The organism is Cellulomonas sp. WB94 (genome assembly GCF_003115775.1).
Lineage (GTDB): Bacteria > Actinomycetota > Actinomycetes > Actinomycetales > Cellulomonadaceae > Cellulomonas_A.
This window is the reverse complement of sequence record NZ_QEES01000002.1, coordinates 736,883-792,217: the sequence shown is the minus strand read 5'-3', so window position 1 is coordinate 792,217 and position 55,335 is coordinate 736,883. Positions and strand designations below refer to the sequence as shown.

General features: G+C 70.0%; 61 protein-coding genes, 1 tRNA gene and 1 pseudogene (2 of these 63 only partly in view). 57 read left to right on the top strand and 6 right to left on the bottom strand.

All coding sequences use genetic code 11. From position 1 onward, the window contains the following. A protein-coding gene (locus DDP54_RS04775) for a pyridoxal phosphate-dependent aminotransferase (RefSeq protein ID WP_109130777.1) crosses the window boundary here: on the bottom strand, nt 1–607 show its 5' end (the start). It extends 632 nt beyond the left edge of the window; 607 of the gene's 1,239 nt are visible here — the first part of the coding sequence; it begins with the start codon at nt 605–607; its stop codon lies off the left edge, out of view. Nucleotides 608–856: 249 nt separating this feature from the next. Here DDP54_RS04775 and DDP54_RS04770 point away from each other — a divergent pair. The 5 genes from DDP54_RS04770 (at nt 857) to rplA (ending at nt 3,540) form a co-directional block, all read left to right on the top strand. Then, nucleotides 857–929 (top strand) — tRNA-Trp (locus DDP54_RS04770). A 105-nt stretch (nt 930–1,034) separates the two neighbouring features. Beyond that, nucleotides 1,035–1,322 (top strand): preprotein translocase subunit SecE, encoded by a 288-nt coding sequence (gene secE / locus DDP54_RS18105; RefSeq protein WP_109130776.1) that lies wholly within the window; start codon nt 1,035–1,037, stop codon nt 1,320–1,322. Nucleotides 1,323–1,396: 74 nt separating this feature from the next. Next, complete coding sequence (nusG, locus tag DDP54_RS04760) at nt 1,397–2,197, top strand: transcription termination/antitermination protein NusG (protein WP_158274452.1); 801 nt, start codon at nt 1,397–1,399, stop codon at nt 2,195–2,197. Nucleotides 2,198–2,277: 80 nt separating this feature from the next. Then, on the top strand, nt 2,278–2,709 hold the full coding sequence (gene rplK, locus DDP54_RS04755; RefSeq protein WP_109130775.1) for a 50S ribosomal protein L11: 432 nt from the start codon (nt 2,278–2,280) through the stop codon (nt 2,707–2,709). 111 nt (nt 2,710–2,820) lie between these two features. Next, the gene (rplA, locus tag DDP54_RS04750; protein ID WP_109130774.1) at nt 2,821–3,540 is read left to right on the top strand and encodes a 50S ribosomal protein L1; all 720 of its coding nucleotides are present in this window, start codon (nt 2,821–2,823) and stop codon (nt 3,538–3,540) included. A 122-nt stretch (nt 3,541–3,662) separates the two neighbouring features. On the opposite strand, the gene DDP54_RS04745 is transcribed toward rplA, so the two are convergent. After that, nucleotides 3,663–4,556 (bottom strand): hypothetical protein, encoded by an 894-nt coding sequence (locus DDP54_RS04745; protein WP_109130773.1) that lies wholly within the window; start codon nt 4,554–4,556, stop codon nt 3,663–3,665. A 5-nt stretch (nt 4,557–4,561) separates the two neighbouring features. Continuing rightward, on the bottom strand, nt 4,562–6,127 hold the full coding sequence (locus tag DDP54_RS04740) for a peptidase S32 (RefSeq protein WP_109130772.1): 1,566 nt from the start codon (nt 6,125–6,127) through the stop codon (nt 4,562–4,564). 288 nt (nt 6,128–6,415) lie between these two features. Between DDP54_RS04740 and DDP54_RS04735 the strand changes: the two genes are divergently transcribed. From DDP54_RS04735 to DDP54_RS04525, 43 genes and pseudogenes are all read left to right on the top strand, one after another. After that, nucleotides 6,416–7,045 carry a sigma-70 family RNA polymerase sigma factor gene (locus tag DDP54_RS04735; protein WP_347338496.1) on the top strand — a complete coding sequence of 210 codons (630 nt, stop codon included), beginning with the start codon at nt 6,416–6,418 and terminating at the stop codon, nt 7,043–7,045. Continuing rightward, on the top strand, nt 7,042–7,545 hold the full coding sequence (locus tag DDP54_RS04730) for a hypothetical protein (RefSeq protein WP_109130770.1): 504 nt from the start codon (nt 7,042–7,044) through the stop codon (nt 7,543–7,545). Before DDP54_RS04735 ends, DDP54_RS04730 begins: the two co-directional genes overlap by 4 nt. Nucleotides 7,546–7,550: 5 nt before the next feature. Then, nucleotides 7,551–10,190, top strand: coding sequence for a CHAT domain-containing protein (locus tag DDP54_RS04725; protein WP_109130769.1), 2,640 nt, complete (start codon nt 7,551–7,553; stop codon nt 10,188–10,190). Between the two features lie 242 nt (nt 10,191–10,432). Beyond that, entirely contained in the window at nt 10,433–10,966 is a 534-nt protein-coding gene (gene rplJ / locus DDP54_RS04720) for a 50S ribosomal protein L10 (RefSeq protein ID WP_109130768.1), read from the top strand. A gap of 81 nt (nt 10,967–11,047) precedes the next feature. Next, entirely contained in the window at nt 11,048–11,431 is a 384-nt protein-coding gene (gene rplL, locus DDP54_RS04715; protein ID WP_109130767.1) for a 50S ribosomal protein L7/L12, read from the top strand. 352 nt (nt 11,432–11,783) lie between these two features. Beyond that, the gene (gene rpoB, locus DDP54_RS04710) at nt 11,784–15,299 is read left to right on the top strand and encodes a DNA-directed RNA polymerase subunit beta (RefSeq protein ID WP_109130766.1); all 3,516 of its coding nucleotides are present in this window, start codon (nt 11,784–11,786) and stop codon (nt 15,297–15,299) included. Nucleotides 15,300–15,418: 119 nt separating this feature from the next. Then, nucleotides 15,419–19,291: a DNA-directed RNA polymerase subunit beta' gene (locus DDP54_RS04705; RefSeq protein WP_109130765.1), complete on the top strand. Its 3,873-nt coding sequence runs from the start codon at nt 15,419–15,421 to the stop codon at nt 19,289–19,291. 475 nt (nt 19,292–19,766) lie between these two features. Continuing rightward, nucleotides 19,767–20,141 carry a 30S ribosomal protein S12 gene (gene rpsL / locus DDP54_RS04700; protein WP_109130764.1) on the top strand — a complete coding sequence of 125 codons (375 nt, stop codon included), beginning with the start codon at nt 19,767–19,769 and terminating at the stop codon, nt 20,139–20,141. Next, nucleotides 20,141–20,611 carry a 30S ribosomal protein S7 gene (rpsG, locus tag DDP54_RS04695; RefSeq protein WP_109130763.1) on the top strand — a complete coding sequence of 157 codons (471 nt, stop codon included), beginning with the start codon at nt 20,141–20,143 and terminating at the stop codon, nt 20,609–20,611. The genes rpsL and rpsG overlap by 1 nt, the downstream gene beginning before the upstream one ends. A gap of 45 nt (nt 20,612–20,656) precedes the next feature. Further along, complete coding sequence (fusA, locus tag DDP54_RS04690; RefSeq protein ID WP_109130762.1) at nt 20,657–22,759, top strand: elongation factor G; 2,103 nt, start codon at nt 20,657–20,659, stop codon at nt 22,757–22,759. Nucleotides 22,760–22,884: 125 nt separating this feature from the next. Then, a complete protein-coding gene (tuf, locus tag DDP54_RS04685; protein ID WP_109130761.1) occupies nt 22,885–24,078 on the top strand; it encodes an elongation factor Tu in 1,194 nt (397 codons plus the stop codon). 377 nt (nt 24,079–24,455) lie between these two features. Then, entirely contained in the window at nt 24,456–24,764 is a 309-nt protein-coding gene (gene rpsJ / locus DDP54_RS04680) for a 30S ribosomal protein S10 (RefSeq protein ID WP_012867945.1), read from the top strand. Between the two features lie 22 nt (nt 24,765–24,786). Then, the gene (rplC, locus tag DDP54_RS04675) at nt 24,787–25,446 is read left to right on the top strand and encodes a 50S ribosomal protein L3 (RefSeq protein ID WP_109130760.1); all 660 of its coding nucleotides are present in this window, start codon (nt 24,787–24,789) and stop codon (nt 25,444–25,446) included. 4 nt (nt 25,447–25,450) lie between these two features. After that, nucleotides 25,451–26,146, top strand: coding sequence for a 50S ribosomal protein L4 (rplD, locus tag DDP54_RS04670; RefSeq protein ID WP_109130759.1), 696 nt, complete (start codon nt 25,451–25,453; stop codon nt 26,144–26,146). Continuing rightward, nucleotides 26,143–26,445, top strand: a complete 303-nt coding sequence (gene rplW / locus DDP54_RS04665) for a 50S ribosomal protein L23 (protein ID WP_109130758.1) — start codon at nt 26,143–26,145, stop codon at nt 26,443–26,445. Before rplD ends, rplW begins: the two co-directional genes overlap by 4 nt. Before the next feature lie 34 nt (nt 26,446–26,479). After that, complete coding sequence (gene rplB / locus DDP54_RS04660; protein WP_109130757.1) at nt 26,480–27,319, top strand: 50S ribosomal protein L2; 840 nt, start codon at nt 26,480–26,482, stop codon at nt 27,317–27,319. Between the two features lie 12 nt (nt 27,320–27,331). Further along, complete coding sequence (rpsS, locus tag DDP54_RS04655; protein WP_109130756.1) at nt 27,332–27,613, top strand: 30S ribosomal protein S19; 282 nt, start codon at nt 27,332–27,334, stop codon at nt 27,611–27,613. Nucleotides 27,614–27,669: 56 nt separating this feature from the next. After that, nucleotides 27,670–28,041 carry a 50S ribosomal protein L22 gene (rplV, locus tag DDP54_RS04650; RefSeq protein WP_109130755.1) on the top strand — a complete coding sequence of 124 codons (372 nt, stop codon included), beginning with the start codon at nt 27,670–27,672 and terminating at the stop codon, nt 28,039–28,041. Further along, nucleotides 28,041–28,877 carry a 30S ribosomal protein S3 gene (rpsC, locus tag DDP54_RS04645; protein WP_109130754.1) on the top strand — a complete coding sequence of 279 codons (837 nt, stop codon included), beginning with the start codon at nt 28,041–28,043 and terminating at the stop codon, nt 28,875–28,877. The genes rplV and rpsC overlap by 1 nt, the downstream gene beginning before the upstream one ends. Nucleotides 28,878–28,879: 2 nt before the next feature. Continuing rightward, entirely contained in the window at nt 28,880–29,296 is a 417-nt protein-coding gene (rplP, locus tag DDP54_RS04640; RefSeq protein WP_109130753.1) for a 50S ribosomal protein L16, read from the top strand. Further along, entirely contained in the window at nt 29,296–29,535 is a 240-nt protein-coding gene (rpmC, locus tag DDP54_RS04635; protein WP_109130752.1) for a 50S ribosomal protein L29, read from the top strand. The genes rplP and rpmC overlap by 1 nt, the downstream gene beginning before the upstream one ends. Before the next feature lie 7 nt (nt 29,536–29,542). Next, nucleotides 29,543–29,848 carry a 30S ribosomal protein S17 gene (gene rpsQ / locus DDP54_RS04630; protein WP_277949582.1) on the top strand — a complete coding sequence of 102 codons (306 nt, stop codon included), beginning with the start codon at nt 29,543–29,545 and terminating at the stop codon, nt 29,846–29,848. 133 nt (nt 29,849–29,981) lie between these two features. Further along, nucleotides 29,982–30,350 (top strand): 50S ribosomal protein L14, encoded by a 369-nt coding sequence (gene rplN, locus DDP54_RS04625; RefSeq protein ID WP_109130751.1) that lies wholly within the window; start codon nt 29,982–29,984, stop codon nt 30,348–30,350. Between the two features lie 2 nt (nt 30,351–30,352). Then, nucleotides 30,353–30,694 carry a 50S ribosomal protein L24 gene (gene rplX / locus DDP54_RS04620; protein ID WP_109130750.1) on the top strand — a complete coding sequence of 114 codons (342 nt, stop codon included), beginning with the start codon at nt 30,353–30,355 and terminating at the stop codon, nt 30,692–30,694. Continuing rightward, nucleotides 30,694–31,278 carry a 50S ribosomal protein L5 gene (rplE, locus tag DDP54_RS04615; protein WP_109130749.1) on the top strand — a complete coding sequence of 195 codons (585 nt, stop codon included), beginning with the start codon at nt 30,694–30,696 and terminating at the stop codon, nt 31,276–31,278. Before rplX ends, rplE begins: the two co-directional genes overlap by 1 nt. A 2-nt stretch (nt 31,279–31,280) precedes the next feature. Next, nucleotides 31,281–31,466 carry a type Z 30S ribosomal protein S14 gene (locus DDP54_RS04610; RefSeq protein ID WP_109130748.1) on the top strand — a complete coding sequence of 62 codons (186 nt, stop codon included), beginning with the start codon at nt 31,281–31,283 and terminating at the stop codon, nt 31,464–31,466. Between the two features lie 74 nt (nt 31,467–31,540). Then, entirely contained in the window at nt 31,541–31,939 is a 399-nt protein-coding gene (gene rpsH / locus DDP54_RS04605; protein WP_109130747.1) for a 30S ribosomal protein S8, read from the top strand. Between the two features lie 24 nt (nt 31,940–31,963). Then, a complete protein-coding gene (rplF, locus tag DDP54_RS04600) occupies nt 31,964–32,503 on the top strand; it encodes a 50S ribosomal protein L6 (protein WP_109130746.1) in 540 nt (179 codons plus the stop codon). A gap of 3 nt (nt 32,504–32,506) precedes the next feature. Beyond that, nucleotides 32,507–32,878: a 50S ribosomal protein L18 gene (gene rplR / locus DDP54_RS04595; RefSeq protein WP_109130745.1), complete on the top strand. Its 372-nt coding sequence runs from the start codon at nt 32,507–32,509 to the stop codon at nt 32,876–32,878. 40 nt (nt 32,879–32,918) lie between these two features. Further along, nucleotides 32,919–33,566 (top strand): 30S ribosomal protein S5, encoded by a 648-nt coding sequence (gene rpsE / locus DDP54_RS04590; protein WP_109130744.1) that lies wholly within the window; start codon nt 32,919–32,921, stop codon nt 33,564–33,566. After that, a complete protein-coding gene (gene rpmD, locus DDP54_RS04585) occupies nt 33,566–33,748 on the top strand; it encodes a 50S ribosomal protein L30 (RefSeq protein ID WP_109130743.1) in 183 nt (60 codons plus the stop codon). The genes rpsE and rpmD overlap by 1 nt, the downstream gene beginning before the upstream one ends. A gap of 2 nt (nt 33,749–33,750) precedes the next feature. Further along, nucleotides 33,751–34,395 carry a 50S ribosomal protein L15 gene (gene rplO, locus DDP54_RS04580; protein WP_109130742.1) on the top strand — a complete coding sequence of 215 codons (645 nt, stop codon included), beginning with the start codon at nt 33,751–33,753 and terminating at the stop codon, nt 34,393–34,395. 182 nt (nt 34,396–34,577) lie between these two features. Beyond that, the gene (gene secY / locus DDP54_RS04575) at nt 34,578–35,876 is read left to right on the top strand and encodes a preprotein translocase subunit SecY (RefSeq protein WP_109130741.1); all 1,299 of its coding nucleotides are present in this window, start codon (nt 34,578–34,580) and stop codon (nt 35,874–35,876) included. Beyond that, nucleotides 35,873–36,451: an adenylate kinase gene (locus DDP54_RS04570; protein WP_109130740.1), complete on the top strand. Its 579-nt coding sequence runs from the start codon at nt 35,873–35,875 to the stop codon at nt 36,449–36,451. The genes secY and DDP54_RS04570 overlap by 4 nt, the downstream gene beginning before the upstream one ends. Nucleotides 36,452–36,464: 13 nt before the next feature. Continuing rightward, nucleotides 36,465–37,304 carry a type I methionyl aminopeptidase gene (gene map, locus DDP54_RS04565; protein ID WP_109130739.1) on the top strand — a complete coding sequence of 280 codons (840 nt, stop codon included), beginning with the start codon at nt 36,465–36,467 and terminating at the stop codon, nt 37,302–37,304. Between the two features lie 554 nt (nt 37,305–37,858). Next, nucleotides 37,859–38,686 (top strand): LPXTG cell wall anchor domain-containing protein, encoded by an 828-nt coding sequence (locus DDP54_RS04560; RefSeq protein ID WP_146192360.1) that lies wholly within the window; start codon nt 37,859–37,861, stop codon nt 38,684–38,686. A gap of 375 nt (nt 38,687–39,061) precedes the next feature. Next, nucleotides 39,062–39,283, top strand: a complete 222-nt coding sequence (gene infA, locus DDP54_RS04555) for a translation initiation factor IF-1 (RefSeq protein WP_024286981.1) — start codon at nt 39,062–39,064, stop codon at nt 39,281–39,283. A gap of 61 nt (nt 39,284–39,344) precedes the next feature. Continuing rightward, entirely contained in the window at nt 39,345–39,458 is a 114-nt protein-coding gene (gene rpmJ / locus DDP54_RS04550; RefSeq protein ID WP_013117849.1) for a 50S ribosomal protein L36, read from the top strand. A 191-nt stretch (nt 39,459–39,649) separates the two neighbouring features. Continuing rightward, nucleotides 39,650–40,030, top strand: a complete 381-nt coding sequence (rpsM, locus tag DDP54_RS04545; RefSeq protein ID WP_109130737.1) for a 30S ribosomal protein S13 — start codon at nt 39,650–39,652, stop codon at nt 40,028–40,030. A gap of 105 nt (nt 40,031–40,135) precedes the next feature. Continuing rightward, a complete protein-coding gene (gene rpsK / locus DDP54_RS04540; protein WP_109130736.1) occupies nt 40,136–40,537 on the top strand; it encodes a 30S ribosomal protein S11 in 402 nt (133 codons plus the stop codon). 137 nt (nt 40,538–40,674) lie between these two features. After that, nucleotides 40,675–41,688 carry a DNA-directed RNA polymerase subunit alpha gene (locus tag DDP54_RS04535; RefSeq protein WP_109130735.1) on the top strand — a complete coding sequence of 338 codons (1,014 nt, stop codon included), beginning with the start codon at nt 40,675–40,677 and terminating at the stop codon, nt 41,686–41,688. Between the two features lie 74 nt (nt 41,689–41,762). Continuing rightward, nucleotides 41,763–42,464, top strand: coding sequence for a 50S ribosomal protein L17 (rplQ, locus tag DDP54_RS04530; RefSeq protein ID WP_109130734.1), 702 nt, complete (start codon nt 41,763–41,765; stop codon nt 42,462–42,464). A gap of 132 nt (nt 42,465–42,596) precedes the next feature. Further along, nucleotides 42,597–43,130, top strand: a pseudogene (locus tag DDP54_RS04525) (alpha/beta fold hydrolase); the annotation flags it as partial. Between the two features lie 194 nt (nt 43,131–43,324). Here the strand turns inward: DDP54_RS04525 and DDP54_RS04520 are convergent. Continuing rightward, nucleotides 43,325–44,116, bottom strand: coding sequence for an ROK family protein (locus DDP54_RS04520; protein ID WP_109130733.1), 792 nt, complete (start codon nt 44,114–44,116; stop codon nt 43,325–43,327). Nucleotides 44,117–44,159: 43 nt separating this feature from the next. On the opposite strand from DDP54_RS04520, the gene truA reads away from it, so the two are divergent. Next, nucleotides 44,160–45,059, top strand: a complete 900-nt coding sequence (gene truA, locus DDP54_RS04515) for a tRNA pseudouridine(38-40) synthase TruA (RefSeq protein WP_109130732.1) — start codon at nt 44,160–44,162, stop codon at nt 45,057–45,059. A 9-nt stretch (nt 45,060–45,068) separates the two neighbouring features. Here truA and DDP54_RS04510 read toward each other — a convergent pair whose 3' ends face one another. Then, nucleotides 45,069–45,521 (bottom strand): DUF5709 domain-containing protein, encoded by a 453-nt coding sequence (locus DDP54_RS04510; protein WP_109130731.1) that lies wholly within the window; start codon nt 45,519–45,521, stop codon nt 45,069–45,071. Nucleotides 45,522–45,604: 83 nt separating this feature from the next. Here DDP54_RS04510 and DDP54_RS04505 point away from each other — a divergent pair, with 83 nt between their 5' ends. The 7 genes from DDP54_RS04505 (at nt 45,605) to DDP54_RS04475 (ending at nt 52,532) form a co-directional block, all read left to right on the top strand. Then, nucleotides 45,605–47,287, top strand: coding sequence for an ATP-binding cassette domain-containing protein (locus DDP54_RS04505; RefSeq protein WP_109130730.1), 1,683 nt, complete (start codon nt 45,605–45,607; stop codon nt 47,285–47,287). 297 nt (nt 47,288–47,584) lie between these two features. Next, a complete protein-coding gene (gene rplM / locus DDP54_RS04500) occupies nt 47,585–48,028 on the top strand; it encodes a 50S ribosomal protein L13 (protein WP_109130729.1) in 444 nt (147 codons plus the stop codon). Between the two features lie 49 nt (nt 48,029–48,077). Then, entirely contained in the window at nt 48,078–48,566 is a 489-nt protein-coding gene (gene rpsI / locus DDP54_RS04495; RefSeq protein WP_109130728.1) for a 30S ribosomal protein S9, read from the top strand. A gap of 166 nt (nt 48,567–48,732) precedes the next feature. Then, on the top strand, nt 48,733–50,082 hold the full coding sequence (gene glmM / locus DDP54_RS04490; protein ID WP_109130727.1) for a phosphoglucosamine mutase: 1,350 nt from the start codon (nt 48,733–48,735) through the stop codon (nt 50,080–50,082). A gap of 26 nt (nt 50,083–50,108) precedes the next feature. Then, entirely contained in the window at nt 50,109–50,741 is a 633-nt protein-coding gene (locus DDP54_RS04485; RefSeq protein WP_242448430.1) for a peptide deformylase, read from the top strand. A 241-nt stretch (nt 50,742–50,982) separates the two neighbouring features. Further along, nucleotides 50,983–51,690: a DedA family protein gene (locus tag DDP54_RS04480; RefSeq protein ID WP_109130726.1), complete on the top strand. Its 708-nt coding sequence runs from the start codon at nt 50,983–50,985 to the stop codon at nt 51,688–51,690. 239 nt (nt 51,691–51,929) lie between these two features. Further along, entirely contained in the window at nt 51,930–52,532 is a 603-nt protein-coding gene (locus DDP54_RS04475; RefSeq protein WP_146192359.1) for a hypothetical protein, read from the top strand. 30 nt (nt 52,533–52,562) lie between these two features. Here the strand turns inward: DDP54_RS04475 and coaA are convergent, their stop codons facing one another. Next, the gene (coaA, locus tag DDP54_RS04470) at nt 52,563–53,519 is read right to left on the bottom strand and encodes a type I pantothenate kinase (RefSeq protein ID WP_109130724.1); all 957 of its coding nucleotides are present in this window, start codon (nt 53,517–53,519) and stop codon (nt 52,563–52,565) included. A gap of 124 nt (nt 53,520–53,643) precedes the next feature. On the opposite strand from coaA, the gene glmS reads away from it, so the two are divergent. Then, nucleotides 53,644–55,335: the 5' portion of a glutamine--fructose-6-phosphate transaminase (isomerizing) gene (glmS, locus tag DDP54_RS04465; protein WP_109130723.1), read on the top strand. The gene runs 168 nt beyond the window's last position; only the first 1,692 of its 1,860 coding nucleotides appear in the window; its start codon is at nt 53,644–53,646; the stop codon falls past the right edge of the window.

Here is a 55,335-nt window from a genome sequence, read left to right as displayed (position 1 = left end):
TGGCCGCCGTCTGCTCGGGGGAGTACACCGCACCCGTCGGGTTCGACGGCGAGCAGAAGAGGAGCGCCTTGGTGCGCTCGGTCCGGGCGGCCTCGAGCTGGTCGACGGTGACGAGGTAGCCCTGGTCGTCGCCCGCGAAGACCTCGACCGGCACGCCACCTGCCAGCCGGATGGCCTCGGGGTACGTCGTCCAGTAGGGCGCGGGCAGGAGCACCTCGTCGCCGGGGTCGACGACGGTGGCGAACGCCTGGTAGACGGCCTGCTTGCCGCCGTTCGTCACGAGCACCTGACCGGGGCTGACCTCGTAGCCCGAGTCGCGCAGCGTCTTGGCCGCGATCGCCTCGCGCAGCGCCGGCAGGCCGGCGGCCGGCGTGTAGCGGTGGTTCGCGGGGTCCTTCGCGGCAGCGACGGCGGCCTCGACGATGTAGTCGGGCGTCGGGAAGTCGGGCTCGCCGGCGCCGAACCCGATGACGGGACGGCCGGCGGCCTTGAGCGCCTTGGCCTTCGCGTCGACGGCGAGCGTCGCGGACTCGGCGATGGCCGCGATGCGTGCGGAGACGCGCGGCTTGGGGGTGAAGGCAGGCTGTGCAGGCGTGTTCTGGCTCACCTGCCCATCTTGGCAGACCTGCGGTCCGCGGCGCCGAGGGTGACCACCCCGGGCATCGCCCGGCGACCGGCGGACGGTCGACAGGCCTGCGGTCGGGGCGGGTTCGACCGTGGGCCACCTCTCGCGTAGAGTGAACCCCCGGCGGTTGACGTCCGCCATGATGAGCCATGCCTGCGCATCGGTAGGACCCGGTCGTCCGGAGCCCGCCGTTCGCCCGGGAGTGCCCGTCGTGGTGGTGAAGGCCGTCGTAGGGCAGTGGCGCAATTGGTAGCGCACCGGTCTCCAAAACCGGCGGTTGCGAGTTCGAGTCTCGCCTGCCCTGCGCATGCACATCACGGTCCGACGACCATCCGCGTCGGATGCGTGCGAACCTCCGGCAGTCCTGCCGGGTGGACGCACGGCACACGACGAGACGTAGGGGACAGCTGTGAGCGACACCGCACCAGCAGCGGCGTCCGACGCCGAGGGCTCCGCCCAGCGCGCCGAGCGTCCCAAGCCCGCGCGCCGCGGGTCCGAGCGCGCGGGGCTGTTCGCGCGGATCGTCCTGTTCGTGCGTCAGGTGATCGCCGAGCTGAAGAAGGTCGTGCGTCCGACCCGTTCGGAGCTCATCACCTACACCGGGGTCGTCCTGGTCTTCGTCGCGATCGTCATGGCATTCGTGACGGTCGTCGACTTCGGCATCGGCAAGCTGACGTTCTTGATCTTCAGCAGCTGATCCCCAGCATCATCGGTCGGCCGGGAAGCCGGCCGACCCCCGCAGCACAGTCGTTCTCAGGAAGCAGGTTCGCAGTGTCGTATGAGTCGCAGGAGCCCGAGCAGGGCGCTGCCGAGACGGAGCTCGAGGACGCCCTGGCGTCGGCCCGGGCGGTCGAGGTGCCCGCCGAAGGTTCTTCCGACCCCGACGCCGACGCCCCCGAGGCGGAGGTCGAGGACGAGGCTGCACCCGAGGAGCCCGCCGAGGAGTCGGCCGAGCCGACCGAGGACGAGCCCGACGTCGACGAGGACCCGGTCGCGGCGTTCAAGGCCCAGCTCCGCTCGCAGCCCGGGGACTGGTACGTCATCCACTCCTACGCGGGCTACGAGAACCGTGTGAAGGCGAACCTGGAGAACCGCACCCAGAGCCTGAACATGGAGGACTACATCCACCAGGTGGAGGTCCCCATGGAGGAGGTCACGGAGATCAAGAACGCGCAGCGCAAGATCGTGCGCCGCGTCCGGATCCCCGGGTACGTCCTCGTGCGCATGGACCTGACCGACGAGTCGTGGGGCGCCGTGCGCCACACCCCGGGCGTCACCGGCTTCGTGGGCCACACCCACCAGCCCGTGCCGCTCACGCTCGACGAGGTCTTCTCGATGCTCGCCCCGTCGCTCGAGCCCAAGACGGCGGCTCAGGCGGCACGTGCGAGCGCGGAGATCAAGGTCGACTTCACGATCGGCGAGTCGGTGACCGTCACGGACGGCCCCTTCGACACGCTGCCCGCGACGATCTCCGAGATCAACCCTGAGAACCAGAAGCTCAAGGTGCTCGTCTCGATCTTCGGCCGGGAGACCCCGGTCGAGCTGTCGTTCAGCCAGGTCGCCAAGATCTGACGAACGACCAGGACCACCGATGGCGTCGCGCGGCGTCGTCGGCCGCAAGTCACACCGAAGTTCACGAATAAGGACCCGACATGCCTCCCAAGAAGAAGGTCACCGGCCTGATCAAGCTCCAGATCAAGGCTGGGCTTGCCACGCCGGCGCCGCCGATCGGACCCGCACTGGGTCAGCACGGCGTCAACATCATGGAGTTCTGCAAGGCGTACAACGCGGCCACCGAGTCCCAGCGTGGCGACGTGATCCCTGTGGAGATCACGGTCTACGAGGACCGCTCCTTCACGTTCATCACGAAGACCCCGCCGGCAGCTGAGCTCATCAAGAAGGCCGCCGGTGTCGCCAAGGGCTCGCCGACGCCGCACACCGTCAAGGTGGCGAACCTCACGGCCGCCCAGGTGCGTGAGATCGCGACGACCAAGCTCGTCGACCTCAACGCCAACGACCTCGCCGCCGCCGAGAAGATCATCGCCGGCACCGCCCGTTCGATGGGCATCACGACCGATTCCTGACCGGCCCGGCCGCACCGCAGAACCTCGCACCACCAGCAGCACCCCAGAAGTTCAGTGGCAGGGCCCTGTGCGGTCCGCTGACCACGACTGCCGACCAAGGAGAACCAGCAGATGACGAAGCACAGCAAGGCGTACCGCGCCGCAGCCGAGAAGATCGAGGCCGGCCGGCTCTACGCGCCGCTCGAGGCCGTCCGCCTCGCGCAGGCCACGTCGACCACGAAGTACGACGGGACCGTCGAGGTCGCCCTCCGCCTCGGCGTCGACCCCCGCAAGTCGGACCAGATCGTCCGGGGCACAGTGAACCTGCCCCACGGCACCGGCAAGACCGCTCGGGTCCTGGTCTTCGCCACGGGTGAGCGCGCCGAGCAGGCACGCGCCGCTGGCGCCGACATCGTCGGTGGCGACGAGCTCATCGAGCGGGTTGCCGCGGGCTTCACGGACTTCGACTCCGCGGTCGCGACGCCCGACCTCATGGGCAAGGTCGGCCGGCTGGGCAAGGTTCTGGGTCCGCGCGGACTCATGCCGAACCCGAAGACGGGCACCGTGACGCTCGACGTCGCGAAGGCCGTGACGGACATCAAGGGCGGGAAGATCGAGTTCCGCGTCGACAAGCACGCGAACCTGCACTTCATCATCGGCAAGGTCTCGTTCAGCGACATCCAGCTGACCGAGAACTACGCCGCTGCGCTCGACGAGGTGCTGCGCGCCAAGCCGGCGTCCTCGAAGGGCCGCTTCATCACGAAGGCCACGTTCTCCACGACGAACGGTCCCGGGATCCTCGTCGACCAGAACAAGGTCAAGAACCTCACGTCCGAGGACGACGCCGCCTGACGTCCCCCGCACGCACGAAGGCCCGGTCCGCACGTCGGACCGGGCCTTCTCGCGTGCGGGCACGCGCCGCCGTGGCCTGCCCGCCCGGTCCCCCCTGCAGATCGGGCGAGCGCACGGCGAGATCAGGGGAGGTGGGCGGCGCCCGTGACGAGGTCGAGGGGACGCGCCCACAGGGCGGCCAGCCAGGCGTGGTCGTCCGCGGACGCCGACGCGCTGTCCGCCGCGAGCGCTGCGCTCCACTCGACGGCAGTGGCGATCGTGCGCGCCACCGCGAGTGCGCGGGTGGGCTCGGCCTGCCCGCCGAGCGCGCGGTAGGCCGCCAGGAAGTCTGCGACAGGGTCGATCTGCCAACCCGGGTCAAGCGCCGGGCCGAGCACGACGGCGATCCAGTCCAGCGCCGAGGCGACGTCCCACCGGGCATCGCCCCGGCCCGTGGACGCGCCGGGCAGCAGCTGTGCCGCCGGGATGGCGTGGTTCGCGTCGCGCGTGATGACGACGTCGTCGCCCGCCTCGCCGTGCACCCGGTGCGACGCGGACCAGCCGGCGCGGGCCTCGTCGACCGCTCGCCGCGTGGCCGGGTGTGCCCGGACGGCCCAGGCGCGTCCGGCCACGGCGGGCAGCTCGGTCACCCACGCAGGAACGGGCTCCTGGCTCAGCACCCACGGGAGCGGCGCCGACCGGGTGCCCGCATCCACGGGGCGTCGGTGGATGCGGACGAGCGCTGAGGCCCAGGCGCCCAGCAGGTCGCCGAGCTCGACCCTGAGCGGTGCCACAGGTCCCCGGTCGGTCAGTGCGTCGAGAAGGTCCGCGAGCTCGCCGGCGAGCGGGCGGCCGACGACGTCGGCTGTCGGAGCGGCGGCGGGGTCGCCGGCAGGGGTGCTGGCCGGCCCGACCGCGGTGCGTGACAGCTTGCCCGCCCGACCCGGCTCGCCGCGTGCGCCCCTCCTGGGACGCAGCGTGACGACCTGCCCGGCTCCGGCGTCGGCGCGCTCACCGTCCCCCAGAGTGACCGACATGGCGCTCAGTACCTCCGCGAGCCGCGGCCGAGCGCGGCGACGTAGCCAGCCCAGAACGCCCGCTCGAGCTGGGCGCGGGGGACCTCCCCGTCGGTGTGCCCGCCGCCGTTCGGCGCAGCGAACCGCTCCGTGAACGGTTCGGTGAACGGTTCGGTGAAGGGTTCCGTGAAGGGCTCGGTGAACGGCTCCGTGAACGGGTCGGCGAGGTACGCCTCGGTGAAGGGTTCGGTGAAGGGTTCCGTGAAGGGTTCCGTGAACGGTTCGGTGAAGGGTTCCGTGAACGGCTCTGTGAACGGCTGCGCCGCCGCGCCCCCCGTCTGCCGGGCAGAGACCGCGCCCGCACGCGCCGCGGACGACGTCCCGCTGGCGGTCGGGCGTCGCGCCGGCCCGGACCGGCCCGGCTCCCGCGGGTCGGCCGTGGTCAGCCACCGTCCCGCGCCGGTCGCCGCCGCCCAGGCGTCCAGGGCCGCGTCCCACCGTGCCGCCCGGGCGGCCTGCGCCGCGCGCGCGGCCCGGGTGGCTCGGCGGGCGGCCGACTTGGGCGTCGCGAGCTTGACGCCCAGCTCGTCGAGCACAGCATCGATGGGGTTGGCGAGGGCGAAGCTGCCGTCCTCCTCGCCGGCGAACAGCAGGCCGACGACGCGGCCGCGGTCGTCGACGACGACCGATCCCGAGTCGCCCCCGGCGGAGAACTCCGCCTCGGTCGGGTCGCGATCGATGCGCACCTGGTCACGCAGGGTGCGGACGCCGGTCTCGCCACCGAAGTCGATCTGCACGGTGAAGTCGACCGAGCTGACGGTCCCGCGGCGCAGCCCGGTCGTGCGGCCCCGCTTGCGCACCGTCTGACCGATCCGGGCGACGGCCCTGCCCTTGACCGGTCCGATGCCGATGACTCCCGGGTACCACTGCGTGCCGGGTGCGAGCAGGACGGCCGCGCCGTCGACCCGGTCGGAGATGACCGCGCGCTGCACGGTGCCAATCGGCGAACCGGCCATCGCTCCGTCGTCGATGCGTGACGGCTGGAGCTGGAGGTCGCCCGCGCGCCAGCCGGTGTCGACCGCGGCGACGTGGAAGTTGGTGAGCGCGAGCGTCCGGCCCGTGCGACGGTCGGTGACGAACGCACCGAGCGTCCCGGCGACGAGGTACTCGCCAGGGGCCCCGTCCACGACGGACCCTCCGCGCGGGACCGGACGGTACGGCCCCATGCTCGCCCCGCCGGCGAGCGGTCGGTACCGCCGCGTGTCGGTGGTGTCGGCGCCCGGCGTCGGTGCGACTGCCCCGGCGAACGGCACGAGGTGCGCCTGCAGGCGGATGCGGTGCTCGACGACATCGGTGGGGATGCCGTCGATCTCGGCGGGGATCAGCTGGTCCGCGGGCAGCCGGCTGACGTCGACCTTCTGGTTGACGTGCACGACGATCGACTCCGACCCCGTCGGCTCGCCGCGTGACACCTTCTCGCCGATGTCGACGCCGACGACCCCGGGCAACGCGATGAGCTGGTCCTCGACCCGCCGTTTGACCGGTCGGATCCGCTCGCGGTCAGGGGTCTGCCGGTCGGGAACTTCACTCATGGTGCTCTCTCCTTGCGGGCCGGCTCATCGGAGCGGGGCGTGGGTCGGGCGGTGGGTGCACGGTGGAAGAACCGCAGGTGCGGGTCCTGATACACGAGTGCTGACCTGTGCACGCTTCCGGGCCGAAGCCCGTGCGGCGGGTAGGTGGCCGGCATGTATCAGGGCACCCGTGGACCACTCCTCAGGTCATGACTCCGGCTGCACCGGTTGCTGCTTGTCGGAGTTGTCCGGGTCGCCCTAGTCTGGCAGGGACGGCCGCCCGACGATGCCCATGTGCGAGGGTCAATGATGAGTGACGACCGGGTAGGCCCTCTGGCCTCTGACCTGCAGTACCGGGGTAAGAGCCTGGCTGATCGGGCGGCCGACGCGGTGGTCGCGTACCGCGACGGTGACCGCGGGCCGTTGGCGGAGCTCGTCCCCGCGCTCACCCCGTTGCTGTGGCACACCGTGCGCGCCCAAGGGGCCGACCAGGAGCAGGCGCAGGACGTCGTCCAGGGTGTGTGGCTCTCGCTCGTCCGCGACCTCGAGACGATCCGCGACCCGCGCGCAGCGCTCCAGTGGATGCTCGTCACCGCGAAGCGTTCGGCGTGGCGCACGGTCCGCAAGTCGCGCGAGGACGCCGGACGCACCCGCAGCGACGAGGGCGCGACGCAGTGGCTCGCCGCCCCGGCCGAGGAGGTCCCCGAGGCGCTCGCCGTCCGCGACGAGCGCGACCGCATCCTGTGGGCGCACGTCCGCACGCTCCCCGACAGGTGCAGACGGCTGCTCGGTCTGGTCTCGCTCGTCGACCGGCCGGACTATGCGGTCGTGTCACGGACCCTGGGCATGCCGGTCGGCAGCATCGGTCCGACGCGCGGACGGTGCCTGGCCAAGCTGCGGATCGCGCTCACCGCCGACCCCGAGTGGGGTGTGCGATGAGCCCCGACGAGCTGACGCTCGCGCGCGTGGCTTCCGGCACGCTCGACGTCGTGGACGCGGAGATCCTGCACCGGCTGGCAGCGATCATCGAACGCGTCGACCCGGTGCCCGCCGGGCTGGTCGACAGCATCGGCCTGGCCCTGACCATCGACGCGCTCCACACCGAGATGGCGGAGCTGCGGCTGATCGGCGCCCCCGACCTCGCCCTGCGTTCGGAGGAGCCGAGCATCGAGGCCGCCACCATCACGTTCACGACCGACGTGCTCACCGTGATGATCACCGTGCATGCGGAGGCGGACCGCGTCCGCGTCGACGGCTGGGCGACCCCGCCTGCCTCGCTCGGCGTCGAGCTGCACCAGGGCGGTCTCGTCACGCGCGCGCAGTCCGACGCCGACGGCCGCTTCTCGTTCTCGGACCTCGGGCGAGGTCCGGCCAGGCTCGTCCTGCGCCGACCGGAGGACCCCGACCTGCCGGTCGTCACTCCGCAGATCGAGCTCTAGCGTCGATGACGGTCCGAGGCGGGCGCGCACCGGAGCGGGCCGCTGTTGACACCCTCGAGCGGCTGGCGGCCGTCGTCGACCGCGCCGTGGTGGAGAACGCCGAGGGTCAGCCCGCGCTCGCCGGTCGCCGCCTCCGACCCGTCCTGCGCCGCCTGGAGGGGCTGCCCCCGTCGGACGAGGTCGCGCGCGTGCGGGTCCGGGCGGCGATCGAGCTCGTCAAGAGCGACTACGAGCGACGCGGTGACGTCGAGACCCAGCTCACCCGGCTCGCCGAGCTTGCAGCGGCCGCGCACGCCGACGGAGCGTCGGGCTGGCCAGGGCTGGATCCGGCGCTCGCGGGCATGCGCGGTCTGCTCTACCTGCGCTCCGGGCGCCCGGAGGAGTCGCTCCACGCGCTCAACGAGGCCCTCGAGCACGTCCACGAGGCCGATGCCATCGACGCGTGCCGGGCGCTGCTGAACCGCGGCGTGCTGCACATGGATCGTGGCGAGCTGGCGCCGGCGCGCGCGGACCTGACCGAGTGCGCCGAGCGTGCAAGCGCGGCCGGCTTCGCCCGGCTCGTCTTCAAGGCGCAGCACAACCTGGGCTACCTGGAGTTCCTCGCCGGCCGGCTCCCGCTGGCGCTCGCGCGGATGGAGGAGGCCGCGCGCAGCCTGCCGGGCCGGACGCGCGCGATCGCGCTGCTCGACCGCGCACGTGTGCTGCTCGAGGCGGGGCTCGTCGGGGTCGCGGACGCGACGCTCGCTGAGGCTGCCGAGATCTTCGCTGCCGACCGGCTGGGCCACGACCTCGCGGAGAGCGAGCTGGTGCGCGCGGAGTGCGCGATGCTCCGCGGGGACGTCGACCACGCGCGTGCGCTCGTGACGTCGGCGCGGCGCCGGTTCGTGCGCCGTGGTGAGGAGTCGTGGGCGGTACGAGCCACCGTGATCGGTCTGCAGATCGATGCAGCGGACCTGGCGCGCCCGACGTCCTCGCCGACGAGCGACCCTGCGCAGCGCCGGGCGTGGGGCATCCTTGCCGCGCGCGCGGCCCGTCTCGAGCTGCTGTGCCGGCGTTCTGGCCGCCCGGTGTGGGCGTACGTCGCCTCGCTCGTCGGTCTCGAGGCCCGGCTGGCCCGTGGACCGGTGCCCGACGCGGCAGAGCGGCTCGCGGCGCTCGGACCGGTCTCGCCCGGGGACCCGATCACGGTGCGCCTGCACGGCCGGCGCATCCGGGCGCTGCTCGCGCTCGCGGCTGGTGACCGCACGCGTGCCGGGCGCCATGTCCGGGAGGGCCAGCGCGACCTCGGCGTGCACCGCGCGGGCTTCGGCTCGCTCGACCTGCGGACCGCTGCCGCCGTGCACGGGAGCCGCCTGGCCGAGATCGACATGGAGCTCGCGCTCACGAGCGGCCAGCCGTCGGCGGTCCTCGACGCGGCCGAACGCACCCGGGCTGTGGTCGGTGCGGTGCAGCGCGTCAACCCGCCGCGCGACCCCGAGTCGGCGGCGTTGCTCGCCGAGCTGCGCCAGCTGCTCGACGGCGCGCGCGGGATCGAGTCGTTGCCCGCGGCCGACCCGGAGCGCATCCGGGTCCGGCGCGACGCGCTCCGGCTGAAGCAGGCCATCTTGGCGCGGTCGTGGCACCGGGAGGGTCAGGCGGGGGAGGACCAGATCGGGACCACCCGGCAGGTCCGCGAGACCGTGCGCCTGCACCCGGGCACCACGGTGCTGGACGTCGCCGAGCATGCGGGTCGGCTCGTCGCCGTCCGTGTGGAGGATGACGAAGGACGGGGGCGCGTCAGCCTCCACGACCTGGGCGACGCGTCCCGCATGCGTGAGGCCGCCCGCCGGGTGCACGCCGACCTCGAGGTGGTCGCCAACACCCTCGTGCCGCTGCCGCTGCGGGCTGCCGCGTCTCGGTCGCTCACCCGCTGCCTGGAGGAGCTCGACGCGCAGATGCGTGACGTCCTGCGTTCGCCCGGACAGGTCGTCGTCGTCGCGAGCGGCTGGCTGGGGGTTGTCCCGTGGTCGATGCTCGCGTCCCGGCGCGGCCGGCCGACCGTCGTCGCGCCCTCCGTGCACCACTGGCGCACGCACGCGGGGTCGGCTTCCGGCGCGCTGCCGAACCTGAGTGCCGCGGCGGGCCCGGGGTTGCGGCACGCGGCGGACGAGGTGCGCGAGGTCGCCCGGCTCTGGCCGCAGGCCACGGTGCTCGCCGGCGAGGACGCGACCTGCGCGCGCACGATCGAGATGCTCGGCGCGCCCGGGATCGTCCACCTGGCCGCGCACGGTCGCCACGAGCCGGACAACCCCCTGTTCTCCTCGGTGCGCATGGCCGACGGCCCGTTGTTCGCCCACGAGCTCGACGCGGGCGGCGGAGCGCCCGAGCTCGTCGTGCTCTCGTGCTGCGAGGTCGGTCGTGCCAGCGTCCGTCCGGGCGGCGAGGCGCTGGGCTTTGCGAGCGTGCTGCTGCGCGGCGGTGTCGGCTGCGTCGTCGCAGCTCTCGCGCCCGTGTCGGACGAGGTGGCGCTGAGCGTCATGACACGCGTGCACGCGCTCCTCAGCGCGGGCCGCCCGGTGGCCGAGGCGCTCGCGACGGCGACCGCCGAGGGGTTCGAGGCCGACGGGGCCGTCGTCCCGCTGGTGAGCTTCGGTGCGCCCGTCTGAGCCGGGATTTGGCCACCGGTCGACCGTGACGTAGTCTCAGACCACCCAAGACCGCCGGTCGTCGTCCTCATGCAGCGCAGGTGTGCAGAGAACGCCCGAAGTCCCGCAGCAGCGGGAGCCAGCGCAGGTGAGAGTTTCGGTCCGCACGCCACGGCGTGCATGTCGAGCCCCGCGCCTGCGCGGGGCTCTTTCTCGTTGTGGGGCCGAGGACGACCGGTGGCATCACCACCGGAAGGATTGCCATGGCGAGGCCGGACAAGGCAGCCGATGTCGCAGAGCTCACGGACCGGTTCCGCGAGTCCAACGCGGCCGTGCTGACCGAGTACCGCGGGCTCACCGTTGCGCAGCTCAAGCAGCTGCGGCGCGCGCTCAGCGGCAACGCAACCTACGCCGTGGTGAAGAACACGCTGACCGCTATCGCGGCCAAGCAGGCGGGCGTCGAGGGTATCGACTCCCACCTGGCCGGTCCCTCGGCCATCGCCTTCGTGACCGGTGACCCGGTCGAGGCAGCCAAGGGTCTGCGTGACTTCGCCAAGGCGAACCCCGCACTGGTCATCAAGGGCGGTGTCCTCGAAGGACGCGCCCTGACCGCCGCGGACATCATCAAGCTCGCGGACCTCGAGTCCCGCGAGGTCCTGCTGGCCAAGACGGCCGGCGTGCTCAAGGCGTCGCTCTACCAGGCGGCGTACCTCTTCACGGCGCCTGCAGCGAAGGCCGTTCGCACCGTCGAGGCGTTGCGCGTCAAGCGCGACGAGCCCACCGAAGACGCAGCCTGAGCCATCCGGCCCAGCAGCTCGAACCCCCCGCTTGCGCCGACCACCGAGGTCGGCGGGCACGACACGGAAGGACACGCCATCATGGCGAAGCTCACGACTGACGAGCTCATCAACGCGTTCAAGGAGCTCACGCTCATTGAGCTCTCCGAGTTCGTCAAGGCCTTCGAGGAGACCTTCGAGGTCACCGCCGCGGCCCCCGTCGCCGTCGCCGCCCCCGCGGCTGCCGGTGCCGAGGCCGTCGTCGAGGAGGAGAAGGACGAGTTCGACGTCGTCCTCGAGGCCGCCGGCGAGAAGAAGATCCAGGTCATCAAGGAGGTGCGCGCCCTCACGAGCCTCGGCCTGAAGGAGGCCAAGGACCTCGTGGACGCCGCCCCCAAGGCCGTCCTGGAGGGTGTCAACAAGGAGGCCGCCGAGAAGGCCAAGGCGACCCTCGAGGGCGCCGGCGCGACCGTCACCCTCAAGTGACCCTCTGAGCTGCTTCGCAAGGAGCGGCTCACCTCAACGACGAGGCCCGCACCCCAGCAGGGGTGCGGGCTTTGTCGTGTCGGCCGGCGGTCGCCCGCGCTGCCGCCGAACTGGCCGACGCCAGCCTGACGTCGGGCGTTGTTGGACAACGCCGGGCCCTATTGGACAGCCTTGTCCAGGTGGGCTAGGCTAGCGCTTTGCGCTGGCTTGTGCCTGCGGCCCCCCGAACCCGACCCCGGATCGACATCGCCATGCTCGCCCCTCGGGCGCGTGCGGTCAACGGTATGGGACGGCTCGGCGGACGGCACTCTCAGCGCGCAGCGTGTACTCGATCTGCAGGGAAGGACCCCTCTTGGCTGCCTCGCGCACCCCTTCTGCTCCGTCCGCCGACGCTATCGCGAATCGCACCGCGTCTCGTCGCATCTCTTTCGCCAAGATCCACGAGCCGCTGGAGGTCCCGGACCTCCTCGGGCTCCAGACCGAGAACTTCGACTGGCTGCTCGGCAACGAGAAGTGGCAGGCGCGCGTCGCCACCGCACTCGAGACCGGCCGCCAGGACGTCCCGGAGACCGCCGGTCTGGAGGAGATCTTCGAGGAGATCTCTCCGATCGAGGACTTCGGCGGCTCCATGTCGTTGTCGTTCCGCGAGCACCGCTTCGAGCCGGCCAAGTACACGGCCGACGAGTGCAAGGAGAAGGACTTCACCTTCGCCGCGCCGCTGTTCGTCACGGCCGAGTTCGTCAACTACACGACCGGTGAGATCAAGAGCCAGACGGTCTTCATGGGCGACTTCCCGCTCATGACCGACCGCGGCACGTTCATCATCAACGGCACCGAGCGCGTCGTCGTCTCCCAGCTCGTCCGGTCCCCGGGCGTGTACTTCGAGCGCACCGCCGACAAGACGTCCGACAAGGACGTCTTCACCGCCAAGATCATCCCGAGCCGCGGTGCCTGGCTCGAGTTCGAGATCGACAAGCGCGACAACGTCGGCGTCCGCGTCGACCGCAAGCGCAAGCAGAACGCGACGGTGCTCCTCAAGGCCCTCGGCCTGAGCGAGGCCGAGATCCGCGAGGAGTTCGCGCAGTTCCCCGCGGTCATCGACACGCTCGAGAAGGACCACGTCACGACCGAGGAGGAGTCCCTCCTCGACCTCTACCGCAAGATCCGTCCGGGCGAGCCGCCCACGGTCGAGGCCGGTCGCGCGCTGATCGAGAACTTCTACTTCAACCCCAAGCGCTACGACCTCGCGAAGGTCGGCCGCTACAAGGTCAACAAGAAGCTCGGCATCGACGTGCCGCTGGGCGACTCGGTGCTGTCCACGGCCGACATCGTCGCCACGATCAAGTACCTCGCGGCGCTGCACGCCGACGTCGCGACGATCGACGGCCACCGTGCCGGCGAGTCCGTCGAGGTCCGCGTCGAGACGGACGACATCGACCACTTCGGCAACCGTCGCATCCGCGCGGTCGGCGAGCTCATCCAGAACCAGGTCCGCACGGGCCTGTCCCGGATGGAGCGCGTCGTGCGCGAGCGCATGACGACGCAGGACGTCGAGGCGATCACCCCGCAGACCCTGATCAACATCCGCCCGGTCGTGGCGTCGATCAAGGAGTTCTTCGGGACCTCGCAGCTGTCGCAGTTCATGGACCAGAACAACCCGCTCGCGGGGCTGACGCACAAGCGTCGTCTGTCCGCGCTCGGCCCGGGCGGTCTGTCCCGCGACCGCGCCGGCATGGAGGTCCGTGACGTCCACCCGTCGCACTACGGCCGCATGTGCCCGATCGAGACCCCAGAAGGCCCGAACATCGGCCTGATCGGCTCGCTCGCGACCTACGGACGGATCAACCCGTTCGGCTTCATCGAGACCCCGTACCGCGAGGTCGTGCACGGCAAGGTCACCGACGAGGTGCACTACCTCACGGCCGACGACGAGGACCGCTTCGTCATCGCCCAGGCCAACGCGCCGCTCAAGGCGAACGGTGCGTTCGCCGAGGAGCGCGTGCTCGTGCGCACCAAGGGCGGCGAGGTCGAGATCGTCCCCGGCGTGAACGTCGACTACATGGACGTCTCGCCGCGCCAGATGGTGTCGGTCGCGACGGCCCTGATCCCGTTCCTCGAGCACGACGACGCCAACCGCGCCCTCATGGGTGCCAACATGCAGCGCCAGGCCGTGCCGCTCGTCCGCTCCGAGGCCCCGGTCGTCGGTACCGGCATGGAGCGCCGTGCGGCCATCGACGCGGGCGACGTGATCGTCGCGGCGAAGCCGGGTGTCGTCACCGAGGTGTCGGCCGACCTGATCGTCATCGCGAACGACGACGGCACGACGACGACCCACCGGGTCGCGAAGTTCCGCCGCTCGAACCAGGGCACGAGCTACAACCAGCGCGTCGTCGTCGACCACGGCGCCCGCGTCGAGGTCGGCTCGGTGCTCGCCGACGGTCCCGCGACGGACGAGGGCGAGCTCGCGCTCGGCCGCAACCTGCTCGTCGGGCTCATGTCGTGGGAGGGGCACAACTACGAGGACGCGATCATCCTCAGCCAGCGCCTCGTGCAGGACGACGTCCTGTCCTCGATCCACATCGAGGAGCACGAGGTCGACGCCCGCGACACGAAGCTCGGCCCGGAGGAGATCACGCGGGACATCCCCAACGTCTCCGAGGAGGTCCTCGCGGACCTCGACGAGCGCGGGATCATCCGCATCGGCGCCGAGGTCTCGGCCGGCGACATCCTCGTCGGCAAGGTCACGCCCAAGGGCGAGACCGAGCTGACCCCGGAGGAGCGCCTGCTGCGGGCGATCTTCGGCGAGAAGGCGCGCGAGGTCCGCGACACGTCGCTCAAGGTTCCTCACGGCGAGTCCGGCACGGTCATCGAGGTCCGCACGTTCAACCGTGAGGACGGCGACGAGCTGCCCGCCGGCGTGAACGAGCTGGTCCGCGTGTACATCGCCCAGCGCCGCAAGATCACGCCCGGTGACAAGCTCGCCGGTCGTCACGGCAACAAGGGCGTCATCTCCACGATCCTCCCGGTCGAGGACATGCCGTTCCTTGCGGACGGCACCCCGCTCGACATCATCCTCAACCCGCTCGGTGTGCCCGGCCGCATGAACGTCGGCCAGGTGCTCGAGACCCACCTCGGGTGGATCGCCAAGCAGGGCTGGGACATCTCGCTGGCCGAGGGCGACGCTGCGTCGCTCGCGTGGCGTGACGGTGTGCCCGCGATCGCCGCGAAGTCGGCGCCCGGGGTCCCGGTCGCGACGCCGGTGTTCGACGGTGTCCCGGAGCAGACCCTCACCGGTCTGCTGTCCTCGACGCTGCCGAACCGTGACGGCGTGCGGATGGTCGACGGGACCGGCAAGGCGAGGCTCTTCGACGGTCGCTCCGGCGAGCCGTTCCCGGAGCCGGTCGCGGTCGGCTACATGTACATCCTCAAGCTCCACCACCTGGTCGACGACAAGATCCACGCGCGTTCGACGGGCCCGTACTCGATGATCACGCAGCAGCCGCTGGGTGGTAAGGCCCAGTTCGGTGGCCAGCGGTTCGGCGAGATGGAGGTGTGGGCGCTCGAGGCGTACGGCGCCGCCTACACGCTCCAGGAGCTGCTGACCATCAAGTCGGACGACGTCCCCGGACGCGTCAAGGTGTACGAGGCGATCGTCAAGGGGGAGAACATCCCCGACTCGGGCATCCCGGAGTCCTTCAAGGTCCTCCTCAAGGAGATGCAGTCGCTCTGCTTGAACGTCGAGGTCCTGTCGAGCGACGGCGTCTCGATCGACATGAAGGAGAACGACGACGAGGTCTACCGCGCGGCGGAGGAGCTCGGCATCGATCTCTCGCGTCGCCCGAACGCCAGCAGCATCGAAGAGATCTGAGATCGAGCACCGGTCGGTCGCCTGTCACCTGACGGCGACCGACCGGAGCCGACACACCCGTAGCACCCTCCATCCGCCGGAGCCCGTGAGGCCCGGCAAGCGAAGGAAGTAGGACCCCCTTGCTCGACGTCAACGTCTTCGATGAGCTGCGTATCGGACTTGCCACTGCCGAGGACATCCGCACCTGGTCGCACGGCGAGGTCAAGAAGCCCGAGACCATCAACTACCGCACGCTCAAGCCCGAGAAGGACGGACTCTTCTGCGAGAAGATCTTCGGCCCGACCCGGGACTGGGAGTGCTACTGCGGGAAGTACAAGCGCGTCCGCTTCAAGGGCATCATCTGCGAGCGCTGCGGCGTCGAGGTCACGCGCTCCAAGGTGCGCCGTGAGCGCATGGGCCACATCGAGCTCGCCGCGCCCGTCACGCACATCTGGTTCTTCAAGGGTGTCCCGTCGCGCCTCGGCTACCTGCTCGACCTCGCCCCGAAGGACCTCGAGAAGGTCATCTACTTCGCGGCCTACATGATCACGTCCGTCGACGTCGACGGCCGGCACGAGGACCTCCCCAACCTCCAGAACGAGATCGACCTGGAGAAGAAGGAGATCTCGGACCGTCGCGACAACGACATCAACACCCGCGCCACGAAGCTCGAGGCCGACCTGGCCGAGCTCGAGGCCGAGGGTGCCAAGGCCGACGCGCGCCGTAAGGTGCGCGACTCCGCCGAGCGCGAGATGGCGCAGATCCGCAAGCGTGCGGACGCTGACCTGGAGCGCCTCGACACGGTCTGGGACCGGTTCAAGAACCTCAAGGTCGCGGACCTCGAGGGCGACGAGATGCTGTACCGCCAGCTGCAGGACCGGTACGGCAACTACTTCGAGGGCTCGATGGGCGCCGCGGCGATCCAGAAGCGCCTCGAGGCGTTCGACCTCGAGGCCGAGTCGGACTCGTTGCGCGACATCATCAAGAACGGCAAGGGGCAGCGCAAGACGCGCGCGCTCAAGCGCCTGAAGGTCGTCAACGCGTTCCTCACGACGTCCAACTCGCCCACGGGCATGGTCCTCGACGCGGTCCCGGTGATCCCGCCGGACCTGCGCCCGATGGTCCAGCTCGACGGTGGCCGGTTCGCCACGTCGGACCTCAACGACCTGTACCGCCGGGTCATCAACCGCAACAACCGCCTCAAGCGGCTGCTGGACCTCGGCGCACCCGAGATCATCGTCAACAACGAGAAGCGGATGCTCCAGGAGGCCGTCGACTCGCTGTTCGACAACGGCCGCCGCGGCCGTCCGGTGACCGGACCGGGCAACCGCCCGCTCAAGTCCATCTCGGACATGCTCAAGGGCAAGCAGGGTCGGTTCCGCCAGAACCTCCTCGGCAAGCGCGTCGACTACTCGGGCCGTTCGGTCATCGTCGTCGGCCCGCAGCTCAAGCTGCACCAGTGCGGCCTGCCGAAGCAGATGGCGCTCGAGCTCTTCAAGCCCTTCGTCATGAAGCGGCTCGTCGACCTCAACCACGCGCAGAACATCAAGAGCGCGAAGCGCATGGTCGAGCGCGCGCGCCCGGTCGTGTGGGACGTCCTCGAAGAGGTCATCACCGAGCACCCCGTGCTGCTGAACCGTGCGCCCACGCTGCACCGTCTCGGTATCCAGGCGTTCGAGCCGCAGCTCGTCGAGGGCAAGGCCATCCACCTGCACCCGCTCGTCTGCGCGGCGTTCAACGCCGACTTCGACGGTGACCAGATGGCTGTCCACCTGCCCTTGAGCGCCGAGGCGCAGGCCGAGGCCCGCATCCTCATGCTCTCGAGCAACAACATCCTCAAGCCGTCGGACGGCCGTCCGGTGACCATGCCCTCCCAGGACATGATCATCGGGCTCTACCACCTGACGAACGACAAGGACGACCCGATCGGTGCAGGTCGCGTCTTCTCCTCGGTCTCCGAGGCGGTCATGGCGTTCGACCAGAAGTCGCTCGACCTGAACGCCCCGGTCGGGATCCGTCTCGACGACCTGATCCTCGCGGAGCAGGACGCGCCTGAGGGCTGGGTGCAGGGCGGGACCCTGACGTACCAGACGACCCTGGGTCGCGCGCTGTTCAACGAGCTGCTCCCGGTCGACTACCCGTACGAGAACGGCGTCGTCGACAAGAAGCGGCTGTCGGTCATCGTCAACGACCTCGCCGAGCGCTACCCGAAGGTCGCGGTCGCCGCGTCCCTCGACGCGCTCAAGGAGGCCGGCTTCCGCTGGGCCACCCGTTCGGGCGTCACGATCGCCATCTCCGACGTCGCCACCCCGGCTGCGGAGAAGGCGGAGATCCTCGAGGAGCACGAGGGGCGCGCCGCCAAGGTGCAGGGCCAGTACGAGAAGGGCCTGATCACCGACGACGAGCGTCGCCAGGAGCTCATCGAGATCTGGACGCAGGCGACCGACAAGGTCGCCGACGCGATGCGGGCCAACTTCCGCAAGGACAACACCGTCTACAAGATGGTCGGTTCCGGTGCTCGTGGTAACTGGATGCAGGTCCGTCAGATCGCCGGTATGCGCGGCCTCGTGGCGAACCCCAAGGGCGAGATCATCCCGCGCCCCATCAAGGCGAACTACCGCGAGGGCCTGTCGGTCCTGGAGTACTTCATCGCGACGCACGGTGCTCGCAAGGGCCTGGCGGACACCGCTCTGCGGACCGCCGACTCGGGCTACCTGACGCGTCGTCTGGTGGACGTCTCGCAGGACGTCATCGTTCGTGAGGAGGACTGCGGCACCGAGCGCGGTCTCGTCATGACGGTGGGCGTCCCGGGAGCCGACGGCACGCTGCGCCGCCACGACAAGGTCGAGACGAGCGTCTACTCGCGCACGCTGTCGACCGACGTCGAGATCGACGGCAACGTCATCGGCCACGCGGGCGACGACGTGGGCGACGTGCTCATCGACTCGCTGCTCGCCGCGGGAGTCACGGACCTCAAGGTCCGCTCGGTCCTGACCTGCGAGTCGCGGGTCGGCACGTGCGCCAAGTGCTACGGCCGCTCGCTCGCGACCGGCAAGCTCGTGGACATCGGCGAGGCCGTCGGCATCATCGCGGCCCAGTCGATCGGCGAGCCCGGCACGCAGCTCACGATGCGTACCTTCCACACGGGTGGTGTGGCCTCGGCCGACGACATCACCCAGGGTCTGCCCCGTATCCAGGAGCTCTTCGAAGCCCGCACCCCCAAGGGTGAGGGACCGATCGCGGAGTTCTCGGGCCGGATCACGATCGACGAGTCCGACCGGACCCGCCGCATCATGCTGACCCCGGACGACGGCTCGGAGGAGCTGGCGTACCCGATCACGAAGCGGTCGCGCCTGCTCGTCAGCGACGGCGACCACGTCGAGGTCGGCACGCAGCTCGTCGTCGGTGCGGTCGACCCCAAGAAGGTCCTGCGCATCCTCGGCCCGCGTGCGACGCAGAAGCACCTGGTCGACGAGGTGCAGGAGGTCTACCGCTCGCAGGGCGTGGACATCCACGACAAGCACATCGAGGTCATCGTCCGGCAGATGCTGCGCCGGGTGACGGTCCTCGACTCGGGCGACACGGACCTCCTGCCCGGCGAGCTCGCCGAGCGTGGCCGGTTCGAGGACGCGAACCGTCGGGCGGTGTCCGAGAGCGGGCAGCCGGCCTCGGGCCGTCCGGAACTCATGGGCATCACGAAGGCGTCGCTCGCGACCGACTCGTGGCTGTCCGCGGCCTCCTTCCAGGAGACGACGCGTGTCCTCACCGAGGCCGCGATGTCGGGGCGCAGCGACCCGCTGCTGGGCCTCAAGGAGAACGTCATCCTCGGCAAGCTCATCCCCGCCGGCACGGGCCTGGCCCGCTACCGCAACGTGGTGGTCGAGCCGACCGAGGAGGCGAAGGCCGAGCTGTACCCGTCCTTCGGCTACGACGAGATCGACTTCCCGTCCCTGGGCCTCGGCTCGGGCGAGGCAGTCCCGCTCGAGGACATCGACTTCGGCGACTTCCGCTGACGTCAGTCCGTTGATCTGCCCCGAGGGGGCCCGCCGATCCGGTGGGCCCCCTCGGTCCGTCCGGCCGCCTGTCCGGGTGCGCCCCGCTGTGACGCACCTTGCTTTGACGGACTCGCCACGCGGACGGTAATGTTGGCCACCGTGCCCGCGCCGTCGGGCCCTCGTGCGTGCACACCGCCGGACGCTCTAGGGGTTCACTCCCCGGGCCAGGGTGCGGTGCGCCGGGTGGAGTTCCTCTTCACCGCGTGCGACATACCGTCGATGAGCAGTTCGGCGGGGTGCCGCCGCGGGCATCGAGGGCGACACGCCCGGGCGCGTGGGTCGCAGTTCGACGGCACAGGACGCAAGGCCCTCGGGCCGCCGGACGAACGCGCCGCTCCACCAGAAGGTGCGCGGGGCGCTGCGGACGTCGGTCCCACCAGGTCGGGCTAGGTCCCGGCCGATCAGAGCGTCAACGAGAAGACACGGAGATGTAGTGCCTACGATCCAGCAGCTGGTCCGCAAGGGCCGCAAAGCCAAGGTCAACAAGTCCAAGACGCCGGCGCTCAAGGGCAGCCCGCAGCGGCGCGGTGTGTGCACCCGCGTCTACACGACGACCCCGAAGAAGCCGAACTCGGCTCTCCGCAAGGTCGCGCGCGTCAAGCTCTCCAGCCAGGTCGAGGTCACGGCCTACATCCCCGGTGTGGGACACAACCTGCAGGAGCACTCCATCGTGCTCGTGCGCGGCGGCCGCGTGAAGGACCTCCCCGGTGTCCGCTACAAGATCGTCCGTGGCGCCCTCGACACCCAGGGTGTGAAGAACCGCAAGCAGGCCCGTAGCCGTTACGGCGCCAAGAAGGACAAGCGCTAATGCCTCGTAAGGGTCCCGCCCCGAAGCGGCCACTCATCATCGACCCGGTCTACGGATCGCCGGTCGTCACGCAGCTCATCAACAAGGTCCTCATGGACGGCAAGAAGTCCGTCGCCGAGGCCATCGTGTACGGCGCCCTCGAGGGTGTGCGCGACAAGACGCAGGGCGACCCGGTCGTCGTGCTCAAGCGCGCGCTCGAGAACGTCCGCCCGGCCCTCGAGGTGCGTTCGCGCCGCGTCGGTGGCGCGACCTACCAGGTGCCCGTCGAGGTCCGCCCGGTGCGCTCGACCACGCTCGCCCTGCGCTGGCTCACCGACTACTCGCGTGCACGTCGCGAGAAGACGATGACCGAGCGACTCATGAACGAGATCCTCGATGCCAGCAACGGCCTGGGTGCAGCGGTCAAGCGCCGCGAGGACATGCACAAGATGGCCGAGTCCAACAAGGCGTTCGCGCACTACCGCTGGTGATCCCCGCGACCGCGAACCCAAGCCAACCGACAAGGGGCTGAACACGTGGCACTTGACGTGCTGACGGACCTCAACAGGGTCCGGAACATCGGCATCATGGCGCATATCGATGCCGGCAAGACGACGACGACCGAGCGGATCCTGTTCTACACCGGGGTCAACTACAAGATCGGTGAGACGCACGACGGTGCGTCGACGATGGACTGGATGGAGCAGGAGCAGGAGCGCGGCATCACGATCACGTCCGCCGCGACGACCTGCTACTGGAAGAACAACCAGATCAACATCATCGACACGCCGGGCCACGTGGACTTCACGGTCGAGGTCGAGCGCTCGCTGCGCGTCCTCGATGGTGCCGTCGCGGTCTTCGACGGCAAGGAGGGCGTCGAGCCCCAGTCGGAGACCGTCTGGCGACAGGCCGACAAGTACGAGGTCCCGCGCATCTGCTTCGTCAACAAGATGGACAAGCTGGGCGCTGACTTCTACTTCACGGTGAAGACGATCGTGGACCGCCTCAAGGCCAAGCCGCTGGTCATCCAGCTGCCGATCGGCTCGGAGAGCGAGTTCACGGGAGTCGTCGACCTGGTCGAGCAGAAGGCGCTCATCTGGCGCGGCGAGACCAAGCTGGGCGAGGAGTACTCCACCGAGGACATCCCCGCGGACCTCGTCGAGAAGGCGGCTCAGTACCGCGCCGAGCTCATCGAGGCCGTCGCCGAGGCGAACGAGACGCTGCTCGAGAAGTACCTGAACGGCGAGGAGCTCACGGTCGCGGAGATCAAGGCCGGTATCCGGGAGCTGACGATCAAGTCGCTCGCGTACCCGGTCCTGTGCGGGTCGGCGTTCAAGAACAAGGGCGTCCAGCCCATGCTCGACGCCGTCATCGACTACCTCCCGACGCCGCTCGACGTGCCTGCTGTCGAGGGGCACGACGTCCACGACGAAGAGATCATCATCGAGCGTCACCCCGACGCGACGGAGCCGTTCGCGGCTCTGGCGTTCAAGGTCGCGACGCACCCGTTCTTCGGCAAGCTGACGTATGTCCGGGTCTACTCGGGACACGTCGCGCAGGGCGCCCAGGTCTACAACGCCACCAAGGGCAAGAAGGAGCGCATCGGGAAGCTCTTCCAGATGCACTCCAACAAGGAGAACCCGGTGGAGGAGGCCACGGCAGGCCACATCTACGCGTTCATCGGCCTCAAGGACGTCACCACCGGTGACACGCTGTGCGACCCGAGCAACCTGATCGTGCTCGAGTCCATGACGTTCCCCGAGCCCGTCATCGACGTGGCGATCGAGCCGAAGACGAAGGGCGACCAGGAGAAGCTGTCGGTCGCGATCCAGAAGCTCGCCGAGGAGGACCCGACGTTCCGGGTCCGCCACGACGAGGAGACCGGCCAGACCGTCATCGGCGGCATGGGCGAGCTCCACCTGGACATCCTCGTCGAGCGCATGCGGCGCGAGTTCCACGTCGACGCCAACGTCGGCAAGCCGCAGGTCGCGTACCGGGAGACGATCCGTCGCTCGGTCGAGAAGATGGACTACGTCCACAAGAAGCAGACCGGTGGATCCGGGCAGTACGCCAAGGTCCAGATGTCCTTCGAGCCGCTGGACCCCGCCCTCGGCGAGATCTACACGTTCGAGAACAAGGTCACCGGTGGTCGTATCCCGCGGGAGTACATCCCCTCGATCGATGCTGGTGTCCAGAGCGCGATGCAGCTGGGCGTGCTGGCGGGCTACCCGCTCGTCGGCGTCAAGGCGATCCTGCTCGACGGCGCTGCGCACGACGTGGACTCCTCGGAGATGGCGTTCAAGATCGCCGGCTCGATGATCCTCAAGGAGGCCGTCCGCAAGGCCGACCCGGTTCTGCTGGAGCCGGTCATGTCGGTCGAGGTGCGGACGCCCGAGGACTACATGGGTGACGTCATCGGCGACATCAACTCGCGCCGCGGCATGATCCAGTCCATGGAGGACGCGACGGGCGTGAAGGTGATTCGCGCTCTCGTGCCACTCTCTGAGATGTTCGGGTACGTGGGTGACCTGCGGTCGAAGACCCAGGGTCGCGCCGTGTACTCGATGCAGTTCGACAGCTACGCCGAGGTTCCTCGGAACGTTGCCGAAGAGATCATCAAGAAGACCCGGGGCGAGTAAGTCCCACAGGTCGCAACCTGTAGCTCTACACCACACAACCGACCCGTAGGACCGCACGTCCCGCAGGTGCCACCATGGCCCTGGAGTCGTTCGGCAATCTCTACCAGAGTCCTGAGGAGGACCCAGTGGGCAAGGCGAAGTTCGAGCGGACCAAGCCGCACGTCAACATCGGGACCATTGGTCACGTCGACCACGGCAAGACGACGCTGACGGCCGCGATCTCGAAGGTGCTGCACGACAAGTACCCCACCCTGAACCCCTTCACGCCGTTCGACCAGATCGACAAGGCGCCTGAAGAGAAGCAGCGCGGTATCACGATCAACATCGCGCACGTCGAGTACCAGACCGAGAAGCGCCACTACGCGCACATCGATGCGCCTGGTCACGCCGACTACATCAAGAACATGATCACGGGTGCCGCGCAGATGGACGGCGCGATCCTCGTGGTCGCGGCGACCGACGGCCCCATGGCCCAGACGCGTGAGCACGTCCTGCTCGCCCGTCAGGTCGGCGTGCCGTACCTGCTCGTCGCGCTGAACAAGTCCGACGCGGTCGACGACGAGGAGCTCCTGGAGCTCGTCGAGGTCGAGGTGCGCGAGCTGCTCACGGCTCAGGGCTTCGACGGCGACAACGTGCCGGTCATCCGGGTCTCGGCGCTCAAGGCGCTCGAGGGCGACCCCGAGTGGGTCAAGCAGATCGATGCTCTCCTCGAGGCCATCGACGAGAACGTCCCGGACCCGATCCGCGACATCGACAAGCCGTTCCTCATGCCGATCGAGGACGTCTTCACGATCACCGGTCGTGGCACGGTCGTCACCGGTCGCGTCGAGCGCGGCAAGCTCAAGGTGAACGAGGAGGTGGAGATCGTCGGCATCAAGGAGAAGGCGATCAAGACCACGGTCACCGGCGTCGAGATGTTCCGCAAGCTGCTCGACTACGCGGAGGCCGGCGAGAACGTCGGTCTGCTGCTGCGTGGCACGAAGCGTGAGGACGTCGAGCGCGGCCAGGTCGTCGTCAAGCCCGGCTCGATCACGCCGCACACGGAGTTCCGCGGCCAGGTCTACATCCTGGCCAAGGACGAGGGCGGGCGTCACAACCCTTTCTACGGGAACTACCGTCCCCAGTTCTACTTCCGCACCACCGACGTCACCGGCGTCATCACGCTGCCCGAGGGCACCGAGATGGTCATGCCCGGTGACAACACCGAGATCACGGTCCAGCTGATCCAGCCGATCGCGATGGAGGAGGGCCTCGGCTTCGCCATCCGTGAGGGTGGCCGTACCGTCGGCTCAGGCAAGGTCATCGAGATCATCAAGTGATGTGACGCAGGGCCCGGGCGTTCGCGCCCGGGCCCTGCCCACGTCAGTCCCCGGTCCTCGCGTCCTGAGGGCCGGAGTGCCAGCGCCTCCGCGATTGGTCTTACGCGGGGGAATCTGGCACACTTGTCAGGTTGCCCGGTGCGGGTGCGCACACGTGCGCACATGCGCGTGTGTTTGCAAGAACGCCACGGGCGCCAACACGTTGAGAGCTCTGCAGGCCCCGGGGTCACCCGGTGGCGGAGCTCAGTCAGCAACCATCGATCTCGCTCGGGCCGGTTGCGGCCCGGTGCGCAGCGCGAGGGTATGTCGTCAAGAGCGACACGCCCGAGTGCGGGGGTCGGACAGATGCGGTTCGAGAGAGAGAAGTAGACGACGCCATGGCGGGACAGAAGATCCGCATCAGGCTCAAGTCCTACGACCACGAGGTCATCGACAGCTCGGCGCGCAAGATCGTCGACACGGTGACACGCGCTGGTGCAACGGTCGTGGGTCCGGTGCCGCTGCCGACGGAGAAGAACGTCTTCTGCGTCATCAGGTCGCCTCACAAGTACAAGGACAGCCGCGAGCACTTCGAGATGCGCACGCACAAGCGGCTCATCGACATCATCGATCCCACGCCGAAGGCGGTCGACTCGCTCATGCGTCTCGACCTGCCGGCCGACGTGAACATCGAGATCAAGCTCTGACGCTGGGAAGGAACTGATTTCTATGACCACCCAGCAGAACGCGCGGCCCGTCACGGCCCTGCTCGGCACCAAGCTCGGCATGACTCAGGTGTGGGACGCCAACGGGCGTCTCGTCCCCGTCACTGTCGTGCAGGTCGGGACGAACGTCGTGACGCAGGTCCGCTCCGCTGAGACTGACGGCTACGGCTCGGTTCAGCTGGCCTACGGCCAGATCGACCCGCGCAAGGTGACGCAGCCGCTGAAGGGCCACTTCGAGAAGGCCGGGGTTACCCCCCGCCGGCACGTGGCTGAGATCCGTACGTCCGACTCGGCCGAGTACACGCTCGGCCAGGAGATCACCGCGGCTGCCTTCGAGGCCGGCGCGCTGGTGGACGTCATCGGCACCACCAAGGGCAAGGGCACCGCCGGCGTCATGAAGCTTCACGGCTTCCACGGCGACTCCGCCTCGCACGGTGCGCACCGCAACCACCGCAAGCCCGGCTCGATCGGTGGGGCATCGACCCCGTCGCGCGTGTTCAAGGGCATGAAGATGGCCGGCCGCATGGGCGTCAACCGCCAGACGACGCAGAACCTGACCGTGCACGCGGTCGACGTCGAGAAGGGCCTGGTGCTCGTCAAGGGCGCTGTTCCGGGCCCCAAGGGTGGCGTCGTCGTCGTGCGCTCCGCAGCGAAGGGGGCATGACCTCATGTCTGAAACGCTTACCGTCGACGTCCTGAACGCGGACGGCAAGAAGGCCGGCACCACCGACCTTCCCGCCGACGTGTTCAACGTCCAGACGAACATCCCGCTGATCCACCAGGTCGTCGTCGCGCAGCGCGCGGCGGCTCGCCAGGGCACCGCCTCGACGAAGACTCGTGGCGAGGTCCGCGGTGGCGGTCGCAAGCCGTACAAGCAGAAGGGCACAGGTCGCGCCCGCCAGGGTTCGACGCGCGCCCCGCAGTTTGCCGGCGGTGGCGTGGTCCACGGACCCACCCCGCGCGACTACAGCCAGCGCACCCCGAAGAAGATGAAGGCCGCGGCGCTCCGCGGTGCTCTCTCGGACCGCGCCCGCGCAGGTCGTGTGCACGTCGTCACGGGGTTCGCCCCGGGTGCCGCGCCCTCGACCAAGTCGGCCGTCAAGGTTCTCGCGAACCTGTCGGGCCGCAAGAACGTCCTGGTGGTCGTCGAGCGTGCTGACGAGATCACGTGGAAGTCGCTGCGCAACGTCGACCGGGTGCACCTGCTGGTCGCCGACCAGCTCAACACCTATGACGTGCTCATCTCGGACGACATCGTCTTCACGCAGGGCGCTCTCGACACGTTCCTCGCCGGTCCGGTGACGGGCAAGTCGGTCTCTGCTGTTGCGACCGAGTCCGAGGCCGCTGAGGAGGAGACCAAGTGACCGCCGTCGCCAAGGACCCGCGCGACATTCTGTTCGCGCCGGTCGTCTCGGAGAAGAGCTACGGGCTTCTCGACGAGGGGAAGTACACCTTCGTCGTCGACCCGCGTGCGAACAAGACGGAGATCAAGATCGCGATCGAGCAGATCTTCTCGGTCAAGGTCGCCTCGGTGAACACGATCAACCGTAAGGGCAAGGCCCGGCGGACCAAGTTCGGCATCGGCCGCCGTAAGGACACGAAGCGAGCGATCGTCACCCTCCGCGAGGGCACGATCGACATCTTCGGCGGACCGGTCGGCTGAGCCGGACCTGAGAGCAGATTGAGGACACGTCCCCATGGGAATCCGTAAGTACAAGCCGACGACGCCAGGGCGCCGCGGCGCCAGCGTGGCCGACTTCGCTGAGATCACGCGCTCCACGCCGGAGAAGTCGTTGGTTCGTCCGCTGCACAAGACCGGTGGCCGCAACGCCACCGGCCGTGTCACGATGCGCCACCAGGGCGGCGGGCACAAGCGCGCCTACCGCCTGATCGACTTCCGTCGCCACGACAAGGACGGCGTGCCGGCCAAGGTCGCTCACATCGAGTACGACCCCAACCGCACGGCGCGCATCGCGCTGCTGCACTACGCGGACGGCGAGAAGCGCTACATCATCGCGCCGAACAAGCTGTCGCAGGGTGACGTGGTCGAGGCCGGAGCCGGCGCCGACATCAAGCCCGGCAACAACCTGCCGCTCCGCAACATCCCGACCGGTACGGTCATCCACGCCATCGAGCTCAAGCCCGGCGGCGGCGCGAAGATCGCCCGTTCGGCTGGTGCCTCGGTGCAGCTCGTCGCCAAGGACGGCCCCTTCGCGCAGCTCCGGCTGCCGTCGGGCGAGATCCGCAACGTCGACCTGCGTTGCCGCGCGACGATCGGCGAGGTCGGCAACGCCGAGCAGTCGAACATCAACTGGGGCAAGGCCGGCCGGATGCGCTGGAAGGGCAAGCGCCCCTCCGTCCGCGGTGTCGCCATGAACCCGGTCGACCACCCGCACGGTGGTGGCGAGGGCAAGACGTCCGGTGGACGTCACCCCGTCAGCCCGTGGGGACAGTCCGAGGGTCGCACCCGCCGTCCGAACAAGCCGAGCGACAAGCTCATCGTGCGCCGTCGGCGCACCGGCAAGAACAAGCGCTGATAGGAGCCTGAGATGCCACGCAGCCTGAAGAAGGGCCCGTTCGTCGACGGCCATCTGCAGAAGAAGGTCGACGTCCAGAACGAGAAGGGGACCAAGAACGTCATCAAGACGTGGTCCCGCCGGTCGGTCATCACGCCCGACTTCCTCGGTCACACGTTCGCGGTGCACGACGGGCGCAAGCACACGCCCGTGTTCGTCACCGAGTCGATGGTCGGCCACAAGCTGGGCGAGTTTGCCCCCACGCGGACGTTCCGCGGCCACGAGAAGGACGACCGGAAGGGACGTCGCCGCTGACCTCCGGGTCAGCCAGGTGATGTCCCTGACGGCAGAGACAAGAAGGCAGGACAGCAATGGAAGCCAAGGCGAAGGCGCGGTTCGTCCGCGTCACGCCCCAGAAGGCCCGGCGCGTCGTGGACCTCGTCCGTGGCAAGCAGGCCGCCGAGGCCGTGGCGGTGCTGAAGTTCGCGCCGCAGGCTGCTGGGGCGACGGTCCTCAAGGTCGTCGAGAGCGCGATCGCGAACGCCCGTGAAGCCGCCAAGCGTGCGGGGGAGCGGCTCGATGAGGCCGACCTCTTCGTGTCGGAGGTCTTCGTGGACGAGGGGCCCACGCTCAAGCGGTTCCGTCCGCGGGCGCAGGGGCGTGCCAGCCAGATCCTCAAGCGCACCAGCCACATCACCGTGGTTGTTGCAGAGCGCGAGCGCACGAAGGGAAGTGCCCGATAGTGGGACACAAGGTCAACCCGCTCGGGTATCGCCTGGGCATCACGACAGACCACCGTTCGCGTTGGTTCGCTGACTCCACCAAGCCGGGGCAGCGCTACCGCGACTACGTCGGCGAGGACGTGAAGATCCGTAAGCTCATGAACACGGGTCTGGAGCGCGCCGGCATCGCCAAGGTCGAGATCGAGCGCACGCGTGACCGCGTCCGCGTCGACATCCACACCGCCCGCCCGGGCATCGTCATCGGGCGTCGTGGCGCGGAGGCCGACCGCATCCGCGGCGAGCTCGAGAAGCTCACGGGCAAGCAGGTCCAGCTGAACATCCTCGAGGTCAAGAACGCCGAGATCGAGTCGCAGCTGGTCGCCCAGGGCATCGCCGAGCAGCTCGCGAGCCGCGTCTCGTTCCGTCGCGCCATGCGCAAGGGCATGCAGAGCGCCCAGCGCGCGGGTGCCAAGGGCATCCGGGTGCAGGTCTCCGGTCGCCTCGGCGGCGCTGAGATGAGCCGGACCGAGTTCTACCGCGAAGGTCGTGTGCCGCTGCACACGCTGCGCGCCTACATCGACTACGGCTTCTACGAGGCTCGTACGACGTTCGGCCGCATCGGCGTGAAGGTCTGGATCTACAAGGGCGACATGACGGAGAAGGAGTTCGCCCGCGAGCAGGCGACCCAGGCTCCCCGTCAGCAGCGTGGCCCGCGTCCCGAGCGTGCCGGCGAGCGTCCTGCCCGTGGCGCCGCTCCGCGTCGCACCGACCGCAGCGATGCCCCGGCCGACGCAGCGTCGACCGATGCACCTGCTGTTGAGGCGGCTCCCGCCCCTGAGTCCGGAACGGAGGCCTGACCGTGCTGATCCCGCGGAGGCTGAAGCACCGCAAGCAGCACCACCCGGGGCGCTCCGGCGCCGCTACCGGTGGCACGGAGATCTCGTTCGGTGAGTACGGCATCCAGGCGCTTGCGCCTGCCTACGTCACGAACCGTCAGATCGAGGCTGCTCGTATCGCGATCACCCGCCACATCAAGCGTGGTGGAAAGGTCTGGATCAACATCTACCCGGACCGTCCCATCACGAAGAAGCCTGCCGAGACCCGCATGGGTTCCGGCAAGGGTTCGCCGGAGTGGTGGATCGCCAACGTCAAGCCGGGTCGAGTTCTCTTCGAGCTCGCCGGTGTCCCGGAGCCCCTGGCTCGTGAGGCCATGCGCCTCGCGCAGCACAAGCTCCCGATGAAGACCCGTTTTGTGGTTCGCGAGGGTGGTAACTGATGGCTATCGGCACCAAGGACCTGGCTCCTACCGAGCTGGATGCCTTCGACGACGAGCGACTTGTCGCCGAGCTGAAGAAGGCCAAGGAGGAGCTCTTCAACCTCCGCTTCCAGTCGGCGACGGGCCAGCTCGAGAGCCACGGGCGGCTCAAGGCTGTGCGCCGCGACATCGCCCGGATCTACACGATCCTGCGCGAGCGCGAGCTCGGCATCCGTACTGCCCCGAGCGCGAGCGAGTGAGGTCACGATGAGCGCAAACACCGAGAACGAGAAGGTCGAGCAGACCACGGCAGCTGCCGTGGACCGCAAGGACCGCAAGTCGCGACGCGGATACGTCGTCAGCGACAAGATGCAGAAGACCGTGGTGGTCGAGGTCGAGGACCGGGTCAAGCACCCGCTCTACGGCAAGGTCATCCGACGCACGAGCAAGGTCAAGGTGCACGACGAGGCCGGCACAGCCGGCGTCGGCGACCTCGTCCTCATCATGGAGACCCGCCCGCTGTCGGCGACCAAGCGCTTCCGCCTGGTGGAGATCCTCGAGAAGGCCAAGTAGTCCGTAGTACTCAGAGTTGCCCACGGGAGTGGCAGGTGCGTAGGCACCAGGTCGCTCGACGTGTGCACGACGGCAACTATCCGTTCGGCCAGGCTCGCACCGCGAGAACCGGCAGACGTCAGGAGTTCAGCAGATGATTCAGCAGGAGTCGCGACTTCGTGTCGCCGACAACACGGGTGCCAAGGAGATTCTTTGCATCCGCGTTCTCGGTGGCTCGGGCCGTCGCTATGCCGGAATTGGCGACACGATCGTCGCCACCGTCAAGGACGCGATCCCGGGCGGCAACGTCAAGAAGGGCGATGTGGTCAAGGCCGTCATCGTCCGGACCAAGAAGGAGCGTCGGCGTCCCGACGGTTCGTACATCAAGTTCGACGAGAACGCGGCCGTGATCCTCAAGAGCGACGGTGAGCCTCGTGGCACGCGCATCTTCGGCCCGGTGGGCCGCGAGCTGCGTGACAAGAAGTTCATGAAGATCATCTCGCTCGCGCCGGAGGTGCTCTGACCATGGCGAAGATCAAGAAGGGCGACCTCGTGGTCGTCATCTCGGGCCGCGACAAGGGCCAGCAGGGTCGCGTGCTGCAGGTTCTCATCGAGACGCAGCGCGTCGTCGTCGAGGGCGTCCAGCGTGTCACCAAGCACACGAAGGTCGGCCAGTCGCAGCGCGGCACCACCACAGGCGGCATCGAGACGATCGAGGCCCCCATCCACATCAGCAACGTGATGCTGGTGGACCCGGAGACGAAGAAGGGCACCCGGGTCGGCTACCGCACCGAGCAGGTCGAGCGCGACGGCCGTACCCGCACTGTCCGGGTCCGCGTCGCCAAGCGCTCCGGTAAGGACATCTGATGACCGCTATCGACGAGAACACCCCCGCGGTCGAGGTTTCCCAGCCGCGCCTGAAGACGCGCTACGCCGAGGAGATCGTCCCGGCGCTGCACGAGGAGTTCAAGCACGCCAACGTCAACCAGGTCGCGCGCCTCGTGAAGGTCGTCGTGAACATGGGTGTCGGAGACGCCGCCAAGGACTCCAAGCTCATGGACGGCGCTGTGCGCGACCTGACCCAGATCACGGGCCAGAAGCCGCAGGTGACCAAGGCCCGCAAGTCCATCGCGCAGTTCAAGCTGCGTGAGGGGATGCCGATCGGCGCGCACGTCACGCTGCGCGGCGACCGTGCCTGGGAGTTCCTGGACCGTCTCCTGTCGACCGCGCTGCCGCGCATCCGCGACTTCCGCGGGCTCTCGGCGAAGCAGTTCGACGGGCACGGCAACTACACGTTCGGCCTCACGGAGCAGTCGATGTTCCACGAGATCGATCAGGACAAGATCGACCGAGTGCGCGGCATGGACATCACTGTCGTGACGACCGCGACGACAGACGATGAGGGCCGCTCGCTTCTGAAGCGTCTCGGCTTCCCCTTCAAGGAGGACTGACAATGGCGAAGACCGCCCTGATCCAGAAGGCAGCCGCGACCCCGAAGTTCAAGGTCCGCGCCTACACGCGGTGCCAGCGCTGCGGACGTCCGCACGCTGTGTATCGCAAGTTCGGGCTCTGCCGCATCTGCGTGCGCGAGATGGCGCACCGCGGCGAGCTCCCCGGCGTGACCAAGAGCAGCTGGTAACCAACGACGTCGTAGGTCTGGACCGCGTCTCGCGACGCGGTCCAGATACCCCGATGAGAGAGGGCTGAAGCCCCATGACGATGACCGACCCGATCGCAGACCTGCTGACACGTCTGCGTAATGCGAACTCGGCGCACCACGACTCGGTAACCATCCCGTACTCGAAGCTGAAGTCGCACATCGCTGAGATCCTGCAGGCCGAGGGCTACATCGCGAGCTGGAAGGTTGAGGACGCCCCCGTAGGCAAGTACCTCATCATCGAGCTCAAGTACGGCCCCAACCGTGAGCGCTCGCTCGCCGGCATCAAGCGCGTGTCCAAGCCGGGCCTGCGCGTGTACGCCAAGTCGACCAACCTGCCCAAGGTCCTCGGAGGCCTGGGCGTGGCGATCCTGTCCACGTCCTCTGGTCTCCTGACCGACAAGCAGGCCGCCAAGAAGGGCGTGGGTGGGGAAGTCCTCGCCTACGTCTGGTAAGTCCGAGACGGAAAGGAGCTAGCCATGTCTCGTATCGGCAGAATCCCCGTCCCGGTCCCGGCCGGCGTGGATGTCAAGATCGACGGCGCCGTGGTGACGGTCCAGGGGCCCAAGGGCACCCTGGCGCACACGGTTGCCACCCCTATCGAGGTCGCGCGTGATGACGCAGGCGCTCTCGTGGTCACGCGTCCGAACGACGAGCGCGCTTCGCGCTCGCTGCACGGACTGACGCGCACGCTGCTGGCGAACCTCGTCATCGGTGTGACCGACGGCTACGAGAAGAAGCTCGAGATCGTCGGAACCGGTTACCGCGTCGCCGCGAAGGACGGTGGGCTCGAGTTCGCACTCGGGTTCAGCCACCCGGTCGCGGTCGCGGCCCCGGCCGGCATCACGTTCGCTGTCGAGAGCCCGACGAAGTTCTCGGTCATCGGCATCGACAAGCAGCAGGTCGGCGAGGTCGCCGCGAACATTCGCAAGATCCGCAAGCCTGAGCCCTACAAGGGCAAGGGCGTGCGGTACTCCGGCGAGAACGTGCGCCGCAAGGTCGGAAAGGCTGGGAAGTAAGCCATGGCGATCTCCATCAAGGGCAAGGGCAAGGCGATTGCCCGCGCGCGGCGGCACCTGCGTCTGCGCAAGAAGGTCAGCGGCAGCGCGGCGCGTCCGCGTCTCGTCGTGACGCGCTCCGCACGGCACATCACGGCGCAGGTCGTGGACGACGGCGTCGGGCGGACTCTGGCCTCGGCCTCCACGCTCGAGGCGGACCTGCGGAGCCTCGGCGCCGACAAGACCGCCAAGGCCCGCAAGGTCGGCGAGCTCGTCGCCGAGCGCGCCAAGGCGGCCGGCATCGACTCGGTCGTGTTCGACCGCGGCGGCAACAAGTACCACGGCCGGGTGGCGGCAGTCGCCGACGGGGCCCGCGAAGGCGGTCTGGCCCTGTGACGACGCTGTTCATCTCCGCATCGAAGAAGAGGACTCACTGATGGCTGCTCCTCAGCGCAGCAACACCGGGGCGCCTGCGGGCGGCACCGGAACCGGCGGGGGCGAGCGCCGCGACGGCGGTCGCCGTGACGGTGGCGGGCGTCGTGACGCCCCCGAGAAGAGCGCGTTCCTCGAGCGCGTCGTGACGATCAACCGCGTGGCCAAGGTCGTCAAGGGTGGCCGCCGGTTCAGCTTCACCGCGCTCGTCGTGGTGGGCGATGGTGACGGCACGGTCGGCGTCGGCTACGGCAAGGCCAAGGAGGTGCCTGCGGCAATCGCCAAGGGCGTCGAGGAGGCCAAGAAGAACTTCTTCAAGGTTCCTCGCATCCAGGGCACGATTCCTCACCCGGTCCAGGGTGAGGCAGCTGCCGGTGTCGTCTTCCTCCGTCCGGCGTCGCCGGGTACCGGTGTGATCGCCGGCGGTCCGGTGCGCGCGGTGCTGGAGTGCGCCGGCATCCACGACGTGCTCAGCAAGTCGCTCGGGTCGACGAACTCGATCAACATCGTGCACGCCACGGTTGCGGCGCTGCACGGCCTCGAGCTCCCCGAGCAGGTCGCCGCACGTCGCGGCCTGCCGGTCGAGCACGTCGCGCCGGCGTCGCTGCTCCGGGCGCAAGCCGCGGGCATCGCTGCGAAGGCGGGTGTCTGATGGCTCGTCTGAAGGTGACCCAGACCAGGTCCGCCATCGGCGGCAAGCAGAACCAGCGCGACACGCTGCGTTCCTTGGGCCTGAAGCGGATCGGCGACGTCGTCGTCAAGGAGGACCGTCCTGAGATCCGCGGCATGGTGACCACGGTGACGCACCTTGTTGCGGTAGAGGAGGTCGAGTGACGATGGCTGACGACAAGAAGGCCGCTGACGACGCCGTGGTGAAGACCCCGGCGAAGAAGGCTCCGGCCAAGAAGGCTGTGGCTGCGGAGTCCGCCGAGAAGGCGGCCCCCAAGGCCAAGGCCACAGCCGCCGCTGCGTCGAAGCCCGCCAAGGCTCCGGCCAAGGCGGCGACGGCGAAGGCGGCAGCTGAGGAGGTGTCCTCCGGCGGAACGCTGAAGATGCACCACCTGCGTCCGGCTCCCGGCGCCAAGACCGCCAAGACCCGCGTGGGTCGTGGCGAGGCGTCCAAGGGCAAGACGGCTGGTCGCGGTACCAAGGGGCAGGCGGCGCGCTACCAGATCCCGGACCGCTTCGAGGGCGGGCAGATGCCGTTGCACATGCGGCTGCCCAAGCTCCGCGGCTTCAAGAACCCGTTCCGCACCGAGTACCAGGTCGTGAACCTGGACGCGCTGTCGGACCTGTACCCGAACGGTGGCACCGTGACGGTCGACGACCTCGTCGCCAAGGGCGCTGTCCGCAAGGGCAAGCTCGTCAAGGTGCTGGGTACGGGCGAGATCACGGTCAAGCTCAGCGTGGACGTCGACGCGTACTCGACGTCGGCCAAGGACAAGATCCTGGCCGCCGGCGGGAGCGTCGCGCAGGACTGATCGCATGACGGGGTCGGCAGGGACACAGTTCCTGCCGGCCCCGTTGTCGCATCGGTGGGTTTCTCCGTTAGGGTTCCCGGGGCGCCCCGGCACGATCTCGTAGTGGACGCGGTGCCAGGGGACGCTTCACGACCGGGTCAGCCGGTCGTACGACACACCGCCACGGCGGAGCAGGAGGACAGGTGCTCAGCGCATTCGTGCGGGCGTTCAGGACGCCCGATCTGCGGCGCAAGCTGCTCTTCACGATCGGCATCATGGTCGTCTTCCGGATCGGTTCGTTCCTGCCGACCCCGGGCGTGTCCTACACCAACGTCCAGGCCTGCATCGCCCAGAGCGCCGACAGCAACACGCTGCTCGGCCTCGTCAACCTCTTCAGCGGCGGCGCCCTGCTGCAGCTGTCGGTGTTCGCGCTCGGCATCATGCCGTACATCACGGCGAGCATCATCGTCCAGCTCCTGCGCGTGGTCATCCCGCACTTCGAGGCGCTGCACCAGGAGGGTCAGTCCGGCACGGCGACCCTCACGCAGTACACGCGCTACCTGACGATCGGTCTCGCGATCCTGCAGTCGACGACGGTCATCACGGTCGCGCGCAGCGGGAACCTGTTCCAGAACTGCACCGTCGACGTGATCCCCAACGACACGCCGGTCACGATCGCGATCATGGTTCTGACCATGACGGCGGGTACCGGCCTGATCATGTGGCTCGGTGAGCTCATCACCGAGCACGGCGTCGGCAACGGCATGTCGCTCCTCATCTTCACGTCCATCGCTGCGCGCTTCCCGACCGCCCTCTGGTCGATCGCCGGTGGTGCGGGCGGCGTCGGCAAGTTCATCATCGTCATGGCGGTCGTGATCCTGGTCGTGGCCCTGGTCGTCTTCGTCGAGCAGTCGCAGCGCCGTATCCCCGTGCAGTACGCCAAGCGGATGGTCGGGCGGCGCATGTACGGCGGCACGAGCACCTACATCCCGATCAAGATCAACATCGCCGGCATCATCCCGGTGATCTTCGCGTCGTCGCTCCTCGCGGTCCCGGGCCTGATCGCTCAGTTCGCGGACAAGACACAGCCCTGGGTCGTGTGGCTCACCAACAACGTCGCGACGTCGAGCGCGCCCCTGCACCTCGTCCTGTACTCGCTCCTGATCATCTTCTTCTGCTACTTCTACACGGCCATCACGTTCAACCCGGACGAGGTCGCCGACAACATGAAGAAGTACGGCGGGTTCATCCCGGGCATCCGGGCGGGCCGGCCGACGGCCGAGTACCTCGACTTCGTCATCTCGAGGATCACGGCGCCGGGGTCGATCTACCTGGCCCTCGTCGCACTCGTCCCGACGATCACCTTCATCGTGCTGGGCGTGGGGACGAACATCCCGTTCGGCGGGTCGTCGATCCTGATCGTCGTCGGTGTCGGTCTCGAGACCGTCAAGCAGATCGAGTCGCAGCTGCAGCAGCGGCACTACGAGGGGTTCCTGCGATGAGCGCACGTCTGGTCCTGCTGGGTCCGCCCGGAGCCGGCAAGGGGACGCAGGCCGTGCGGCTCGCCGAGAGCCTGGGCGTCCCCGCGATCTCGACGGGCGACATCTTCCGGGCGAACATCAAGGGCGGCACGGCCCTGGGCCTCAAGGTGCAGGAGTACACGTCCGCCGGTGCGCTCGTCCCCGACGAGCTCACGAACGCGATGGTGCGGGACCGGCTCGCCGAGCCCGACGTCGAGGGCGGGTTCCTGCTCGACGGCTACCCGCGGAACGTCGCGCAAGTCGCAGAGCTCGATGACATCCTCACGTCGACCGGTCGCTCGCTGGACGTCGCCGTCGAGATCACCGCGGACGCCGCGGCCGTGGTCGACAGGCTCCTCAAGCGAGCCGAGATCGAAGGACGCGCCGACGACACCGAGTCCGTCGTCCGCCATCGGCTCGACGTCTACGCGGAGCAGACGGCGCCCATCGCGGGCGTGTACGCCTCGCGCGACCTGCTGGTGCAGGTGGACGGCATCGGCGCGGTCGACGAGGTGACGCAGCGACTGCTCGCGGCGATCGCCCCGTACGTCGGCTGACGCAGCGCGGTCCATGTTCGGCCACGAGCGGATCGAGCTCAAGACGCCCGACCAGGTGCGGGTCATGCGGCGAGCCGGGCTCGTCGTCGCAGACGCGCTCGCTGCGGTGCGCGACGAGGTCCGTCCAGGGATGACGACCGCCGACCTCGACGCGATCGCTGCGGCGGTCATCGCGGCAGCGGGGGCCACGCCGTCGTTCCTCGGGTATGACGGGTATCCCGCGACGGTGTGCGTCTCGGTCAACGACGAGGTCGTCCACGGCATCCCCGGTCCGCGCGTGCTCGAGCCCGGCGACGTCGTCTCGGTCGACTGCGGAGCGATCGTCGACGGGTGGCACGGCGACTCGGCTCTGACCGTGGTCCTGGCCGATGCCGACCCGGCGGACGTCGCCCTCAGCGACGCGGCCGAGCGTGCGATGTGGGCCGGCATCGCCGCGCTCGCGACCTCCGACCGCCTCGGTGCCGTGGGCGAGGCCGTGGAGGACGTCGTCGACGCGACCGACACCGCGCTCAACGGCGGTGCGCGCTACGGGGTCGTGGAGGAGTACGTGGGCCACGGGATCGGCACCGCGATGCACCAGCCCCCCGACGTGCTGAACTACCGCGCACGGGCGCGTGGGGCGCGTGTGCGCCCGGGTCTGTGCGTCGCGGTCGAGCCGATGCTCACCCGGGGCACCCAGGCGACCCAGGTGCTCGAGGACGACTGGACGGTCGTGACGGCGGACGGCTCACGAGCCGCGCACTGGGAGCACACCGTCGCCGTCCTCGAGTCCGGGATCTGGGTACTCACTGCTCGGGACGGCGGTGCCTCGCGTCTCGCGGAGCTCGGCGTCGCGGTCGCCCCGCTCGACTGACCGTCGCGGTCCTGCCACCGCTCGCTGAGTCGTGGCTGCCGTGCGGGCTGCACGCGGCGCGGGCAGCCCATCAGGATCGCCGCCCTGGTCAGGCGCCGTCTCCCGGCGAGAAGTGACGTGCGTCACGATGGGCGAAACGCCCATATTTGTCCGATCTGTTGGTTATGCTCCCAACTGCGCGAGGCGACCAGTCTGCGCACCGGGCACCCGTGACCTCGCACTCCGTGACGCTTGACGAGGGGCGCGTCTGCCCGCTCGCCGGATTCGCGCGCGCCGAGGCAGCGGTGCCCATCCGCAGGTCGGCCGGCGCAGTGGTGCGCCGAGTCGACTCACATCATGGTGATGGGTGAGACATGCGTCGCGAGTTGTTCACGCCAGTCGGCGACAGGGTTCAGCGGAACGCACGGGGACGAGCCCGTCTGGGCGCCCTGGCGGTGACGACGGCGCTGGGTCTGGTGGTCAGCGTCAGCGCGGCGCTTCCCGCAAGTGCGACGCGCGCGGGTGACGAGCGACCTGGCGGCAGCCGGACGCCAGTGGTGATCCCGTGCCAGGTCGTGGCGTCCACGGTGGTCGGCGGACTGGCGACGTTCACGGTCGGACCACGCGGCTGCGAGGGCCGGACCCCGCCGCTGTCGTTCTCGACCTACACGCTGAAGAACGGGCTGGTCCAGCCCTACGCGTCGCAGGTGGCGTTCGCGCACGCGACCGAGAACGGCGCGACCTACGGCGTCGGGAGCTACACGCTCGAGGCCGCGCTACCGGACTGCAACTGGCAGTCGGACCTGTACATCGGTCAGAGCCAGCTGAGCGCGCCCCACATCCACCCGCTCAGCGGCATGAACGTGGGCTGGGACTTCCGGGAGGGCCGCGTCTGCGCACCGGTCGAGAGCCCGTCACCGTCGGCGACGCCGTCGCCCACCGTGACGCCGTCCGCGACGCCGTCGCCCACCGTGACGCCGTCGCCGACGGTCACGCCGTCGCCCACCGTGACGCCGTCCGCGACGCCGTCGCCCACCGTGACGCCGTCGCCGACGGTCACGCCGTCGCCCACGATCACGCCGTCCGCGACCCCGTCGCCCACGGTGACACCGAACGTGAGCCCGTCGCCGACGGCGTCGCCGTCTGCCACCGTGACGCCGACTGCAGCGCCGTCGGTGACGCCCACCGCGACACCGACGTACCGCTCTGAGGTGCTGAGCGCGGGGGCCACCACCCCGACGCCGTCGCCGTCGACGACCTACGTGTCCGAGGTGCTCGACGCGCAGGCCAACCTCGCCGCGACGGGCTCGTCGACGGGTCCGGTGCTCGGCGCCGCCGCCGTGCTCCTCGTCGCAGGGGGGCTGCTCGTCACGCTGCGTCGCCGTTCCGGTCAGCGCCCCTGACCACGACCGGCAGGCGCGCTGCGCCGTGACGGACGCCGACGCCACCGGGTTGCTCGATCCCCGGTGGCGCCGGCGGTCGCATGTTCGCGCCTCCGCCGGTGCGTGCGCAGCGCAGGACGCTCGGCGAGGCCGGGACCCCGGGCCGGGACAGGCGTGCGTACCCGGGGCCGTTTCGTCCGGGCCCGCCGATGGCGTAGAATCGCCCGTTGGGTGTGTGTGCCCTGTGCTGTCCTGCCCCGGTGATCGGCCCCCGATCGGCCAGGGGCGGTGGCTGCACGTCAAGGTTCATGACCCTGCACGAATCCACGGAACGCACGAGTGGTCTCATCGTGGTCGACGTGGACTGGTTCATCCATCAGAGAGTTAGCGGAGGATATGGCAAAGAAGGACGGTGTCATCGAGATCGAAGGCAGCGTTGTCGAGGCCTTGCCGAACGCGATGTTTCGCGTGGAGCTGGCCAACGGCCACAGAGTGCTCGCCCACATCTCGGGCAAGATGCGTCAGCACTACATCCGGATCCTCCCCGAGGACCGCGTGGTCGTTGAGCTGAGCCCGTACGACCTGTCCCGCGGCCGGATCGTCTACCGCTACAAGTAACCGCCACTCGAACACGCCGTCGGTCCGGACCCCGGGCGCCGCGGCGGCGGAGGAACACGCAATGAAGGTCAAGCCCAGCGTCAAGAAGATCTGCGACAAGTGCAAGGTGATCCGCCGGCACGGTCGCGTCCAGGTGATCTGCGAGAACCTGCGCCACAAGCAGCGCCAGGGCTGATGCCCTGACGCTCGGGGCGCACCCGAGCAGCACCACCGGTCCCGGCCCCGGCCAGGACCAGCAAGCGCACCGCCACTCCGGCACCGGCCCTTCGGTCGGCACCGGTGCACCCTCGGTCGGAGGCCGAGGCCCGCAGCACGCGGGAGGGCAGTGCGGCAGACCTCCGATGCAGTACAGGAGTCACCAGACACATGGCACGTCTTGTCGGCGTCGACCTCCCCCGCGAGAAGCGGCTCGAGATCGCGCTCACCTACATCTACGGCGTCGGTCGTACCCGCGCGCACCAGACGCTGGCCGCGACGGGCATCAGCCCGGACCTCCGCGTCAAGGACCTCGACGACGCGACGCTCGTCGTCCTTCGTGACTACCTCGAGGGCAACTACAAGCTCGAGGGCGACCTCCGCCGCGAGGTTGCTGCGGACATCCGCCGCAAGGTCGAGATCGGTTGCTACCAGGGCCTGCGGCACCGCCGTGGCCTTCCCGTGCACGGACAGCGCACCAAGACCAACGCGCGTACCCGCAAGGGTCCGAAGCGCACCGTCGCCGGCAAGAAGAAGGCCGGCCGGAAGTAGCACCGGCGCAGGGCCCGGTCGGCGCAGCACGCGCCGCCGCCCACGCGTCGGGACCACCGACATCACGACCCTGGCGACAGCCGGAGAACGAGAGAGAAACCGCAGATGCCCCCGAAGACTCGTGCAGCAGTTCGCAAGCCGCGCCGCAAGGAGAAGAAGAACGTCTCCCACGGCCAGGCGCACATCAAGAGCACGTTCAACAACACCATCGTCTCCATCACCGACCCCTCGGGTGCCGTGATCGCCTGGGCCTCGTCGGGCCAGGTCGGCTTCAAGGGCTCGCGCAAGTCGACGCCGTTCGCCGCCCAGCTCGCTGCTGAGGCTGCCGCGCGTCGTGCGCAGGAGCACGGCATGAAGAAGGTCGACGTCTTCGTCAAGGGCCCCGGCTCGGGCCGCGAGACCGCGATCCGCTCGCTCCAGGCGACCGGCCTCGAGGTCGGCTCGATCCAGGACGTCACCCCGCAGGCGCACAACGGCTGCCGCCCGCCGAAGCGTCGCCGGGTCTGATCTCGAGCAGGCGGTCCGGCGCGAGGAGACCTCGCGCCGGACCGCCCGGACTTGCCTGACCGGGTAGACCGAGACCTGGCCGGGTTGCAGTACTGCGCGGCGTCATATGGCGGACGCCCGCTGAGAGGAAGCACACCGTGCTCATCGCACAGCGCCCCACCCTGACCGAAGAGGTCATCTCGGAGTACCGCTCGCGGTTCTCCATCGAGCCCCTCGAGCCTGGCTTCGGCTACACGCTCGGCAACTCGCTGCGTCGGACCCTGCTCTCCTCGATCCCGGGGGCCGCAGTCACGTCCATCCGCGTCGACGGAGTCCTGCACGAGTTCTCGACGATCCCGGGCGTGAAGGAAGACGTCACCGAGATCATCCTCAACATCAAGCAGCTCGTGGTCTCCTCGGAGAACGACGAGCCCGTCGTCATGTACCTGCGCAAGCAGGGTGGCGGCGCCGTCACGGCTGCGGACATCGTCCCGCCGGCGGGCGTCGAGGTGCACAACCCCGACCTCCACCTCGCGACGATCAACGAGAAGGGCAAGCTCGAGATCGAGCTCACGGTCGAGCGCGGCCGCGGGTACGTCTCGGCGAACCAGAACAAGTCCTACGACGCCGAGATCGGCCGCGTGCCGGTCGACTCGATCTACTCGCCGGTCCTCAAGGTGACCTACAAGGTCGAGGCGACGCGTGTCGAGCAGCGGACCGACTTCGACAAGCTCATCGTCGACGTCGAGACGAAGCAGGCCATCAGCCCCCGCGACGCGCTCGCGTCGGCCGGCCGGACGCTCGTCGAGCTGTTCGGGCTCGCCCGCGAGCTCAACGTCGAGGCCGAGGGCATCGAGATCGGCCCGTCGCCGACGGACGCCGCTCTCGCCGCTGACCTCGCACTGCCGATCGAGGACCTGCAGCTGACGATCCGGTCCTACAACTGCCTCAAGCGCGAGGGCATCCACTCGGTGGGCGAGCTCGTGGCGCGCAGCGAGGCCGACCTCCTCGACATCCGCAACTTCGGTGCGAAGTCGATCACCGAGGTCAAGGAGAAGCTTGCCGAGCTCGGCCTGTCGCTCAAGGACAGCCCGCTCGACTTCGACCCGACCGCCGCCGCCGGTTACTACGACGCCGACGAGGGTGACTTCACCGAGGACGAGCAGTACTGACGCCGGGGGATGCGCGGAACCCCTCGTCGGGTGCCGCGCGTAGCCCATCACTGGAACGCAAGGAGCAATAGATCATGCCTACGCCCACCAAGGGTCCCCGCCTCGGTGGCGGTCCGGCGCACGAGCGGCTGATCCTGGCCAACCTGGCCACGTCACTGTTCGAGCACAAGCGCATCACGACGACCGAGGCCAAGGCCAAGCGCCTTCGCCCGCTCGCCGAGCGGCTCATCACGTTCGCGAAGCGTGGAGACCTGCACGCGCGCCGCCGCGTCATGACCGTCGTTCGGGACAAGTCCGTCGTCCACGCGCTGTTCACCGAGATCGCCCCCGCAGTCGCGGAGCGTCAGGGTGGCTACACCCGCATCACGAAGATCGGTGCCCGTAAGGGCGACAACGCGCCCATGGCCGTGATCGAGCTCGTCCTCGAGCCGCTCTCGCCGAAGCAGGCTGTCGTCAAGGAGGCCGAGAAGGCCGCCAAGAAGTCGGCCCCGAAGAAGGCCGCCCCGGCGACCGTCGTCGACGCGCCGGCCGAGGTCGTCGAGGAGTCCGCGAGCACCCAGCCGTACGGCGAGGGCTCGTACAAGGGCGAGGACGTGCCCGAGGGCTTCACGGTCAAGGGCAACGAGGACTCGATGAAGTACCACGTCGAGGGCTCGCAGTGGTACGACGCGACCGTCGCCGAGGTCTGGTTCGCGACGGCCGAGGCCGCCGAGGCCGCTGGCTTCGTGCCGGCCGGTGGCGCCAAGGCGCAGGCCGCCGACACCGAAGAGGCCTGAGCAGCACCAGCACGACACGCACGACGGCCCGGCCGGGGACAGATCCCCTGCCGGGCCGTCGTCGTCTCGACGCTAACCTCGGACGGGGACCAGGCCGCCGGTCGGGTCTGCTGCGACCCGTGCGGAGGCGTGATGGCCGCTGAGCTGCCCGTCGTGTTCCTGCACGGCCTGCGTACCTCGCGCACGATGTGGCGCGCCCAGGTGGCGGCCGTCGAGGCGGTCGGTCACCCGGCGGTCGCGGTCGACCTGCCGGGGCACGGTCGGCGGTGCGGCGAGCGGTTCACGTGGGACGGCGCCATCGACGCGGTCACCCGCGGTGTGGACGACGTCGGAGGCCGAGCGCTCGTGGTGGGGCTCTCGCTCGGCGGCTACGTGGGGATCGCGCATGCCGCGCGCCATCCGGGGCAGGTCGCCGGCCTCGTCGTTGCCGCCTGCTCGACGCGGCCGCTGCGACCGCTCGTCGGTGCGTGGGAGCTCGCGGTCCGGGCCATCGCCCGCCTGCCCGACGAGGGCGCGCGACTGAACCAGCTGATGGTCGACCTCGCGCTGCCGCCGGCGGGGGCGCGTGACGTCGGAGCGGGCGGGTTCGCCCTCGACGTGGGCCGGGACGTGCTGCGCGCCGTGTCCGCGGCCCGGCCGGTCGACGACCTGGCCCGCATCGACGTGCCGGTGTGGCTCGTCAACGGGCGGTACGACCACTTCCGGGGGAGGAGCGTCGCTACCTGGCGGCGTGCCGGGACGGTCGCCTCGTCGTCGTTCCGGGCGCCACCCACCTGGTCAGCCTCGTCGCCCCCGTACGGTTCACACGCGTGGTCCTCGAGGCTCTGGACGCGCTGCAGCGGTGAGGGGCGCCGGGCGCGTCACACCGACGAGCGAAGCTCCCACGCGCGGACGCCACCGACGATGCCGGCCTGGTTCGGGACGACGACGACGTCGTCGCCGAGACGTTCGAGCGCCTGCGGGATGATCCGGCGCGAGTTCCCGCCGCCCAGGTAGAGCCGGTCCCAGCAGAACACGGGCCGCAGGCCCTCGACGGCCCGGCGGACACGACCGGACCAGCGGGGGTCGCCCAGCCTGGCCCGCTCGATCTCACCGATGTAGGAGTCGTAGGTCGTGCCGCGCCGGATCGGTGCGTGCGAGAGCTCGAGGTGCGGGGCGAGGACTCCGCCGTCGAACAGCGCCGAGCCCAGGCCGGTCCCGAGAGTCAGGACGAGCTCGACCCCGGTCCCCGAGATGACGCCGGCACCGTGGACCTCGGCGTCGTTGAGGACGAGGGTCGGGACGCCGAGGCGGCGCTCGAGCGCGGCGCGGATGTCGTAGCCGGCCCAGCTGACGACGAGTGCCGGGTCGACGCGGGTGTGCGGACCGGCCGTGGTGACGTAGTGCGGCGTCGCGACGACGACACCGTGCCGGATCATGCCCGGCATGCCGACCGTGAGCCGATCGGCGCGGGGGAGCCGGGCGGCGATCTCGGCGACCGTCTCGATGAGCAGGGCGGGCGGCAGCGGGTAGGGGGTGGGCACCCGGATCGGTGGCGCGTGCAGCGTGCCGGCCGCATCCAGGACCGACGCCTTGATGCCGCTGCCGCCGCAGTCGACGGCGAGCGTGAAGACGGGTCGGCCGCTCGGGGCGACCGGGGTGCTCGATGTCACCTGCTCACGGTAGCGGGGGCCGGAGCGGGCTACCGTGTCGGGCGTGAACACGGTACGGCTCCGACTCGACCTCGCCTACGACGGCACCCGGTTCGCCGGCTGGGCGGTGCAGCCGGCGCTGCGCACCGTCCAGGGAGTGCTCGAGGAGGCGCTCGCGACGGTGCTGCACCTCGACCACCTGCGGGTCACGGTCGCCGGGCGCACTGACGCCGGCGTGCACGCGCGGGGTCAGGTGGCGCACGTCGACGTGCCGGTCGACACCTGGCTCGCGGTCCCCGGGCGGTCGTCACGCAGCGCCGAGGACGTCCTCGTCACGCGGCTCGGTGGGCTGCTGCCTCCGGACGTCGTCGCGCACCGCGTCAGCGTCGCCCACCCGGGCTTCGACGCCCGCTTCTCGGCGCTGCGCCGCCGCTACGTCTACCGCGTGTGCGACGACGCGACGTTGCGCGACCCGCTGCGGCGGTCCCACGTCCTGTGGCACTCCCACCAGCTCGACGACGAGGCGATGGACGCGGCCGCGCGGGCGCTGCTCGGACGCCACGACTTCGCGGCGTTCTGCAGGCCGCGGGTCGGGGCGACGACGATCCGCACGCTCGAGGTGCTGACCTGGCAGCGACCCGTCGACGGCCCCGACGCGGGACTCGTCGTCGCGCACGTGCAGGCCGACGCCTTCTGCCACAGCATGGTGCGCGCGCTCGTGGGCGCCAGCCTCGCGGTCGGGGAGGGGCGCCGACAGGTTCGCTGGCCCGCCGACCTGCTCGCCGGGAGGCAGCGCGACCCCGGGAACGTCGTGGTGCCCGCGCTGGGCCTCACGCTCGAGGAGGTCACCTACCCGCCGGACGACGAGCTCGCCGATCGCGCCGAACGGACGCGTGCGATCCGCTCGGCCGAGGACGTCGACTCGCTGCGCCGTGACCCGGACGCGGCGGTCGAGACCTGCTGACGCGCCGGATCAGGCCTCGTCGCCCTGGTCCTGGGTCTCGTCCTCCTCGGTCGTGTACTCCTCCTCGATGAGGTGCACCGCCGCCTCCTCGGCACTGGCGGCGCCGCCGGAGATCCCGGCGTCGACCGCGAACTCGTCGTTGCCGCCGGCCTCGACGGCCTGCTCGTCCGCGACGAGCCGTCCCGCACGGTCGGGCTCCCGCGCGGGGTCCATGCGCGGGTGGACGGTCCAGACCTCGGGCTCCTCCTCGGCGAGGCGCTGGTCGAGCGTCTCGCGGTGCAGCTGCTCCCACGCGGTCTCGCCGTAGTGGTTGGTGCGCGCTCGCTCCGGCGCGACGTACCCCTCGTCGAGGAGGTCGTCGACGCCGCGGTCAAGAAGCGTGTCCTCCATCGGCAGCTGGTCGCTGTCGTTCTCCGACCCACCGGTCAGGTCGTCGCCCGCGGAAGACGTGTCGTTGCTCATGACTCCACGATGGCACCACCCGGGCCACCCTGCTCGCGCTATGAGTTCGACGCGCTCGTAGGTCGCCAGGGACACTGGTCGGCGTGGGACACCTCGACATCAGCGCCGTGAGCTACTTCCTGCCCGACGGGCGGCCCCTCCTCGACGAGGTCGACCTGCGCGTGGCCGACGGCGCCAAGGTGGCGCTCGTGGGCCCCAACGGTGCGGGCAAGACCACGCTCCTGCGGATCGTGGCGGGCGACGAGGTCGCGCACGGCGGCACCGTGGTGCGCAGCGGCGGGCTGGGGATCATGCGCCAGATGGTCGGTCGCATCGACGACGGACGCTCGATCCGCGACCTGCTCGCGTCGCTGGCCCCGGCGGGCGTGCGTGATGCCGCCGTCGAGCTCGCGGCGGCGGAGACCGCGATCATGGAGGTCGACGACGAGCCCGCGCAGATGCGGTACGCCACGGCGCTCGTCGACTGGGCCGACGTGGGCGGCTACGAGGCCGAGGCGGGCTGGGACAAGGTGACCGACGCCGTGCTGTCGATCCCCTTCGACGCGGCGCAGTACCGCGAGGTGCGCACCCTGTCCGGCGGGGAGCAGAAGCGCCTGGTCCTCGAGGCGCTGCTGCGCGGGCCCGAGGAGGTCCTGCTGCTCGACGAGCCGGACAACTACCTCGACGTGCCGACGAAGCGGTGGCTCGAGACCCAGCTCGCGGCCTCGCCCAAGACCGTGCTGTACGTGAGCCACGACCGCGAGCTGCTCGCGCGCACCGCCACCCAGGTCGCGACGCTCGAGCCGACGGCGTCCGGTTCGAGCATCTGGGTGCACGGTGGCGGCTTCAGGAGCTACCCGCAGGCGCGCGAGGACCGGCGCTCGCGGCTCGAGGAGCTCCTGCGTCGCTGGGACGAGGAGCACGCGAAGCTCAAGGAGCTCGTGTTCACGCTCAAGAACAAGGCTGCCTTCAACGACGGGCTCGCGTCGCGCTACTCAGCGGCCCAGACGCGGCTGCGGAAGTTCGAGGAGGCGGGTCCGCCGCAGGTCATGGCGCGCGAGCAGAACGTCCGGGTCCGGCTGCGCGGTGGTCGGACGGCCAAGCGGGCCGTCGTCGCGACCGGCCTCGAGCTCACGGGGCTCATGGAGCCGTTCGACCTCGAGGTCTGGTTCGGCGAGCGCATCGCGGTCCTGGGCTCGAACGGCTCGGGCAAGTCGCACTTCCTCCGGCTGCTCGCGACCGGCGGCTCCGACCCCTCGCCCGAGCACGAGCCTGCGGGCGACGTGGACGTGACTCCTGTCGCCCACACGGGCCGGGTGGTGCTCGGGTCCCGGGTCCGGCCCGGCTGGTTCGCGCAGAACCACGACCACGCCGAGCTCGTCGGGCGCACGCTGCTCGAGATCCTGCACCGCGGCGACGGGCACCGGGCCGGCATGGGACGCGAGCCGGCCAGCAAGGCCCTCGACCGCTACGAGCTCGTCGCGGCGGCCGAGCAGGCGTACGAGACGCTGTCGGGTGGGCAGCAGGCGCGGTTCCAGATCCTGCTGCTCGAGCTCGGCGGCGCGACGCTGCTCCTGCTCGACGAGCCGACCGACAACCTCGACCTGCACTCCGCCGAGGCGCTCGAGGCCGGTCTCGAGGCGTTCGAGGGGACGGTCATGGCCGTGACGCACGACCGGTGGTTCGCGCGCGGCTTCGACCGGTTCCTGGTGTTCGGGGCGGACGGCGAGGTCGTCGAGACCCCCGAGGCCGTGTGGGACTCCGGTCGCGTCAAGCGCGCCCGGTGAGGGCGCGGGCCGCGGGGTGCGAGGGAGTGCCGCAGCGGAGCGTTTTGACCCTGCGGCACGGCGGCGGCTACTCTGGTGTGTCGTTGTGCGTCTCCCGTCCACACTGAGGCCGCTTCTGAGGATCGCAAGGAGCAGCTGCTCCCGGCAGATCCGCAGGCCGCAGTACGGACGGTCAGGTTCGGTGCTCCCACTCGCCGGCCCCCAGGGATGCTCCACCGACAGCACTCATCGGCGGGTCCGCCTCCTGCGGGCCATCGCTGTGGACACATCCAGCTATACGAAACGAAGGCTTAGACCGTGCGCACGTACACCCCGAAGCCCGGCGACGTCGAGCGGACCTGGCACATCATCGACGCGAACGATGTCGTCCTGGGTCGCCTGGCCACCCACGTGGCCACGTTGCTGCGCGGCAAGCACAAGGCGACCTTTGCTCCTCACGTCGACGGCGGCGACTTCGTCATCGTCATCAACGCGGAGAAGATCGCCCTCACCGGCAACAAGCGCGAGACCAAGCTCGCCTACCGTCACTCGGGCTACCCGGGCGGTCTGCGTGCGACCACCTACGCCGAGCTCCTCGAGAAGCACCCCGAGCGCGCGATCGAGAAGGCCGTCCGCGGCATGCTCCCGAAGAGCTCGCTCGCACGTGCCCAGCTCTCGAAGCTCAAGGTGTACGTCGGTTCGGAGCACCCGCACGCGGCCCAGCAGCCCAAGCCGTTCGTCATCACCCAGGTAGCGCAGTAGGCCTCGGCCACTGCCAGCATTCACGACACAGGACGCGAGGACACCACCAGTGGCCGAGACCACGGTCGACATCGACCTTGAGGGCGACGACACGCCCACCAGCTACACCTCTGAGACGGTTGCCCCCACGGGCCGCGGCCAGAGCATCACGGCGCCCGCCCAGGCGCTCGGCCGTCGCAAGGAGGCCATCGCACGCGTGCGCCTGGTCCCCGGCACCGGCCAGTGGAAGATCAACGGTCGCACGATCGAGGACTACTTCCCGAACAAGGTGCACCAGCAGCTCGTGAACTCGCCGCTGAAGCTGGTCGACGTCGAGGGTCGCTTCGACATCGTCGCCCGCATCACCGGCGGCGGCGTCAGCGGGCAGGCCGGCGCGCTGCGTCTCGGCATCGCCCGTGCGCTGAACAAGATCGACGAGGAAGCCAACCGCCCGGCACTGAAGAAGGCCGGCTTCCTGATGCGCGACTCGCGCGTCGTCGAGCGCAAGAAGGCCGGCCTGAAGAAGGCCCGCAAGGCACCGCAGTACTCCAAGCGCTGATCCCTGCGCGTGGGCCCGATGGCTCCGAAGGTCACCTCGACCTTCGGAGCCATCGGCATGTCACGGCGTCGTACCGTGTGACGAGCGGTCGGGCGCCGGAACGGACGAGGGTGGGGCACGGGCGACTGCACGAGCAGCTGCGCGGGAACGACGAAGGAGTCTGCTGATGGGTCGACTGTTCGGGACCGATGGGGTCCGAGGCCTCGCCAACCGCGACGTGACCGCCGAGCTCGCGCTCGGGCTGTCGGTCGCGGCCGCGCGGGTGCTCGCCGCGCAGGGACAGTTCGTCGGGCACCGCCCGCGGGCCATCGTGGGCCGCGACTCGCGCGTGTCCGGTGAGTTCCTCAGCGCCGCCGTGGCGGCCGGCCTGGCCAGCGCGGGCGTCGACGTGCTCGACGTCGGCGTGCTGCCGACGCCCGCGGTCGCCTACCTGACGGCCACCCTCGGCGTCGACCTCGGCGTGGTGCTCTCGGCCTCGCACAACGCGATGCCCGACAACGGGATCAAGTTCCTCGCGCGCGGCGGGCTCAAGCTGGACGACGACCTCGAGATCGAGATCGAGGACCTGCTCGGCCAGGAGTGGGCGCACCCGGTCGGTGCGGATGTCGGGCGGGTCCGGCTCGACAACGGCAGCGCCGGCACGTCCTACGTCAACCACCTCGTCTCCACGATCGACGTGGGCCTCACGGGCCTGCGCATCGCGGTGGACTGCGCGAACGGAGCCGCGAGCGCGGTCGGTCCGGAGGCCCTGCGGGCCGCAGGCGCGGACGTCGTCGTGATCAACGCCTCGCCCGACGGGCGCAACATCAACGAGAAGTGCGGCTCGACGCACCCCGAGCAGCTGCAGGCCGTCGTCGTCGCCTCCGAGGCGGACCTGGGCGTCGCGTTCGACGGGGACGCCGATCGCTGCCTCGCGGTCGACCACACGGGCCGGCTCGTTGACGGCGACCAGATCATGGGCGTCCTCGCGATCGCCATGCGGGAGAGCGGTCGGCTGGTGGACGACACGCTCGTCGCGACCGTCATGAGCAACCTCGGCCTCCGCCTCGCGATGACGGCCCAGGGCATCCGCACGCTCGTCACCGGTGTCGGCGACCGGTACGTCCTCGAGGCGATGCGCGCCGGCGGCTACTCGCTCGGTGGTGAGCAGTCGGGCCACGTCATCATGGCGGAGCACGCCACGACCGGCGACGGCGTTCTCACGGCTCTCCAGCTCGCCGCGCGCGTCGCCGGCACCGGCCGTAACCTCGCCAAGCTCGTGTCCACCGTGCAGCGGTTGCCGCAGACGCTCGTCAACGTCTCGGGCGTCGACCGCGCGCGCGCCGCGACGGACGACGTCCTCGCCGAGGCGGTGCGGACCTCGGAGGTCGAGCTCGGCGAGACAGGTCGGGTGCTGCTGCGACCGTCGGGCACCGAGCCGCTCGTGCGCGTCATGGTCGAGGCCGCGAGCCAGCCCGATGCGGACCGGATCGCCGGAAGACTGGCCGACATCGTCCGCGACCGCCTCGCGCTGTGAGCGTTCCCGCCTCCGCCGTGCGGGGGATCGTCGAGGCGCTGCTGGTCGAGGCCGCGCAGTCCCCGACCGGGACCGTCGGCATCGTCCAGGTCGGGCACCCCGTGCTGCGCGCGACGTCCGAGCTGTACGACGGGCAGCTGGACGACGCGACGCTCGCGGAGCTCGTGGCCGTCATGCAGCGCACGATGCGTCTGGCTCCCGGCGTGGGTCTCGCCGCCCCGCAGATCGGGCTGCCGCTCGCGATCGCCGTGATCGAGGACCCGGGGACGGTCGACGCCGAGATCGAGCGCGTGCGGGAGCGGCCCGTCCTGGGGTTCCGGGTGCTCGTCAACCCCCGGTACGAGCCCCTCGCGGGGAACGACGAGCGCGTCGACTTCTACGAGGGCTGCCTGAGCGTCGTCGGCTACCAGGCGGTGGTGCCGCGCCTGCGGGCCGTGCGGCTCACCGGCGCCGACGAGACGGGCGCCCCGCTCGACGAGGTCGTCACGGGGTGGCCCGCGCGCATCGTGCAGCACGAGACCGACCACCTCGGCGGGACGCTCTACCTCGACCGGGCGCGGCTGCGGTCGCTCGCGGCCTCGGACCGGCTCGGTGCCCACTGGGCGAGCGAGCCACGACCGGTCACGGCGGCGCGAGAGCTCGGCTTCGACCTGGCGTGACGTGCACGGGTTGACGCAGGCCACGGGCGTCGGGCGTCCGTCGTCCGGTGGACAGGCCCCGCGGCCCACGTCATCCGCCGGGGGGACGACGCGCTGCCCCGCCGCAGGGCAGGGTCAGGTCAGGGACAGGCAAGGGTCGGTTCAGGGTCATGCCGTGTTCCGCGCGGACCCGCACCGCCCTACCGTAGAGATCGACGTCCCGACCGGTCCCCACCCACCCGATCCCTGGAGCTGATGCACGGTGCTCGAGCACTGGATCCTTGCGCTCGCCGGTTCGCCGTGGGTCTTCGTCGCGCTGTACGCGTTCGCCACGATCGACGGGTTCTTCCCGCCGATCCCGAGCGAGTCGGTCGTCATCGGGCTCGCGGCGCTCTCGGCGTCGACCGGTGCGCCGGCGATCGCCCTGCTGATCCCGGTCGCTGCGCTCGGCGCGTTCACGGGCGACCAGATCGCGTACACGATCGGCACCAAGGTCGACCTGCACAGCCTGCGGCTGTTCCGGGGACGCAACGGGCGCAAGGCGCTCGCGTGGGCCGAGAACGCGCTCGCGCACCGCGGGTCGTCGTTCATCCTCGCAGCGCGGTACATCCCGATCGGCCGGGTCGCGGTCAACATGTCCGCCGGCGCACTCGGCTTCCCCCGGCGCCGGTTCGTCGGTCTGACCGCGCTCGCCGGCCTCACGTGGGCGGCGTACGGCACCGCGATCGGCATCGGCGCGGGGGCCTGGCTCAAGGGGCACCCCGTCGTCGCCATCGCTGTCGGGATCGCTGTCGGGGTCGTCGTCGGCCTGGTGATCGACTGGGCGCTGCGCCGGTTCCTGCCCGCGGGGGACGAGCCGGTCGCGCTGGACCAGAGGCGGGCCGAGCAGCCCGCGCCCGGCCGGCCCGCGGACCCAGGTGCGGGGACCGTGGCGCCGGCCACGGAGCCGCGTCCGGCGGCCGGTACGTAGGTCCCGATCGTCACATCGCGTCGAGCCCAGGTCGGCGCCGACGGTCACGTCCACGCAACGATCCGTGCTGGCGGCTAACGATCTGGTCTCGCCGCGGTCTGCGGCCACCAGTCGTGCCTACGCTCGACGCCGGGGGCACAACGTGGTCGTCCCCTGCACCGCTCCGCAGGTCGTCGTCGTGGCCGTCAGCCCGCTCCTCGTGGGGTGCATGCCGACGGACGAGACCGAGGTGGTGAGACATGCGTGGCCGGACTTTTGGGCGCCTCGTGACCGTCGCCGCCGTGACGCTGCTGGCGGGCTGCGCCACCGGTACGTCGCCGAACGCCTCACCCGCAACGATCGCGTCGGCTGCCGACTGCCTGGCACCGCAGGTCATCAACGACCTCGGGCTGCGTCCGGACGCACGAGAGCTGTCCGCGACCTCGCACCCCGACGTGCCCGAGCCGGGCGCCGTCCCGGTGGGCTTCGAGCCCGTCGGCGTCGTGGAGTGCAGGGCCGGTGAGCGGCTCACCGACGCCCAGGGCGTGTGGGACGCCATCACGGTGCGCCACCTCGAGGGTGACCTCGCGCCCCTGCTGGCGGCGCTCGCCGCGCCGCGCCCGACGTCGAGCGGCGACCAGCTGTGCCCGGCGAGCGACGCCGCGGCGTCCGAGCTGTGGCTCGTGGACGCGCTCGGCAGGGCGGTCCGTCCGGCGCCACCCGTCGACGCGTGCGGGGCTCCGACGGCGGGGGTCCGCACGGCGGTCGCCGCGCTGACCGAGATCGAGGTCGCGCACTACCGGGTACATCTCGCGGCGTCGCGCGCCACGGTCAGCCCGACCGTCGGGCCCACCGCGGGCTGACCCTGCTCCTCCGTCGCCGCGGTGCGGATGTCAGAGCTTGCGCAGGCGCACCCGCTGGACCGCGTGGTCGGCGCCCTTCGTGAGCACGAGCGTCGCGCGGCTGCGGGTCGGCAGGATGTTCTGCACGAGGTTGGGCGCGTTGATCGCGTCCCAGATCCCCTCGGCCCGCTCCACGGCCTCGTCGTCCGACAACGACGCGTACCGGTGGAAGAACGACTCGGGCCGCGCGAACGCCGTGTTCCGCAGCGACAGGAAGCGGTCGACGTACCACTGGCGGACGTCCGGCGTGCGGGCGTCGACGTAGATCGAGAAGTCGAAGAAGTCGCTGACGGCGAGGTTCGACGTGCCCTCGGCCGCGGGCCGTGCGGGCTGCAGGACGTTGAGCCCCTCGACGATGAGCACGTCGGGGCGCCGCACGACGACCTCGGCGCCCGGGACGATGTCGTAGGTGAGGTGGTCGTAGACGGGGGCCCGGACCTCGGGGCGGCCCGCCTTGACCCTCGAGACGAACCGGACGAGCGCGCGACGGTCGTACGACTCGGGGAAGCCCTTGCGGTCCATGAGGCCGCGACGCTCGAGCTCGGCGTTCGGGTACAGGAAGCCGTCCGTGGTGAGCAGCTCGACGTGGGGGGTGGCGGGCCAGCGTGCCATGAGCTCGCGCAGCAGGCGCGCCGTCGTCGACTTGCCCACGGCGACCGAGCCGGCCACGCCGATGACGAACGGGGTGCTCCCGGTGTCCTCGCGCAGGAACGTGCTCGACGCCTCGTGCAGCCCGCGGGTCGCGGCGACGTACAGATCCAGGAGACGGGAGATCGGGCGGTAGATCGCGTCGACCTCCGCGAGGTCGATCGGGTCGCCCAGACCGCGCAGGCGGGTGACGTCGGCGTCGGTCAGCGGCAGGGGGGTGGACGCCGAGAGCCGGGTCCACGCCTGCCGGTCGAGCTCGACGTACGGCGTCGACGGGACGGAGTCGGCACTGTGAGGCACGCACCGATTGTGCACGATCGGCGGGCGGGCGGGCGGGCTGGCCCGACAGAACACGTGAGCGGCGTGCGCAGCGGGCTGGGGCGACGTGCCTGGCCCGCCGCGTCACGCCGGTAGACTCCCCGCCATGTGCGGAATCGTCGGATACGTCGGCAGCCAGCAGCCCAACGGGCGCCCTCTCGAGGTCGTCCTGGGGGGACTGCGGCGCCTCGAGTACCGCGGGTACGACTCCGCAGGCGTCGCGCTGACCGGGACCGGCGACGGGAAGCTCGCCGTCACCAAGAAGGCCGGCAAGCTCGTCAACCTCATCGAGGCGCTCGACCTCGACCCGCTGCCCGCCTCCACCGCGGCCATCGGCCACACGCGCTGGGCGACGCACGGCGGTCCCACCGACGTCAACGCGCACCCGCACGTCGTCGGCAAGGTCGCGGTCATCCACAACGGCATCGTCGAGAACTTCGTCGCGCTCAAGGCGGAGCTCCTCGCCGCCGGCACGACGTTCACGTCCGAGACGGACACCGAGGTCGTGGCGCACCTGCTCGCTCGCGCGTACGACGTGCACGGCGACCTCACGGCCGCGCTGACCGCTGTCGTCCAGCGCCTGCAGGGCACGTTCACCCTCCTCGCGGTGCACGCCGACGTCCCCGACGTCGTCGTCGGTGCACGCCACGACTCGCCCCTCGTCGTCGGGCTCGGCGACGGGGAGAACTTCCTGGGGTCCGACGTGTCGGCGTTCATCGCCCAGACGAAGGACGCGCTCGAGCTCGACCAGGACCAGGTCGTGACGATCACGCCGACGTCGGTTGTCGTGACCGACTTCGCCGGAGGCCCGGCCCAGGGACGGCGCTACACCGTCGACTGGGACGCCGCCGCCGCCGAGAAGGGCGGCTTCCGCTCGTTCATGGACAAGGAGATCCACGACCAGCCGAAGGCGGTCGCCGACACCCTCCTGGGGCGCACCGACCTCGCGGGCCACCTCGTCCTCGACGACCTGCGCATCGACGAGTCCGTGCTGCGCTCGATCGACAAGATCATCGTCATCGCGTGCGGGACGGCGGCCTACGCCGGGCACGTCGCCAAGTACGCGATCGAGCACTGGTGCCGCATCCCGGTCGAGGTCGAGCTCGCGCACGAGTTCCGGTACCGCGACCCGGTCGTCAACGAGAAGACCCTGGTCGTCGCGATCTCGCAGTCCGGCGAGACGATGGACACCCTGATGGCGGTCCGGCACGCGCGCGAGCAGGGCGCCAAGGTCCTGGCGATCGTCAACACGCACGGCTCGACGATCCCGCGCGAGTCCGACGCCGTCCTCTACACGCACGCCGGGCCCGAGATCGCCGTCGCCTCCACCAAGGCGTTCCTGGCGCAGATCACCGCCGCGTACCTCCTGGGGCTCTACCTGGCGCAGCTGCGCGGGAACAAGTTCCCCGACGAGATCTCGGCGATTCTCGACGAGCTGCGCCTGATGCCCGCCAAGATCCAGCTCGTCCTCGACCGGGCCGGTCGCGTCCGCGAGATCGCCCGGTGGATGGCCGACACGACGTCGGTGCTCTTTCTCGGCCGGCACGTCGGGTTCCCCGTCGCGATGGAGGGTGCGCTCAAGCTCAAGGAGCTCGCGTACATCCACGCCGAGGGGTTCGCGGCGGGGGAGCTCAAGCACGGTCCCATCGCGCTCATCGAACCCGGACAGCCCGTGTTCGTCATCGTCCCGTCGCCGCGCGGCCGGGACTCGCTGCACTCCAAGGTGGTCTCGAACATCCAGGAGATCCGCGCGCGCGGGGCCCGGACGCTCGTGATCGCCGAGGACGGCGACGAGGCC

What these genes read in the sequence shown, in the direction of transcription:
- DDP54_RS04570 (WP_109130740.1), top strand. Translation starts at nt 35,873, where the DNA reads ATGAGCGCACGTCTGGTCCTGCTGGGTCCGCCCGGAGCCGGCAAGGGG.
- rplR (WP_109130745.1), top strand. Translation starts at nt 32,507, where the DNA reads ATGGCGATCTCCATCAAGGGCAAGGGCAAGGCGATTGCCCGCGCGCGG.
- map (WP_109130739.1), top strand. Translation starts at nt 36,465, where the DNA reads ATGTTCGGCCACGAGCGGATCGAGCTCAAGACGCCCGACCAGGTGCGG.
- DDP54_RS04725 (WP_109130769.1), top strand. Translation starts at nt 7,551, where the DNA reads ATGACGGTCCGAGGCGGGCGCGCACCGGAGCGGGCCGCTGTTGACACC.
- rpmD (WP_109130743.1), top strand. Translation starts at nt 33,566, where the DNA reads ATGGCTCGTCTGAAGGTGACCCAGACCAGGTCCGCCATCGGCGGCAAG.
- rpmJ (WP_013117849.1), top strand. Translation starts at nt 39,345, where the DNA reads ATGAAGGTCAAGCCCAGCGTCAAGAAGATCTGCGACAAGTGCAAGGTG.
- rplD (WP_109130759.1), top strand. Translation starts at nt 25,451, where the DNA reads ATGTCTGAAACGCTTACCGTCGACGTCCTGAACGCGGACGGCAAGAAG.
- rplE (WP_109130749.1), top strand. Translation starts at nt 30,694, where the DNA reads ATGACCGCTATCGACGAGAACACCCCCGCGGTCGAGGTTTCCCAGCCG.
- rplJ (WP_109130768.1), top strand. Translation starts at nt 10,433, where the DNA reads ATGGCGAGGCCGGACAAGGCAGCCGATGTCGCAGAGCTCACGGACCGG.
- rpsM (WP_109130737.1), top strand. Translation starts at nt 39,650, where the DNA reads ATGGCACGTCTTGTCGGCGTCGACCTCCCCCGCGAGAAGCGGCTCGAG.
- DDP54_RS04510 (WP_109130731.1), bottom strand. Translation starts at nt 45,521, where the DNA reads ATGAGCAACGACACGTCTTCCGCGGGCGACGACCTGACCGGTGGGTCG.
- rpsS (WP_109130756.1), top strand. Translation starts at nt 27,332, where the DNA reads ATGCCACGCAGCCTGAAGAAGGGCCCGTTCGTCGACGGCCATCTGCAG.
- rplB (WP_109130757.1), top strand. Translation starts at nt 26,480, where the DNA reads ATGGGAATCCGTAAGTACAAGCCGACGACGCCAGGGCGCCGCGGCGCC.
- DDP54_RS04735 (WP_347338496.1), top strand. Translation starts at nt 6,416, where the DNA reads ATGAGTGACGACCGGGTAGGCCCTCTGGCCTCTGACCTGCAGTACCGG.
- rpsH (WP_109130747.1), top strand. Translation starts at nt 31,541, where the DNA reads ATGACGATGACCGACCCGATCGCAGACCTGCTGACACGTCTGCGTAAT.
- rplQ (WP_109130734.1), top strand. Translation starts at nt 41,763, where the DNA reads ATGCCTACGCCCACCAAGGGTCCCCGCCTCGGTGGCGGTCCGGCGCAC.
- DDP54_RS04730 (WP_109130770.1), top strand. Translation starts at nt 7,042, where the DNA reads ATGAGCCCCGACGAGCTGACGCTCGCGCGCGTGGCTTCCGGCACGCTC.
- rplC (WP_109130760.1), top strand. Translation starts at nt 24,787, where the DNA reads ATGACCACCCAGCAGAACGCGCGGCCCGTCACGGCCCTGCTCGGCACC.
- DDP54_RS04475 (WP_146192359.1), top strand. Translation starts at nt 51,930, where the DNA reads ATGCGTGGCCGGACTTTTGGGCGCCTCGTGACCGTCGCCGCCGTGACG.
- rpmC (WP_109130752.1), top strand. Translation starts at nt 29,296, where the DNA reads ATGGCTATCGGCACCAAGGACCTGGCTCCTACCGAGCTGGATGCCTTC.
- rpsG (WP_109130763.1), top strand. Translation starts at nt 20,141, where the DNA reads ATGCCTCGTAAGGGTCCCGCCCCGAAGCGGCCACTCATCATCGACCCG.
- DDP54_RS04610 (WP_109130748.1), top strand. Translation starts at nt 31,281, where the DNA reads ATGGCGAAGACCGCCCTGATCCAGAAGGCAGCCGCGACCCCGAAGTTC.
- rpsK (WP_109130736.1), top strand. Translation starts at nt 40,136, where the DNA reads ATGCCCCCGAAGACTCGTGCAGCAGTTCGCAAGCCGCGCCGCAAGGAG.
- rplK (WP_109130775.1), top strand. Translation starts at nt 2,278, where the DNA reads ATGCCTCCCAAGAAGAAGGTCACCGGCCTGATCAAGCTCCAGATCAAG.
- rpsQ (WP_277949582.1), top strand. Translation starts at nt 29,543, where the DNA reads ATGAGCGCAAACACCGAGAACGAGAAGGTCGAGCAGACCACGGCAGCT.
- DDP54_RS04745 (WP_109130773.1), bottom strand. Translation starts at nt 4,556, where the DNA reads ATGTCGGTCACTCTGGGGGACGGTGAGCGCGCCGACGCCGGAGCCGGG.
- rplL (WP_109130767.1), top strand. Translation starts at nt 11,048, where the DNA reads ATGGCGAAGCTCACGACTGACGAGCTCATCAACGCGTTCAAGGAGCTC.
- rplV (WP_109130755.1), top strand. Translation starts at nt 27,670, where the DNA reads ATGGAAGCCAAGGCGAAGGCGCGGTTCGTCCGCGTCACGCCCCAGAAG.
- DDP54_RS04740 (WP_109130772.1), bottom strand. Translation starts at nt 6,127, where the DNA reads ATGAGTGAAGTTCCCGACCGGCAGACCCCTGACCGCGAGCGGATCCGA.
- rpsJ (WP_012867945.1), top strand. Translation starts at nt 24,456, where the DNA reads ATGGCGGGACAGAAGATCCGCATCAGGCTCAAGTCCTACGACCACGAG.
- rplA (WP_109130774.1), top strand. Translation starts at nt 2,821, where the DNA reads ATGACGAAGCACAGCAAGGCGTACCGCGCCGCAGCCGAGAAGATCGAG.
- glmM (WP_109130727.1), top strand. Translation starts at nt 48,733, where the DNA reads ATGGGTCGACTGTTCGGGACCGATGGGGTCCGAGGCCTCGCCAACCGC.
- rplO (WP_109130742.1), top strand. Translation starts at nt 33,751, where the DNA reads ATGGCTGACGACAAGAAGGCCGCTGACGACGCCGTGGTGAAGACCCCG.
- rplX (WP_109130750.1), top strand. Translation starts at nt 30,353, where the DNA reads ATGGCGAAGATCAAGAAGGGCGACCTCGTGGTCGTCATCTCGGGCCGC.
- rplN (WP_109130751.1), top strand. Translation starts at nt 29,982, where the DNA reads ATGATTCAGCAGGAGTCGCGACTTCGTGTCGCCGACAACACGGGTGCC.
- rplF (WP_109130746.1), top strand. Translation starts at nt 31,964, where the DNA reads ATGTCTCGTATCGGCAGAATCCCCGTCCCGGTCCCGGCCGGCGTGGAT.
- infA (WP_024286981.1), top strand. Translation starts at nt 39,062, where the DNA reads ATGGCAAAGAAGGACGGTGTCATCGAGATCGAAGGCAGCGTTGTCGAG.
- rpsE (WP_109130744.1), top strand. Translation starts at nt 32,919, where the DNA reads ATGGCTGCTCCTCAGCGCAGCAACACCGGGGCGCCTGCGGGCGGCACC.